At 40.5% G+C, this 57,671-nt stretch carries 50 protein-coding genes and 1 pseudogene (2 of these 51 running past the window's edge); 20 read left to right on the top strand and 31 right to left on the bottom strand.

Annotated elements, in window-relative coordinates; genetic code table 11:
* The 11 genes from deoC to RYX56_RS08680 form a co-directional block, all read right to left on the bottom strand.
* A protein-coding gene (gene deoC, locus RYX56_RS08630; protein WP_317121666.1) for a deoxyribose-phosphate aldolase crosses the window boundary here: on the bottom strand, positions 1-403 show its 5' portion. 263 nt of this gene lie to the left of the window's left edge; the window shows 403 of its 666 coding nt (coding positions 1-403); its start codon is at positions 401-403; its stop codon lies off the left edge, out of view.
* Positions 400-1,326 (bottom strand): ribokinase, encoded by a 927-nt coding sequence (rbsK, locus tag RYX56_RS08635; protein ID WP_317121936.1) that lies wholly within the window; start codon positions 1,324-1,326, stop codon positions 400-402. Before rbsK ends, deoC begins: the two co-directional genes overlap by 4 nt.
* Before the next feature lie 18 nt (positions 1,327-1,344).
* Entirely contained in the window at positions 1,345-2,301 is a 957-nt protein-coding gene (locus RYX56_RS08640) for a substrate-binding domain-containing protein (protein ID WP_317121667.1), read from the bottom strand.
* An 18-nt stretch (positions 2,302-2,319) separates the two neighbouring features.
* The gene (locus RYX56_RS08645) at positions 2,320-3,288 is read right to left on the bottom strand and encodes an ABC transporter permease subunit (protein ID WP_317121668.1); all 969 of its coding nucleotides are present in this window, start codon (positions 3,286-3,288) and stop codon (positions 2,320-2,322) included.
* Positions 3,272-4,774, bottom strand: a complete 1,503-nt coding sequence (locus tag RYX56_RS08650) for a sugar ABC transporter ATP-binding protein (RefSeq protein ID WP_317121669.1) — start codon at positions 4,772-4,774, stop codon at positions 3,272-3,274. Before RYX56_RS08650 ends, RYX56_RS08645 begins: the two co-directional genes overlap by 17 nt.
* 33 nt (positions 4,775-4,807) lie before the next feature.
* Positions 4,808-5,206, bottom strand: a complete 399-nt coding sequence (rbsD, locus tag RYX56_RS08655) for a D-ribose pyranase (protein ID WP_317121670.1) — start codon at positions 5,204-5,206, stop codon at positions 4,808-4,810.
* Positions 5,207-5,253: 47 nt separating this feature from the next.
* Positions 5,254-6,270 carry a LacI family DNA-binding transcriptional regulator gene (locus RYX56_RS08660; RefSeq protein ID WP_317121671.1) on the bottom strand — a complete coding sequence of 339 codons (1,017 nt, stop codon included), beginning with the start codon at positions 6,268-6,270 and terminating at the stop codon, positions 5,254-5,256.
* 169 nt (positions 6,271-6,439) lie between these two features.
* On the bottom strand, positions 6,440-6,637 hold the full coding sequence (locus RYX56_RS08665; protein ID WP_317121672.1) for a PLDc N-terminal domain-containing protein: 198 nt from the start codon (positions 6,635-6,637) through the stop codon (positions 6,440-6,442).
* Positions 6,638-6,754: 117 nt separating this feature from the next.
* Positions 6,755-8,140, bottom strand: coding sequence for a S8 family serine peptidase (locus RYX56_RS08670; RefSeq protein ID WP_317121673.1), 1,386 nt, complete (start codon positions 8,138-8,140; stop codon positions 6,755-6,757).
* A 571-nt stretch (positions 8,141-8,711) separates the two neighbouring features.
* Positions 8,712-11,783: an efflux RND transporter permease subunit gene (locus RYX56_RS08675; protein ID WP_317121674.1), complete on the bottom strand. Its 3,072-nt coding sequence runs from the start codon at positions 11,781-11,783 to the stop codon at positions 8,712-8,714.
* Positions 11,784-11,952: 169 nt separating this feature from the next.
* Positions 11,953-12,303 (bottom strand): hypothetical protein, encoded by a 351-nt coding sequence (locus RYX56_RS08680; RefSeq protein WP_317121675.1) that lies wholly within the window; start codon positions 12,301-12,303, stop codon positions 11,953-11,955.
* A 218-nt stretch (positions 12,304-12,521) separates the two neighbouring features.
* Between RYX56_RS08680 and RYX56_RS08685 the strand changes: the two genes are divergently transcribed.
* The gene (locus RYX56_RS08685; protein ID WP_317121676.1) at positions 12,522-14,573 is read left to right on the top strand and encodes an InlB B-repeat-containing protein; all 2,052 of its coding nucleotides are present in this window, start codon (positions 12,522-12,524) and stop codon (positions 14,571-14,573) included.
* Between the two features lie 128 nt (positions 14,574-14,701).
* Here the strand turns inward: RYX56_RS08685 and RYX56_RS08690 are convergent, their stop codons facing one another.
* The 4 genes from RYX56_RS08690 to RYX56_RS08705 form a co-directional block, all read right to left on the bottom strand.
* Positions 14,702-16,282 carry a glutathione ABC transporter substrate-binding protein gene (locus tag RYX56_RS08690; RefSeq protein ID WP_439108472.1) on the bottom strand — a complete coding sequence of 527 codons (1,581 nt, stop codon included), beginning with the start codon at positions 16,280-16,282 and terminating at the stop codon, positions 14,702-14,704.
* A gap of 5 nt (positions 16,283-16,287) precedes the next feature.
* Positions 16,288-17,340 (bottom strand): M24 family metallopeptidase, encoded by a 1,053-nt coding sequence (locus RYX56_RS08695; RefSeq protein WP_317121678.1) that lies wholly within the window; start codon positions 17,338-17,340, stop codon positions 16,288-16,290.
* A gap of 224 nt (positions 17,341-17,564) precedes the next feature.
* On the bottom strand, positions 17,565-18,095 hold the full coding sequence (locus tag RYX56_RS08700; RefSeq protein WP_317121679.1) for a chromate transporter: 531 nt from the start codon (positions 18,093-18,095) through the stop codon (positions 17,565-17,567).
* A gap of 11 nt (positions 18,096-18,106) precedes the next feature.
* Positions 18,107-18,694 (bottom strand): chromate transporter, encoded by a 588-nt coding sequence (locus RYX56_RS08705; protein ID WP_317121680.1) that lies wholly within the window; start codon positions 18,692-18,694, stop codon positions 18,107-18,109.
* A gap of 301 nt (positions 18,695-18,995) precedes the next feature.
* Between RYX56_RS08705 and RYX56_RS08710 the strand changes: the two genes are divergently transcribed.
* The 4 genes from RYX56_RS08710 to RYX56_RS08725 all read left to right on the top strand — a co-directional run bounded on the left by RYX56_RS08710 (position 18,996) and on the right by RYX56_RS08725 (position 22,595).
* Positions 18,996-20,024: a tripartite tricarboxylate transporter substrate binding protein gene (locus RYX56_RS08710; RefSeq protein ID WP_317121681.1), complete on the top strand. Its 1,029-nt coding sequence runs from the start codon at positions 18,996-18,998 to the stop codon at positions 20,022-20,024.
* Between the two features lie 32 nt (positions 20,025-20,056).
* Positions 20,057-20,536: a tripartite tricarboxylate transporter TctB family protein gene (locus tag RYX56_RS08715; RefSeq protein ID WP_317121682.1), complete on the top strand. Its 480-nt coding sequence runs from the start codon at positions 20,057-20,059 to the stop codon at positions 20,534-20,536.
* A gap of 15 nt (positions 20,537-20,551) precedes the next feature.
* Entirely contained in the window at positions 20,552-22,078 is a 1,527-nt protein-coding gene (locus RYX56_RS08720) for a tripartite tricarboxylate transporter permease (protein WP_317121683.1), read from the top strand.
* 67 nt (positions 22,079-22,145) lie between these two features.
* A complete protein-coding gene (locus tag RYX56_RS08725; RefSeq protein ID WP_317121684.1) occupies positions 22,146-22,595 on the top strand; it encodes an Lrp/AsnC family transcriptional regulator in 450 nt (149 codons plus the stop codon).
* A gap of 90 nt (positions 22,596-22,685) precedes the next feature.
* Here RYX56_RS08725 and RYX56_RS08730 read toward each other — a convergent pair whose 3' ends face one another.
* Entirely contained in the window at positions 22,686-24,251 is a 1,566-nt protein-coding gene (locus RYX56_RS08730; RefSeq protein ID WP_317121937.1) for a gamma-glutamyltransferase family protein, read from the bottom strand.
* A gap of 228 nt (positions 24,252-24,479) precedes the next feature.
* Here RYX56_RS08730 and RYX56_RS08735 point away from each other — a divergent pair, with 228 nt between their 5' ends.
* Together RYX56_RS08735 and RYX56_RS08740 are read left to right on the top strand one after the other, a co-directional pair.
* A complete protein-coding gene (locus tag RYX56_RS08735) occupies positions 24,480-25,724 on the top strand; it encodes a SulP family inorganic anion transporter (protein WP_317121685.1) in 1,245 nt (414 codons plus the stop codon).
* A gap of 93 nt (positions 25,725-25,817) precedes the next feature.
* Positions 25,818-26,303 carry an STAS domain-containing protein gene (locus RYX56_RS08740; RefSeq protein ID WP_317121686.1) on the top strand — a complete coding sequence of 162 codons (486 nt, stop codon included), beginning with the start codon at positions 25,818-25,820 and terminating at the stop codon, positions 26,301-26,303.
* Positions 26,304-27,113: 810 nt separating this feature from the next.
* Here the strand turns inward: RYX56_RS08740 and RYX56_RS08745 are convergent.
* Both RYX56_RS08745 and RYX56_RS08750 read right to left on the bottom strand, forming a co-directional pair.
* Complete coding sequence (locus RYX56_RS08745; protein WP_317121687.1) at positions 27,114-27,275, bottom strand: hypothetical protein; 162 nt, start codon at positions 27,273-27,275, stop codon at positions 27,114-27,116.
* Positions 27,276-27,384: 109 nt separating this feature from the next.
* Positions 27,385-27,798, bottom strand: coding sequence for a helix-turn-helix domain-containing protein (locus RYX56_RS08750; RefSeq protein WP_317121688.1), 414 nt, complete (start codon positions 27,796-27,798; stop codon positions 27,385-27,387).
* 105 nt (positions 27,799-27,903) lie between these two features.
* On the opposite strand from RYX56_RS08750, the gene RYX56_RS08755 reads away from it, so the two are divergent.
* Together RYX56_RS08755 and RYX56_RS08760 are read left to right on the top strand one after the other, a co-directional pair.
* Positions 27,904-28,218 (top strand): M23 family metallopeptidase, encoded by a 315-nt coding sequence (locus RYX56_RS08755; RefSeq protein ID WP_317121689.1) that lies wholly within the window; start codon positions 27,904-27,906, stop codon positions 28,216-28,218.
* 9 nt (positions 28,219-28,227) lie between these two features.
* Positions 28,228-28,791, top strand: a complete 564-nt coding sequence (locus RYX56_RS08760; protein WP_317121690.1) for a MerR type regulator — start codon at positions 28,228-28,230, stop codon at positions 28,789-28,791.
* A gap of 559 nt (positions 28,792-29,350) precedes the next feature.
* Here RYX56_RS08760 and RYX56_RS08770 read toward each other — a convergent pair.
* Complete coding sequence (locus tag RYX56_RS08770; protein WP_317121691.1) at positions 29,351-30,220, bottom strand: hypothetical protein; 870 nt, start codon at positions 30,218-30,220, stop codon at positions 29,351-29,353.
* Between the two features lie 402 nt (positions 30,221-30,622).
* Between RYX56_RS08770 and RYX56_RS08775 the strand changes: the two genes are divergently transcribed.
* From RYX56_RS08775 to RYX56_RS08790, 4 genes are all read left to right on the top strand, one after another.
* Positions 30,623-30,868: a hypothetical protein gene (locus RYX56_RS08775; protein WP_317121692.1), complete on the top strand. Its 246-nt coding sequence runs from the start codon at positions 30,623-30,625 to the stop codon at positions 30,866-30,868.
* 32 nt (positions 30,869-30,900) lie between these two features.
* Positions 30,901-31,410 (top strand): hypothetical protein, encoded by a 510-nt coding sequence (locus RYX56_RS08780; protein WP_317121693.1) that lies wholly within the window; start codon positions 30,901-30,903, stop codon positions 31,408-31,410.
* Between the two features lie 74 nt (positions 31,411-31,484).
* Positions 31,485-32,540, top strand: coding sequence for a hypothetical protein (locus tag RYX56_RS08785; RefSeq protein ID WP_317121694.1), 1,056 nt, complete (start codon positions 31,485-31,487; stop codon positions 32,538-32,540).
* A gap of 899 nt (positions 32,541-33,439) precedes the next feature.
* On the top strand, positions 33,440-33,811 hold the full coding sequence (locus RYX56_RS08790) for a hypothetical protein (RefSeq protein WP_317121695.1): 372 nt from the start codon (positions 33,440-33,442) through the stop codon (positions 33,809-33,811).
* A gap of 221 nt (positions 33,812-34,032) precedes the next feature.
* Here the strand turns inward: RYX56_RS08790 and xerS are convergent.
* Positions 34,033-34,887: pseudogene (gene xerS / locus RYX56_RS08795) on the bottom strand (tyrosine recombinase XerS); the annotation flags it as partial.
* A gap of 150 nt (positions 34,888-35,037) precedes the next feature.
* Between xerS and RYX56_RS08800 the strand changes: the two are divergent.
* On the top strand, positions 35,038-35,292 hold the full coding sequence (locus RYX56_RS08800; protein ID WP_317121696.1) for a hypothetical protein: 255 nt from the start codon (positions 35,038-35,040) through the stop codon (positions 35,290-35,292).
* Between the two features lie 446 nt (positions 35,293-35,738).
* On the opposite strand, the gene ggt (RYX56_RS08805) is transcribed toward RYX56_RS08800, so the two are convergent.
* The 9 genes from ggt (RYX56_RS08805) to RYX56_RS08845 form a co-directional block, all read right to left on the bottom strand.
* Entirely contained in the window at positions 35,739-37,502 is a 1,764-nt protein-coding gene (ggt, locus tag RYX56_RS08805; protein WP_317121938.1) for a gamma-glutamyltransferase, read from the bottom strand.
* 602 nt (positions 37,503-38,104) lie between these two features.
* Positions 38,105-39,532: an ATP-binding protein gene (locus RYX56_RS08810; protein ID WP_317121697.1), complete on the bottom strand. Its 1,428-nt coding sequence runs from the start codon at positions 39,530-39,532 to the stop codon at positions 38,105-38,107.
* Between the two features lie 442 nt (positions 39,533-39,974).
* A complete protein-coding gene (locus tag RYX56_RS08815) occupies positions 39,975-40,802 on the bottom strand; it encodes an SGNH/GDSL hydrolase family protein (protein WP_317121698.1) in 828 nt (275 codons plus the stop codon).
* A 23-nt stretch (positions 40,803-40,825) separates the two neighbouring features.
* A complete protein-coding gene (gene ggt / locus RYX56_RS08820; protein WP_317121699.1) occupies positions 40,826-42,460 on the bottom strand; it encodes a gamma-glutamyltransferase in 1,635 nt (544 codons plus the stop codon).
* A gap of 79 nt (positions 42,461-42,539) precedes the next feature.
* Positions 42,540-43,733, bottom strand: coding sequence for a CapA family protein (locus tag RYX56_RS08825; protein WP_317121700.1), 1,194 nt, complete (start codon positions 43,731-43,733; stop codon positions 42,540-42,542).
* Positions 43,734-43,748: 15 nt separating this feature from the next.
* Positions 43,749-44,198: a poly-gamma-glutamate biosynthesis protein PgsC gene (pgsC, locus tag RYX56_RS08830; protein WP_317121701.1), complete on the bottom strand. Its 450-nt coding sequence runs from the start codon at positions 44,196-44,198 to the stop codon at positions 43,749-43,751.
* A 17-nt stretch (positions 44,199-44,215) separates the two neighbouring features.
* Positions 44,216-45,406, bottom strand: a complete 1,191-nt coding sequence (pgsB, locus tag RYX56_RS08835) for a poly-gamma-glutamate synthase PgsB (protein WP_317121702.1) — start codon at positions 45,404-45,406, stop codon at positions 44,216-44,218.
* Positions 45,407-46,148: 742 nt separating this feature from the next.
* Complete coding sequence (locus tag RYX56_RS08840) at positions 46,149-48,818, bottom strand: alpha-amylase family glycosyl hydrolase (RefSeq protein WP_317121703.1); 2,670 nt, start codon at positions 48,816-48,818, stop codon at positions 46,149-46,151.
* A 213-nt stretch (positions 48,819-49,031) separates the two neighbouring features.
* Positions 49,032-49,730, bottom strand: coding sequence for a Crp/Fnr family transcriptional regulator (locus RYX56_RS08845; RefSeq protein ID WP_317121939.1), 699 nt, complete (start codon positions 49,728-49,730; stop codon positions 49,032-49,034).
* Positions 49,731-49,851: 121 nt separating this feature from the next.
* Here RYX56_RS08845 and hmpA point away from each other — a divergent pair, with 121 nt between their 5' ends.
* The gene (hmpA, locus tag RYX56_RS08850) at positions 49,852-51,096 is read left to right on the top strand and encodes an NO-inducible flavohemoprotein (RefSeq protein ID WP_317121704.1); all 1,245 of its coding nucleotides are present in this window, start codon (positions 49,852-49,854) and stop codon (positions 51,094-51,096) included.
* Between the two features lie 158 nt (positions 51,097-51,254).
* Here hmpA and RYX56_RS08855 read toward each other — a convergent pair whose 3' ends face one another.
* On the bottom strand, positions 51,255-52,253 hold the full coding sequence (locus tag RYX56_RS08855; RefSeq protein WP_317121705.1) for a nuclease-related domain-containing protein: 999 nt from the start codon (positions 52,251-52,253) through the stop codon (positions 51,255-51,257).
* A 290-nt stretch (positions 52,254-52,543) separates the two neighbouring features.
* A complete protein-coding gene (locus tag RYX56_RS08860; RefSeq protein WP_317121706.1) occupies positions 52,544-52,945 on the bottom strand; it encodes a hypothetical protein in 402 nt (133 codons plus the stop codon).
* A gap of 147 nt (positions 52,946-53,092) precedes the next feature.
* On the opposite strand from RYX56_RS08860, the gene RYX56_RS08865 reads away from it, so the two are divergent.
* From RYX56_RS08865 to RYX56_RS08880, 5 genes are all read left to right on the top strand, one after another.
* Positions 53,093-53,257, top strand: a complete 165-nt coding sequence (locus RYX56_RS08865) for a SunI/YnzG family protein (protein ID WP_317121707.1) — start codon at positions 53,093-53,095, stop codon at positions 53,255-53,257.
* 8 nt (positions 53,258-53,265) lie between these two features.
* Positions 53,266-53,358 carry a hypothetical protein gene (locus RYX56_RS26230; protein WP_439108473.1) on the top strand — a complete coding sequence of 31 codons (93 nt, stop codon included), beginning with the start codon at positions 53,266-53,268 and terminating at the stop codon, positions 53,356-53,358.
* 192 nt (positions 53,359-53,550) lie between these two features.
* A complete protein-coding gene (locus tag RYX56_RS08870; protein WP_317121708.1) occupies positions 53,551-55,332 on the top strand; it encodes a DUF6583 family protein in 1,782 nt (593 codons plus the stop codon).
* 9 nt (positions 55,333-55,341) lie between these two features.
* The gene (locus tag RYX56_RS08875) at positions 55,342-56,541 is read left to right on the top strand and encodes an ABC transporter permease (RefSeq protein ID WP_317121709.1); all 1,200 of its coding nucleotides are present in this window, start codon (positions 55,342-55,344) and stop codon (positions 56,539-56,541) included.
* Between the two features lie 4 nt (positions 56,542-56,545).
* Positions 56,546-57,671 carry the 5' portion of an ABC transporter permease gene (locus RYX56_RS08880; protein WP_317121710.1) on the top strand. It continues 29 nt past the right edge of the window, so the window shows 1,126 of its 1,155 coding nt (coding positions 1-1,126); it begins with the start codon at positions 56,546-56,548; its stop codon lies off the right edge, out of view.

The following is a 57,671-nucleotide window of genomic DNA, read 5'->3' on the forward strand; positions in this document are numbered from 1 at the left end:
CTTCATCTGTTAACATTCCTGTTTCAATAATGACTTTCACAGGGACTCCTTTAGCTGCTTCAACAACTTTTTCAATATCTCCCTTAACTAAAGAGTGGTTATTAGACTTAAGTTCGCCTATATTGATTACCATATCCACTTCAGTTGCGCCTAATTTTATTGAATCAATGGTTTCATTCACTTTAGTGCTTGTCGTCGTCATTCCAAGTGGGAATCCAATAACAGTTGTGATTCCGACCGACGATTCACCTAGACGTTTTTTTGCAATTGTAATCCATGATGGGTGGATACAGACCGTTGCAAACCTGTATTTTACCGCTTCATCACATAGAAGCTCGATATCTGATTGTGTAGCTTCTGGCTTTAATAACGTATGATCAATGTAAGATGCTAAATTTGTCAAGACTCCTTCACCTGTTCCCTTTCTAGAAAATGTTCTACTTCCTTTTGGGTAGGCATTGCTGGGGAAGTTCCTACTTTAGTCACAGATAAAGCAGCGACTGCATTTGCTCTTTTTGCTGCCTCATTAATAGATAATCCGCTTGCAATAAAGGTTGTGAAGCCACCGTTAAAGGCATCACCAGCACCTGTTGTGTCAACAGCATCTACTGTAAATCCTTCGATTAAACGGCCTTGATCACTTCCATCATAAATGTAGCATCCTTTTTTCCCAAGGGTAATAATAACGTTTGGAATACCTGCATTAAAAAGATTAATTGCAGCTTCTTTTGCAGTTTTTTCATCATGGACAGTAATACCTGTTAATAAACTTGCTTCTGTTTCATTTGGTGTAATATAGGTTACCTTTTTTAGTACCTCCGCTCTTACATCTTGAAAGGGAGCAGGATTCAATACAACCGGCTTTCCTAATTCATTTGCTAGGTTAATTGTTGCTTCAACTGCTTCAATAGAAGTTTCTAATTGTACTAGGATAATATCAGCATTTATGAAGGCTTCCCTTGCTTGTTGTACATCTTCACTCGTCAAATTCCCACATGCTCCTAGTGAAACAACAATCATATTTTCACTATGTTGATCGACTGCAATTAGCGCGGCACCAGTCGCTTCGTGCTCATCTTTTGTAATATAAGTTGTTTGTATTGATTCTTGTTCGAAATTTTTTATTGCTTCCTCACCAAATAAGTCTTGACCAACTTTTGTAATCATCGTGACGCTTGCCCCCTGGCGAGAGGCGGCAACCGCTTGGTTACCGCCCTTTCCACCAGGTCCCATTTGAAAAGGACCACCTAATACAGTCTCTCCAGGCTTTGGCATATGTGGCGTACGGCTCATCAAATCGACCACATAACTTCCTACTACAACCATCTTCACCACATTCAACACCTACTTTGATCTAGTCTCTATTTCATCTACATTTTCTTCCGTTACAAGTGTATTCTCCAATAAAATCAATTCTTCTACTGATTCATCTGCTAAAACTTGTAAGGCGGTGTGGATACTTTCTCGACCTAAGAAGTAAGGTGGCTCTGCTATAGTAGCACTTAAGCGCCCTTCTCTAATCGCATCTAGAGCTGGGTCAATCGCATCTGTACCAATGATTTTGATTTCATCCAAACGGCCGGCAGATTCAATTGCAGATAATGCTCCCATTACCATCTCATCATTTGCCGCATATACAGCATCAATTTCTTTATTGGCTTGAAGAATATCCTCCATGACACTTAATGCTTGCCCACGGTCAAAGTTAGCCGATTGCTTTGCAATAATATTGATTCCATCTACACCTTCTAAGTGGTCATTAAAGCCTTGACTACGGTCACGCCCAACATTTGTTCCAAGGATCCCTTGAATCTCAACTACATTTCCTGATCCACCTAATACTTCCTCTACATACGTAGCAGCGATTGTACCTGAGCGAAGAGCATCAAATCCGATATGGGATACAACATCTCCTCCACTAGCTTGACGATCTACTGTTATAACTGGAACGCCTCTTTCATTTGCTAATACAACCGCTTGTGCAGCTGCATCACTATCAACAGGATTTAAGATTAATAGATCTAAGTTTTGTTGTAGTAAGTTTTCTACATCTGACATCTGTTTACCTGGATCACCTTGAGAGTCTGTTACCACAAGATTAAGTCCTTCAGCTTCAGCAGTCTCTTCTGCCCCATCTTTTAGATCAACAAAGAAAGGGTTGTTTAAAGTATTCATCGCTAGACCAACCTTGTACGAATCTCCACTTTCTTCCCCTTCAGCATTTGAACTAGCTTCTTCCCCACAAGCTGCTAACATCATTACCAGAAAACCTACCATAAGTATCCCTAACCATTTTTTCATCTTCCATCCCCCATTACTTTATTTTTTTAATTTGGCTAATTTACTATCAACCAAAACGGCAACCAAAATCACAATCCCTTTAGCAATATCTTGATAGAAAGGAGACACATTCATCAAATTCAAAATGTTATCTAGAACCCCCATGATCAAAGCACCAATAATTGTGCCAGTAACTCCACCTTTTCCACCAGTAAGTCTGGTACCACCAATAATGACTGCAGCAATTGCATCAAGTTCAATCCCCATTCCAGCATTCGGCTGAGCTGACATTAATCTTGATGTATAAATTAGAGCAGAGATTGAAGCGAATAGCCCAGCTAATGCATAAACTGCCACTTTAACTTTGTTAACTGAGATTCCAGCTAATCGAGCCGCTTCCTCATTTCCACCAATTGCATAGATGTAACGACCAAATGTTGTATGTTTTAACACCCAATACATAATGATGAAAATCAACAGCATCAAAATGATCGGGAAAGGAATTCCAAATACAGAGCCTCCACCTATAAACCTAAACCCTGGATCACTTATTACGATAGGGTTCCCTTGTGTATAAACAAGAGTCATTCCTCTGGCTATAACCATAACTGCTAAAGTAGCAATGAAAGCCGGAACAGCCCCTTTAGCAACAATTAATCCATTCACAGCTCCCATCAGTACTCCAATTGCCATACAAATTAATATTGCAATTGGGAATGCTACACCTGCTGTGATAACACCTGCTGCCACAGCTCCTGTAAACGCCATGACGGAACCCACTGATAAATCTATACCTGCTGTCAAAATCACTAAAGTCATTCCAACTGAAACAATCGCGACGATTGATACCTGTCTGAATACATTTAATAAGTTACTCGCTGTAAAAAAAGCATCCGAAAGTAAACTAGCGACTAAAATAAGAGCCAAGAAGATGATTAGTACGCGGTATTTATCGAGTAACAATAACATATGAACCCACCGTTGTTTATCTTCAGCTTGTTTTTCCATGAGTATCACCCCCTGTTGCATAGTAGAAAATTTTCTCTTGTGTTGCTTCTTCAATAGGCAGCTCTCCACTAATTCTTCCTTCATGCATAACAGCAATTCGGTTAGCCATTCCTAGTAATTCTGGCATTTCAGAAGAAATGAGGATAATAGCAATTCCTTCATTCGTTAGGTCTTTCATTATTTTATAAATTTCCGTTTTAGCTCCAATATCGATTCCTCTTGTAGGTTCATTTAAAATAAGTAACTTAGGATTCATCTGTAGCCATTTCCCAAGGACAACTTTTTGTTGATTTCCACCACTGAGAGTTCGTACTTCAACGTGAGGTTCGTGTACTTTAATCTTCAAATCATTAATCCATTTATCAACAATTTGATCCATTTTTGTTTTGTTTAAGATACCTGTTTTAGAAATCCGTCTATAAAATGGCATCAATAAATTCTCATAGACTGAGAGATCTAAGATGACACCTTCACTCTTTCGATCATCTGTTACAAGAGCAATTCCCGCATCGATGGCTTCCTTAGGAGTTTCAACATCTTGACCTAGCATTGAAATGGAACCACTTTGTCTTTTATGTAAACCGAATAAAGCTTTGGACAAATCTGTTTTACCTGACCCAAGTAGCCCAGCTACACCAAGAATTTCACCCTTTTTCACCTTAAAAGAGACATCATAGAGACGATTCCGAACTGAGAGATCAGCCACCTCTAAAACAACCTCTTCTTGTGGTGTCGTTCGCTCTGGAAAGAGGTCAGTAATATCTCGTCCAACCATCATTGTTACCATGTCGTCTTTTGTTACATTTGCTACGAGCTCTGATCCAATGTACTCACCATCACGTAACACGACAATACGATCAGCTACTTTCACGACCTCTTCAAGTCGATGGGTAATGAAAATGATCCCTAGCCCCTCATCTGATAACGCTTTCATTAAATTGAGTAGTGTTTGAGTATCTTCATTGTTTAGTGTAGCCGTAGGCTCATCCATAATGAGTACATCTGATTCAAAAGATAGTGCTTTCGCAATTTCGATCAGTTGTCTTTGTGCAACAGAACAATCTGCAATTAATTGAGTAGGCGAGACATTTTTTAGCCCGACTTTTTTTAATAACTCATTTGTTTCGGTGTGCATTGCTTTCCAACTGATAATCCCCCGCACACCCTGTTGCTCTCGACCCAAAAAGATATTTTCCGCCACGGTAAGATCAGGTATAAGGTTGAATTCTTGATGGATGATACTTATTCCTAATTCTTGTGAATGCTTTGGTCCATCAATGGATACTTCTTTATCATTCAGAAAGATTTTCCCATCAGTTGGTTCATGAACGCCTGCTAATATTTTCATCAAAGTGGATTTTCCAGCACCATTCTCCCCTAGTAAAGCGACAATCTCTCCCGCTTTAACTGAAAAGTTGATTCCTTTTAGAACTTTAATACTCGAGAATGACTTTTTTATATCACGCATTTCAAGCAAATGTCCCATCGTATTTCCTCCCCTCTTTTAAGTCCTCTTAAGTTAGTACACAACCCCTCCAACTAGAATGACATTTGCATAAGACGTAAACTCTCCAGACCTAACCAGTCCTCTTGCTTGTTTCGTTCTCTCTTTGAATTCAATATGGGGAATATACTCGATTTCCGCATTAGAAAAACGATTAATGATTTCATCATGCATGTTCGGACTTGCTGTTTTTATTTCTTCTGCAATCATGATTTTCTCCACCGCAAGTTCATCTATTACCGTATCAAGCACTTCAAGAAACGGTAGGCTGCCTTCCTTTAGAGCTAAATCAATTCGCGTGTTTACTTCCTCAGGTAAAGGTAGCCCCGCATCTGTTACGACAACATAGTCCGTATGACCTGTTTCAGCTATTAATTTTGAGAGACCTGGATGTAGAATTCCTGACTTTTTCATATGCTCCTCCTAAAATGTAAACGTTTAGATTTTTGTTCAAAAAAAATTTATCCTCCTAATTTACAGGAACCTCTTACTACTAATTTTGGAGTTAAAATAAATTCTCTTTTCTTAAATGTTTGTTCTTTTTCATTTATACGATCTAATAGAAGTTGGAATGATAACTCTCCAAGATCTCTCATAGGACGCGAAACCATTGTTAATGGTGGGTTAGTGAATGTAGCGAGTTCAATGTCATCAAATCCTACAAACGATACCTCTTTACCTAATTTCCATTCTAATTGAGTCATAGATTTTATTGCTCCAATAGTCATTAGGTTATTACAAGAAAATATCGCTGTTGGTCGATCCTCTAAATGGTGAAATTGTTGTGTACAGTCAAAGCCGCTATTTTCCATGAAGTCTCCATACCCAATCCATTCTTCTTTAATGGGGAGTCCAAACTCTTCCATGGCTTGACGGTAGCCTTTATACCTTTCAAGACCGGGCGTTGTATCTTGAGGTCCACAAATTATGGCAATTTTCTCATGTCCTTGTTGAATTAAATGCCTAACTGCTTCATGAGCCCCTTCACGGTTTCCAATGAGAACGGTATCAACTTCATAATTTTTTATAGCACGGTCTACAGCAACCACTGGAATTCCAGCTTCAAGTAAGGATTTCAGCTGTTCTCCGCTTTCATCTGATGTGGTAATGATGACACCGTCCACACCTCGTTCTATAAAGTGCTCTGTGATTTTCTTTTCTATTTTCTTTGAACCACTTGAGCTACTTAGGGTTGTGAAATATCCCTTATCAATCGCTTTTCTCTCAATCCCAGCAATGACTTCCGGGAAGAAGGGGTTGCAAATATCGGGGATAATCACTCCAATGGTTTTTGTTTCTTTTCGCACCATACTTCTGGCCACTGCATTTCTAACATATTTCAAATCTTCAATTGCCTTTTGAATCCTTTCCTCTGTCGGCTTTCTGACCCCACCTTGGTGATTAATTACACGTGATACAGTAGCGACTGAAACCTGAGCTAGCTTCGCAACATCTTCAATTGTTGGTTTTCGTGTCATGATGCAACTCCTAAAATGTAAACGTTTAGATTTTTAAATTAAGTAAAATTTACCACAGCTATTTGGGAACTGCAAGATTTTTTTAAAGCGTTTACATGATTTTATTTAATATGTTCAAGAAGAGGAATCGTTCTTTAAAAAAAGAGTGTTGCATCCGCAACACTCTTCATTATTTCCGAATAAACAAATACACAATAAAGCCAATAACCGGGAAAAAGAGCGTTGCTACAAGGATAAGCAGACTGTATTCCTTACTATTTCCACTGCGTATCGAGTCACGATAACACCATATACTTGTTATGACATTTAGAATAAACCCACCAAAAATCAATAAAAAGAAAACGATAGGCCATATGAGTAGTTCCATCGATGATTCCTCCTCTTCTACAGTATTAGTTTACGTAAAAAAGGGAAAATCGTTTCATCTATTGAAAAATAAAAAAGCTGACCCCCATCATCACAGGGTCAGCAATTACGATTATTATTATTGATTGAAGGCTGCCTCCACCGCATCATAGGCATTGACATAACCTGCGCCAACTTCCCATGATTCATATCCAGGCATGTCTGTAGCTGTTTGCTCAAGTATGTCTTTTACTTCACTTGGTGTGAGTGCTGGATTGGCCTCAAGCAGTAACGCTACAATCCCAGCTACATGTGGTGTCGCCATCGACGTTCCGCTCATCGTGGTATAGAACGGAAGATACGTTGGTTCAATCAACTGAAGATCCTTTGGAGCTGAAATAACCGATAGTGGCGAGAGTACTCGTGTGGAGATGATATCGACACCCGGAGCAACGACGGTAGGCTCATCCTTCCATTCCCACTGTTCGCCGTCTATTTCAAATGTACCACCGACATCTTTCGTTCCTCTTGAAGAAAAGTTAGCCAAGCTACCGTCCTTCTCACCAGCTCCTACTGAAATGACCCACGGTGCTTTTGCATATGGATTATGCGTATCTTCAGACGGTCCTTCATTCCCTGCTGCAAATAAAACGGTTATGCCAGCATCGTACGCTTTTTTGCTTGCTACATTGATCGGATGATGCGGATCAAATTCACCCGATGAGCCCCAAGAGTTTGTGATCACTTGGATATTGTACTCGTCTTGATGTTCGATTGCATAATCAAAGCCACCAATTCCATCTAAAACGAGCAATGCAGCACCCGATCCATAGCCAATCAGATCCGCTTCAGGCGCCGCACCTGCATACTTCCCACCTGACATCGTACCCGTTCCGCCAACGGTTCCAGCTACGTGCGTTCCGTGACCTGAATTGGTGTCCGTGTTGATGACATTTTCAATGTAGGAGATTGGGATGATGCCCGTGCTTGATAAATAAGAGGTCCCTAGCACATTTTGAACGAGATTCTTTTTAAATGTATGATCCCCGTGCGTACCGTCTACTCCACTATCATTCACAACAACTCCTACCCCATTTCCTGTAACAGGTAGACCGCCATTTTGCGCAGTGAATTGTTCATCGGCACGAACTTGATTCACTCCTGTTATTTCATTGGCATCAGCATTAAAGTAAGTCAGTCTTTCGTTTAAATAAATCGACTTTACCTCTTCATCTTGCGCTAATTGTTCCACTTGCGCTTTCGTGGCGAGGGCACCGACGATCGGCAATTGATTGAGCGTAACCGCCGTCGTGATATTGAGGTTCTCTAACAGTGAGATGTTCTGCGTGGTGGGCTTGTCCTCCCCGTCAAACGTCACAATAATTTGTGCGGTCGATTTGCTTTCAAGAGCCGACCACACCTTTTCATCGACTACCGTAGACGTGGCCTCAGCTGAGGTGTGGTTGAATGCAAAAGCTTGGAGAATAAGAATAATCATCAGCATGAAAACAAGATATTTTTTCATTACGACACTCCTTCTTTTAATAGTTAGAATTGTCACACTATTATCTTGACACACGGAGAAAATTTCCACTATTCGACATTTGTACTATCTATTAGTAAATAACTATCAATTGCTCACACTAAAGTTACATGAAGAGGAGGCGGGGCGATTGGGACGTTTTTGTTTATGTGTAGGGCGGTTGGTGAAGGTCGGTGGGCTGATATGTGCGATTTGATCAGGTTTATGAGCGAGATGGTTGTGGTTATGAGCACTATTTACGGGATATGGGTGATGTCGAGCTGGTTATGTGCGGTATATGAGTTTTATGTGCGGGGCTCATGCTGATAGGCCATATATGAGCGAAACATTTACTCCTCTGCTCTCCGGCTGCCCGACGGCGTATGTGCGAAATTCTCGGGCGTATGTGCGAGCCGCTGCTAGATATGAGCGCTATTCAACAAATATGTGCGACCTCACGCTACTTATGTGCGCTATCCAGATTATATGAGCGAACCGCACACCAGCACCCCTTATATGTGCGAAACCCCAGCTCCCCACCACAAAAAACCGCGCCCAACAGGCGCGGTTTTCATTATGATGCTCGTCGTGCGCGGATGCGCTGTCTGACATTGGACTGCAACAGGTATAATGCAGGCACAATGAAGAGTGTCAGCAGCGTTGAGAAGATCAGTCCGGAGACGATCGCGATTCCTAGCGGCTTAAACAGTGTGCTGTTGCCGAGTGCAACAGGGAGTAAGCCGGCAATCGAGGTGAGCGAGGTCAGCACGATTGGGCGGAAGCGTTGCTCGGCTGCTAGCATAACAGCTTCGCGTGGGTCGACTCCTTCTTTTCTTCGTTGCTCAATAAATTCAATCAAGACAATTCCGTTTCGAACGACAATACCAGCCAAACTGACGGCCCCCATCATCGACATGAAGCCTAGTCCAGTCTGGGTGATAAATAGCCCAATTAGTGCACCGGCGATTGCAAGATAAACGGTGCTTAGGATTAGAATTGGTAGCGTCAGTGAGTAGAACTGGATTGCAATGACAATCAAAATTAAGAAGACAACAACGATAAAAATTTTCCCGATATCAATAAAGACATCGGTTCTAGCTGATGTTTCTCCGCCGATGGACAGGTTGTATGCAGCGTCGTTTGCAGTGACTGCATCGAGGTCTGCACGGGCATCTGCTAGGATTTCATCACTTGAGCGTTCGTTTGGATACGCGCGCACCGTGATCGTTGGGATCGTATTCGCATGTGGAATCCGTGGGTCAGATGTGACTTCTTCTGTTGTCACGACATCAGCAAGCGCAATACTCTCACCCGTCATGCCTTCCACTGTAATATCTTCTAATACGTCAACAGTTAACGAATCAATAGTACCAAATACCATACGCATATCAATTAATTCACCAGGCTGCTGCAGCTGGCCAAGTGGCAAGCCTTCGCCTACAAGGCGTAGTGCTGTAGCGATATCGTCACTTGATAGACCGTTCTCTTCAAGGGCGTCACGATCTGGTGTGACTTGAATCGTCTCGACATTTTCACCGACATCATCATCGACATTAGCAACGCCATCAGTTGCAGCGAGGATGTCTTTGACCTCAGCTGACATCTCGCGCAATGTTTCAAAGTCTTCGCCACTGATCTCAATCGCGATCGGGGCTCCTACTGGTGGACCTGATTCGATCATTGAGACGTTGATGTTTAAATCAGGGAATTGCTCTGGTAATGTTTTATTCCAATTGTTCATTGTTTCGCGTGTTGAGTATTGCTCGCGGTCAATGAAGACGAGGAAATTGGCGGCATTTTCACCTGAAGCTCCGCCTCCCCCTGCCCCAAATAGACGCGGAATATCGGTTCCAACGTAGGTGGAAACAGAGCGAACATGATCAACATCATAGAGCCATGCTTCTAATTCTTCTGCTTGTTCTTCTGTTGCACCGAGTGCGGTTCCTTCAGGGAGCGTCACCTCCACAAACACTTCTTCACGATCTGTGTCTGGGAAGAACTCCAATGGAATAAACGGAATCAGCGCATAGGCAGCTGTTCCAAGCAAGAAGCCTGTTACGACAACGAGGAGTGGGCGTTTTGTAACGCCTCTCATCATCCGCTTTCCATAGAAGCCTGCTGCCTTATCAAACGTTCCACCTAAAAATCCGGCTGGCTTTCTCTCGCTTCTTCTAGTAGGCGAAGCCGTTTTTTCCTTAATCGATCTGTAAATCGGAATTAGGAATAAGGCGACAAATGTTGATGCGATCATCGTTGCGATCAATACGGCTGGGAGTGGACGGATGAATCCTCCGGCTGCTCCTGGCAGCAGCATTAATGGTAGGAAGGTGAAGACGACTGTCAGTGTAGATGTTAAGACTGAGACAGCGACTTCCTTCGTTCCATTGATAGCAGCGTTGATCGGTGTTTCGCCCATTTGTAAGCGGCGTTCGATGTTTTCGTTAACTACGATGCCGTCATCGACCAATATTCCCAAGGCAATAATAAAGGCGATCAGGGAGATTTGGTTCAAGTCGACTCCGATAAATGGCAGCACGATCGCACCTAAGCTGAGTGATACTGGGATCGCTAGGGCGACACTGAGTGCAGTCGAGACATTTAGTCCAAGTGAGCAGACAATGAGAACGGACACAACAGCGATGGCAAAAGAAATCGCGAGGTCACGGAATAGCTCATTGACGAGGTCCGCTTGTGTGTAGAGCAGCGTCATTTCCACGCCCTCTGGCAACTCAGCTTCGATGCGGTCAACGAAGCCATTTAGTTCGTTTTGAGCGCTTGTGACACTGGCGCCTTGTTTGAGAGAGAACGTTAGTGAAATCGCTTCTTCTCCTTCAAATGCTACTTTCTCGGTCACTGGCTTGAATGTTTCATTAATTGAAGCAACGTCGCCAAATTGGATCATTTCACCTTCACCGTCAACACCTACTGGAAGGGTCTCAAGGTCAGATAGATTGGTGAATGTCTCGAGCTCGACGCGGTAATTGTAGGCATCGGTCTTCCACTCACCTGGTGGAACAGCGCTGATTTCTCCATTTAAGGCGCCGATTAGTTGGTCAGTGGAAATGCCAGCATCGGCTAATTCTTCTGGATCGACTTCAATGAGGATTTCTTTTTCAAGCGTTCCTTGCGTTTGCATCGAGACGATATCTGGAAGCTCATTTAAACGCGTGTTCCAGCGGTCAAGAAGGGCATCGACTTCAGGAACGAGGTCTGGGTTATCAAATGTGAGTTGATACGTTGCGAGACCTTGGGTGGAGAGCTCGTTATTGAAGATCGGAGCATTCGCATCATCTGGGAACTCGGCCTGGGCATCAGTCACGCGTTGGCGGACTTCATTCCAAATTTGATCAGTATCGAGGCCTTCTTCTAGTTCAACAGTTAAAAAGGATAAGCCTGGGCTTGAAACCGATGTGAGTGAGGCTATTTCTGGTATTTGCGAGAGGCTTTCTTCTAGTAAATCGGTGACATTTTGCTCGACTTGCTCACTGGATGCACCTGGGTACACCGTTGTTACCTGGGCAATCGGTGGATCAATTTCTGGGATTTCACGTTGCGGGAGTTGCAGGAAGCTCAGTACCCCAACGAGAGTGAACATAATAAAGAATAGAATAGTAATTTTGCGTTTGCGAATAAGCCAGGATATCATTGGCTGTTCCCCTCTCCGAACACGGTTAATTGATTCATCTTATTTTAGACATGTATTATACAACTATTATACAGCTGATTATATACGGTGGGATTTAAAAGTACAATTGAAAGCATTTGGGAATAGGAAAACCGCACCTGGTGTTGGCACGGTTTACTTTTTGAGGTGTCTACCACTCTCTCCATTCTTCTGTACAATCGCCATCCTCTTGGAGTCCTACCGTTCGTGCTGCGCCGTCAATAAATTCATAGAGCTCTTCTCGCTCTTCGGTTTCAATGAAATCATCGTATTCTTCATTGACCTCATTTAGCTTTAGGACGACTCGTTTCACACATTGGATAATTTCATCTTGTGTGGGATTGGGATTGAGCGTTTTTAAGTCATTGATATAGGAGTCCAGAGCTTGATTCGTAGCTGCAATACTTTCATGTGAGTAGAACTCTTCATAGTCTTCGTCTTCTTCAAGTCTTTGTTTCCATTCAAGTGTCGGGTTTTTTGTGATCCAGTCCTCTAGTGTCATAAGGTCCTCCAGTATGGTAGAAATGTAATAGATAGAAAGATTTCGGTATGCCCCTTCGTTAACCCTCTTTATTAGATTGCTTATTTTTCGAGTAAATCGGTATAGATCCGACATACTTCCTAAAAGATTTCCTTTTCCTTTCTATTATTCTTATTTATAATGGGAGTAACATACCATTACCATATTTCACCACAATTTATGACAAGAGAGGAACCTTTATGAAGAGGAAAAAACCTATATTAATTATTGGTAGTTTAATTGGTGTGCTAGTTTTAGCTGCCATTTTAGTGATGACGATTCTTCAAGATGATCCTGCCATGCTTACAATGGAGGATGCGAAGCAATCCTTTGAAGAGCGAGATTATGAATTATGTGCTGATATGTATCAGCAATTATTAGATACAGAACCTACTAATACTGAGGCACGTATTGGTTTGTCTAAATGTTTAGTTGGGTTAGGTCAAGTAGAGGAAGCAGAACAACTTCTATTAGAGGGGATGCAGCTTTCACCCACTGAGCCGACCCTCTATTTGCACACGTCTCAATTTTACTTGGGACAATCTGAGGTTGTTAGGGCCCTTTCTTTATTAAATGAGGGAATTGAACGAACGAATAGTGAAACCTTAACAGAAGCCGTTCAATCGATTGTTTCTAATATTAGTATTGAGAGTGAGCGATCCGTTGTTCAAGTTGGATTTGAGCGTCCTCTTCAGTTGATGTGGAAAGGCAACAGTGGGCAATCCTCCGTTATGGAAGCAGAATGGACGATAGCAGACGATTCAATTGGTGCTATTACTAGTGGTGAATCTGGTGAAGTAATGTTTGAAGCAAAAGAAATAGGTACAGCTACGGTGATCGCTGAAACAGAGTATTTCACAAAAGAGAAGGACATCATGGTTCAACAGCAAGTCGTGGAAGAGTTAACGTTTAACTATGACGAGCCGCAGACAATTGCAATTGATGAAGAGATTGAGCTCTCTGTTCGTGCAACCGATGCTAATGGTGAAGCGATGGCGATCTCCCCTGCTTGGATGCTAGAAAATAATTTTGGCACGCTAAGTTCTACTAACGGTTCGAATACGACATATACTGGACAAGAAGCAGGGATTGAAGCTGTGATTGTCTCGTATCATGATTTGAATTCGATTTTGGAAATACGAATTGATGGGGATCAAAAAACGATTCTCACTCAAACAGAAGGAAACGGATCGATCCTTCTGTCACCACAACAGGACTCCTATGAGGTTGGAACAGAAGTAACGGTAAGTGCTGTTCCACAACTTGGCTGGGAGTTTGTCGAATGGGAAGGCGATCTTTCAGGGTCTGAGATGAAGCAGACGATTACCATTGAAGATAGCTTAACGATTAAAGCGATCTTCAGTAATGGTGGTCATACTTTATCCGTTGAAAAAGATGGAGAAGGAACGATTTTAAGAAGCTCTCTTTCTTCCACCTTCGCACCAGATGAGTCGGTTACATTAACGGCGCGCGCGGACGAAGGATGGACATTCGATGGTTGGCGAGGTGATGTGACAAGCGCAAATGCCTCGATCACATTCCAGCTTGATAGTGATACAACCGTACGAGCTGTGTTTGTAAGAGATGGCCATGACTCTCCTGCAGATGAAACCGAGGGTACGGAAGCGGAGGATAGTGCGGCAACGGATGAAAATACGTACAGTCTAAGTCTGAATACGACTGGTCAAGGGAATGTCGTAACGAACAAGTCAGGCTCGACTTTCCAACCTGGAACTCAAGTCGCCATTTCCGCGGTACCAGCTAGTGGTTGGAGATTTGTACGCTGGGAAGGAAGCGCAAGTGGAAGCAGCGTGCACACTTCGGTCACGATGAACGGAAATCGAAGTGTGACGGCGGTATTTGCAAGAAACGAATCAAATTCAGGTGGTGGTAGCGGCGGAGGACAACAGCAACCAGCTCCTGAGCAACCGAAACCACAACCAGAGGCTCCTAAGCCTCAAGTATATTCATTAAGTACATCTGTTGTTGGTGGCGGGTCCATTTCGGGCGGAGGCGGCTCGTATAAGGCTGGAACGTCTGTCACACTGACGGCCACTCCGAATGATGGATGGAAATTTGTCGGTTGGGGTGGAGCGGCATCAGGTCAATCTGCAACGACAACGGTGACGATGAACCAGAACCGATCGGTGACAGCTAATTTTGAGCGAGTGACGCAACCAGAACCAAAGCCGGACCCTAAACCAGATCCAGTCGACCCACCAGATGATGAGGACGATGATGGTGAAGAGTAATAGGTAGTTACAGAAAAAAAGTATTGAGGGATGACCTCAATACTTTTTTTACTTTAATTTTCCCTAGCTAATTTGATCTTTTATAACTCAAAAAAACACTTGCTGTATGTAACAGCAAGCGCATCTTATTATTGTAACGTTACATCATCAAGCATCATAATACGAGATGGGTGTAACCAAAACCCTTCGACTCCATTTCCAATAGCAGCCACATATTCAGTATGTCTGATTAACACTAGTGGCGCTTCTTCCACTTCAATTTCTTGTGCTTCATGATAGAGAGCTAAACGCTTGTCTGGATCAGATTCTTGACGACCTTCATCAATTAAGCGATCAACTTCTTCATTATGGTAGTAAGATCGGTTTCCGGCATCACCATGAGTGTCTGAGTGAAATAAATAGTATTGATTATAGTCTGCATCCCCAGTCATATTTGACCAACCAAGGATAAACATATCATGCTCCCCTGATCCCGTTTTATCTAAGTAAGCACCCCATTCTAATACTTCAATTGACACATTTATTCCTACTTCTGCAAGTTGAGATTGAACAACCTCTGTAACATCCATCCGTTCTCTATTATCATTTGTCCAGATCGTCGTATCAAAACCATTTTCATAACCTGCTTCTGCAAGAAGTTTCTTCGCTTCTTCAATATTTTGATCGTATCCCTCTAGTTCAGGATGGTATCCCCATACAGCTGGTCCCATAGGTCCTTCCGCCTTAAGGCCCACTCCGTTATAAACATGGTCGACAATCGCCTCATTATCAATTGCTAGATTAATGGCTTGTCTTACCCGTACATCATCAAAAGGCTCTTTATTCATGTTAAACCCGATGTAATCAATCCCTAACCCATCACTGCGATAAAGGTTCATCGATGGGGATTCTTCAATTCTGTTAATATCACCCGTTCCAACCGGCTCTGCAATATGAGATTCACCCGTTTCAACTTCTGCTAGTCGTGTTAAATCTTCTGGAACGACTTTGAATACCACTTCATCAACTTTCATACCCCCGCCCCAATGGTCTTCGTTGTTTGAGAGGACAATTTGTTGGCCCGGTGTCCATGATTCAAATGTTAATGGCCCCGTACCAATTGGGTTATCTGTTAACGGTGTACCATTATAATCTGCTTCAATGGCTTCTGGACTAATGATTCCTCCAGAATAGTGGGCAAGATTCGATAATAAAGGGGAAAACGGATATTCTGTTACAATTTTCACTTCATAATCGCTTACAACCTCAATATCCGTGATCATTTCAAATAAGGAAGCACGTGTTGACCCTACTTCGGGATCAAGGACACGTTCAAGAGTAGACTTAACAGCATCAGCAGTAAACGGTGTCCCATCATGGAACGTTACATCTTCTCTTAAGGTAAATGTCCACGTTAAATCATCGACTCTTTCCCACTCTTGGGCTAGACCTGGTTGAATTTCCATGTCCTGATCTTGAGTAACGAGCGTTTCAAAGATTTTACCGTGGTAAACATTGGCTGAAGGAATGTCTGCTCCGTGATGCGGATCAAGGTGAGTCGCATCAGATAAAACGGCAATATTTAACGTGCCACCTGTTTGTCCTTCCCCATTCCCTTCGTCTCCTGCTTCTACTTCACTTGAATTAGGTTCACTTGCACAACCTGCAAGAACCAAGCTACTGATTAAAACGGCCGTTAACCAACTTTTCACTTTCTTCACTCTGCTCACTCCTTTTATTGTGGATCAATCACTTGTAGTTCTTTTGTTGATTTTGTAGCATTTTCATATCCGTCTTCTCGGATGATGATGAGGTCTTCGATTCGAACCCCACCCCATCCCGGAAGGTAAATACCAGGTTCAACAGTAATAACCATGCCAGGCTCTAACACTGATTTGTCAGTGGACCTCATAGCTGGTTTCTCGTGAATATGTAGGCCAAGTGCATGTCCTAGACTATGGCCAAAATTCTCACCATAGCCCGCTTCTCGAATGATGGAACGTGCCACTTCATCAACTTCACTACACACTTTTCCAGGTCCAATATAGTTGAGAGCTTCTTCTTGGGCCTTATGGACAATTTCATAAATCTCTAGCTGCTTATCATTTGGTTCACCAATCACAACTGTTCGGGTAAAGTCTGAGAAATACCCATCAACGACTGCACCAATGTCCATTTTGACAAACTCACCAGCGTTTACGATTCGATTCGTAGCGGCCCCATGTGGGAGAGCGGATCTTTCTCCTGAAGCGATTACATGGTTCGCCTTGATCCCTTCAGCCCCATTTTTCTTCATCACATATTCAAGCTCGAGACCTATTTCCTTTTCACTTAAGCCTGGCTTGATAAAGCTCAAGATGTGGTTAAAAGCAAGATCACATAACTCGACACCTTTTTTAATTTTCTGAATTTCGCCTTCATCTTTAATCTTGCGTATCTCGTTAACTTCAGACTCTATTGAATGAAACTCACAAGTCGTCGTTTCTTTTTTGACTCCCACTAGGAATCCAACCGTAAGTGAATCCTCGATTCCTACATGACGAACGTTCATTTCTTTTAATTGTTTTCCTAAAGCTTCCTGTAAAACGCCAGTATGCTGTTTGACTTCAAATAATGGCGCCTGATCTTTTGCTTGTTCCGCATACCTAAAATCCGTTAGTAAGAGTAAGTCACTATTTGTAATAAGTAGTGCACCACTCGTTCCAGTAAAATTAGAGAAGTAACGACGATTTTCTTTTGATAGGATGATTACGACGTCTAATTGCTCCTGACCCATAACATTACGCAACTTATTTATCCTGTTTTCAATAAACATAGACACCCCACTCTCAATAATATGAACACAATGTTTTTATAAATCTAATTTAACTTTCCTTTTGATTAGTTATTATACTTAGACACTTACGATTAGACAAGTAGTTTTCTGAAAAATAATTAAATTAAAACTAATTCCAGGGTTATCTACATATAAAAAAGCACTCTAGCTGCATAGCAAGAGTGCTTTTTTTTAATTCACCCTAAAAAGGCTGCCCCATAGAGAAGGGCTCCTATGATTACGAGAGCTGGATGTACTTTAAGCTTTTCTAAAAGAAGCAGGCTAACTAAAGCAATGATAATCGTTTGAACCATTCCAGCAGACACCCATGAAGTAGTAAAAAATTGAATCGCTAATACCCCTAAGAGGATAGCGATCGTCGGACGAATAAGACTAGTCATTTTCTTTACTCTTGGTGAATTTTTAAATTTATATAACAGTCCAACTAAGAACAGCATCGCAATTAAAGACGGGGCAACTGTAGCAAAAAGCGCCACAAACGAACCAAAGACACCTCCGACCTCATAACCAATATGTCCTGCCATTTTCGTAGCAATAGGGCCTGGCAGAGCATTAGCAATGGCAAGTAATTCTCCAAACTCACTTACCGTTAACCAGCCATACCGATCGACAACTTCAGTTTGTATAAGTGGAATAGAAGCAGGTCCCCCTCCATATCCAACGATTCCGGGAATAAAAAATGCAATAAAGATTTCAACATAGATCATTTCAATTCACCCTATCCAGAAACATTTCTTTTTTTCATTTCTTTTTGTTCTTCACGTCTCTTTCCACCCATTACTAATCCATAGATTAATAACACTCCAATCACTAAAGCAGGATGGATCCCTATTAATTCAAAAGCCACCGCACTAATAACAGCTAGTACAAGGGTCTGAGTTAACCCGATGCCTTTTTTTGATTGTTTTAGAAATTGGTACGTCATCACAATCATCATAATCCCAACAACCGGTGTAACCGCTTGGGTCATACCAGCTACAACACTTAAGTCACGATAATTAGATAAAACGCCAATCAAAGCAATCATCCCAACCACGGTTGGAAGTACTGTTGCCACAATTGCATTAAGCAAACCTACAATCCCACCAACTTGATAGCCAATGTGTCCAGCCATCTTTGTTGCGATCGGACCTGGCAGTGTATTACCTATTGCCAGAACATCGGCAAACTCCTCATCTGTCATCCACTTAAAATGCCCAACCACTTCTTTATGAACAAGCGGTATTGTGGACGGCCCACCTCCATATCCGAGAATCCCGGATCTAAAGAAAGCAATAAAGATATCTAGTTGAGTCTTCCAAAACATTACCTCACCTCCAAGTTCAAAATGTCTAATAATATTAAAAAATTAAACATGTCTGATTGTATATAATATCTATTTAATTTACAAATGTTTTTTTAAACTCCTTACACCTTTACTTATGGTAAATACATTAAATTTTATATTTTTTCAAAAAATTTAATAAATTTACTAGACATCGTAGAAATTGTAACCTATAATGCTCATTATACAAAACGGAATCAATTTGACATAAAACCTTACATCATGTCTAACCTATTGATTCAATTCAATCAAAATATTTTATTTTAAGAAGGGGAGATGACTAATGGTCAGAAAATCATTGTTTTTGTTTGGAATTCTTTTACTATCTTTACTCGTAGCTTGTGGCAGTAATGAGAGCTCAGGAGAGGTAGCTGATGAGGCAGCAGAAGGGCAAACCGATAATGACAGCTCAGAAACATCGATTGACTATCCTACCCAAACGATCAATATGATTGTTCCTTGGGGTGCAGGGGGAGACACAGATGTAATCAACCGTATTACGAACGAATATTTAAGCGAAGAATTGGATGGCGTTAATTTTGTTGTAACAAATATCGGTGGGGGCGGTGGAAGCATCGGGGCTCAGGAAGCATTGAATGAAGATCCTGATGGTTATACCCTTTTAGCTGGACATGATTCCATTGGCCTTTCTGAATTAATGGGTAATACGTCTTTCTCTTATTTTGACTTTGAGCCAGTCGCTTTATTAACAAGTGCCTCTCAAATTATTGCAACGAGTGTTCATAATGATTGGGATTCAATGGAAGATGTTGTCGAACAATTAAAAGATGACCCTGGTTCGATTAGCTTTGGGGCAGCATTTGGATCAACAAGTCATACTCTTCCTTTAGGTATTGAAGATGCAGCCGATGTAAAATTCAATATCGTGAACTATGAAGGAACATCTCAACGTACAACAGCGTTACTTGGAAATCACGTTCATCTTGGTGCAACAACAATCCCAGCAGCACAAGAATACATTAAAGCGGATCAATTAAAGCTTCTTGGTATCTCTTCACCAGAGAGAAACCCATCGCTACCGGATGTTCCCACTCTTATAGAACAAGGCATTGATGCTGTCAATGCGACAAATCGTGGATACTTCTTTCCAAAAGACACGCCACAAGAGATTGTCGAGATTATGAGTGATGCCATTGGTCGAGTAGCAGAAAACCCTGAATACATTGCACAAATGGAAGAGATGGGCGTTGAGGTCGTGTACAAGCCACATGATGAATATAGCGAGTATTTAGAAACGAGCAATGATTACCTTGCTGAAATGTTAGAGCGTCAAGGAATTGTAGACCAATAGGATTCGGATTAAGACGAGAGGTGTTCTTGCTTATGATAAAAAAAGATCGTTTAACCAGTATCGTACTCTTGCTAGTTTGTGCTTTCTTCTATTTTGAAAGCAACTCAATTCGGACATCAAATTTAAGCGCGGGGTTAGGAGCTACCTTCTTTCCCCGTTTCCTTTTAGGCTTTATTGCTATTCTTGCAGTGGTCATGTTTATTAATACATTTACGAGAGCCGCTAAAGCAAAAGATATGAAGGAAAATGAAAATAAACCTGATGAGAAAAGCCCTTTAATTGTTTGGGTGATATTTGGAATCTTTGGCGTTTATATTTTACTCATCAACTTTTTAGGGTTCATTTTAAGCTCTGCATTATTTATGTTTAGTATCTACCTTTTACTTACTTGGAAAAAGCGTACAACTAAGCAGCATGTCCTATCATTTGGCGGCATGTTTGTTACCGCTTTTGTTCTATTTTTTATTTTCGAAAAGCTACTCCAAGTGTATTTACCAAGAGGAATTTTTTAAATAAGGAGTAATGTCATGGAGAATCTACTGTTAAGTCTAGAAGCAATCTTACAATGGGATACATTACTCCTCATGTTTATTGGAGTATTAGCAGGGATTATCTTTGGCTCTATCCCTGGCTTTACCATAACGATGGCAGTTGCCCTGACACTCCCATTTAGTTTTGGGTTAGAACCTCTTCAAGGGATCGCCCTTATGATGGGGGTATGGATTGGCGGTGCCTCTGGTGGCCTCATTTCTGCTTGTCTACTAGGGATTCCGGGAACACCATCTGCTGTAGCTACCACGTTTGATGGTTATCCGATGACCAAATCTGGGCAACCAGGGCGAGCGTTAGCCATTGGATTATGGTCATCGTTTTTCGGAGCCATTATCGGTGGGATTATTCTCGTTCTTGCAGCTCCAATGCTTGCGGGCTGGGCGTTACGGTTTGGACCATGGGAGTTCTTTAGTTTAATGGTCTTTGGCTTAAGTGCGATTGCCAGTCTTGGACAAGGCAATCTATTAAAAGGGATAGCAGCAGGATTAATTGGAATGTTTGTCGGTACCATTGGTCTTGATCCTGTACTTGGAACAGAACGCTTTACATTTGGTACAGTCGAAATGCTTGGGGGTTTTGACTTCCTTCCTATTTTAATCGGTATTTTTGCTTTTTCTCAGTTGCTTTCAGAAGTTCAAAATAAGAATAGGCAAACCTTTGATTTCGATAAAAAAGTCAGTCTATCTTATCCCATTGGTAAAACAATTAAAGATATGTTTTCTTCCATTGTGAATGTCGTGCGTTCATCAATCATAGGAACGATCGTTGGGGCTTTGCCTGGTGCTGGATCATCTATTGCTAACCTATTAAGTTATGACATTGCAAAGAAAACATCTAAACACCCAGAAAAATTTGGAAAAGGAACAAAGGACGGAGTTATTGCAGCTGAGACGGCTAATAACTCCTCTGAGGGTGGAGCACTCATTCCAACTCTTGCTTTAGGGATTCCAGGAAGTGCTGTAACCGCTATGATGATGGGTGCTTTACTGATTCACGGTATTCAACCAGGACCTTTCTTTTTGACGACACAACCCGTTCTTGCAAATGGAATCTTTTTATCATTTTTTATCTCGGCATTTTTTATGCTAATCATTCAAACCTTTGGAATCCGTGCGTTTCTACGTATAAATGATGTCCCACTTCACTACCTGCTTCCAATCGTTATTACACTATGTGCCCTAGGAAGCTTTGCCATTAATAACCGAGTGTTTGATATGTGGGTTCTTCTTTTATTCGGGGTGATTGGTTACCTGTTAAAGAAAACCGACTTCTCACTCGCAGCATTTGTTCTTGGCGTTATTTTAGGACCTATGACTGAGGAAAACCTACGTCGTGCACTGGAAACAAATCCAGACCCAATGCTATTTATAAGCAGACCAATTTCAGGAACATTAATTTTCTTAACAGTAGCATCTATTGGCTATGCACTTTACACAAACTATCGTTACAACAAAAAAATTAAAGCAGAACAGCTACCTGAAGATCCTTCTCTAAAAGTTTAACATGACGTAATCTAGCATCTTCGTTATAATTAACTCATCATGACAAACTGAATAAGTGGTGAAAAAAATGAAAATTGACGCTACTGACAAGAAAATTCTTCAATTATTAGTCGAAAATGGTCGCATGTCTTATGTTGATATTGCAAAGGAACTTAACCTCTCAAGAGTAGCCATTCGAGAGAGAATCAATCAGTTGATGGAAGAAGAAGTGATTGAGAAGTTCAGTGTTATCATCAACTCCGATAAAGTAGGAAAGAAAGTATCAGCTTTCTTTGAAGTTGATTGCGAACCTACTCACCTTGTCGAGGTAGCTGAAGCACTTGCCGAGAACCCTACGGTAGCAAGCTGTTATCAAATGACCGGACCAAGCACCTTACATATGCATGTCCTTGTCGACGACTTTGAAGAGCTTGAACATTTTACGAATGAAGAACTATACGCTTTAAAAGGCATTACCCGAGTAGAAAGCCATATTCTCCTGCGGCGCTTTAAGAGTAGAAGTGGTCTTAAGCTTTAGAAGATCCTGCACATGCAGGATTTTTTTTTATGTTGGTTATCGGACAAAAAAAGGTGCACCATTCATATGAATGATACAACCCATTTTTTATTACCATGTTGCTACTTCGCCATCTGTGCGCGGCTCAGTTCCCCCGCATAGTACACCGGTATCATTATTTCTCCAAATGATTTGGCCGCGGCCAAATCCACCTTCATCTACACTACGTTTAATGTTATGCCCTTTACGTAGCAAGGCCTTGGCAATATGATCTGGGAAGTGCGGCTCGACTTCAACAGTCTTATCATTCGTCCATAGCCAGCGAGGTGCATCTAATGCGGCTTGTGGATTCAAATGGAAATCAACAGTGTTCATCACCACTTGAACATGTCCTTGCGGCTGCATAAATCCACCCATCACACCAAACGGCCCAACCGCTTCCCCGTCTTTTGTTAAGAAACCAGGAATAATGGTATGGTATGTTTTCTTTCCCGGCTCTAGGTAGTTATCGTGCTCCGGGTCTAGCGAGAAGTTATTGCCTCGGTTCTGAAGCGAGATGCCGGTTCCAGGAACAACTACACCTGAGCCAAAGCCCATATAGTTACTTTGAATAAATGAAATCATATTCCCTTCCCCATCCGCTGCAGCTAAGTAAACCGTACCACCTTTTTGAGGTTCTCCAGCCTCTGGAGTAAGAGCTTCCTCATCTATCAGTGCTCTTCTGCTCTCTGCATACTCTTCAGATAATATTTGCTCAACAGACACCGACATAGATTTAGGATCTGTGATGTATTTCAGTCCATCTGTGAATGCTAGTTTCATTGCTTCAATCTGCTTATGATACGTATCTACTTCATCTTTTCCTTTGAAGTCGTAACCTTTTAAGACGTTCAAAGCATGAAGAGCGATAAGCCCTTGGCCATTCGGTGGAATCTCCCATACATCATACCCGCGATAATTGACACTAATTGGATCAACCCATTCTGGTTGATAAGCTTCTAAGTCACTTTTACGCAGAAACCCACCATGCTCTTTAGAGAACGCATCGATTTTATCTGCTAGTTCTCCTTTATAAAATGCTTCTGCATTCGTTTCAGCAATCTTTCTTAATGTGTCAGCATGTCCTGGAGACTTCCAAATCTCCCCTGCTCTAGGAGGCGTCCCATCTGGTGCAAATGTGTTAAACCACCCAGTAAATTCTTCACCCTTTCCCACCTTAGAAAAAGTCTCAAATCCCTTTTTCCAATACTTCGCGAGTGTCGGGGAAAGCGGGAATCCATTTTCAGCATAATCAATGGCTGGTGCGAGCGTCTTGGATAAAGGTAGGTTTCCAAATCGCTTCGCAAGTTCAGCCCAAGCACCCGGTGTACCAGGTACAGTAACTGGGATTAAGCCATACTTAGGCAATTCCTTTTCGTGGCCGGCTCCTTTCACTGCATCCGCTGTTAATAATTCCGGAGCTTGTCCGCTCGCATTCAATCCATGTAGCTTATCTTTCACCCACACAAGAGCAAAGGCATCCGAACCAATTCCATTTGAAGTTGGTTCAACGACCGTTAAACAAGCAGCGGTTGCAATTGCTGCATCAATTGCATTGCCACCTTCTTTTAAAATTTGCAAACCTGCTTGTGCAGCTAATGGTTGAGAAGTAGCAACCATTCCTTTTTGACTGTACATCACATTACGTTGCGATGGATAAGGATAATTGAGTGAATCAGCTTCCAATAAATGATTCTTCTTTTGTGTATCGTAAGTAATAATAGCAAACACCTTCCCTTTAATTAATAAAATAAGAATATTTTTAAACATTTTGTATACTTTTTATTATAAATGATTAATTTTTGTTCGTCCATACTAGTTATCTATATTTTTAGAAAATTAAGATTTGAGGAAGGAAGGCGTTTAATGTTCAGAGAAATGATTCCGCTTGCTAATCAACTCTCAACCTATCAAAAAAATGACTTAATGAAAGATTTGTATGCCGCCATCATGGTTTCAAGTTTGTTGGTTCCGCAAAGTATGGCTTATGCAATTCTAGCCGGCTTACCTGCTGTATATGGATTTTATACTGCTATTTTCCCTCTTTTAATTTACGGGATATTCGGAGCATCTAGACAATTATCTGTGGGACCGGTGGCCGTCTTATCCATTATGGTCTTTTCTACGATTTCTGTGATTGCACCAATAGGGAGTCCACTCTACCTCCAACTTATCTTTATGACCACGTTACTAGTAGGGTTATTGCAAATGATTTTATCAGTATGTCGAGCAGGCTCACTTATAAGGTTTATTCCTCCACAAGTTATGAGTGGATTTACGATAGCATTAGCTTTAACGATTATCTTAAACCAACTGCAGTATATTGGTAATGTCCCTTTCAATAAAGAACTTCCCTTCTTACTTGCATCAATTGATTTAATACGCTCAATCAATTCAATAGACCTAGCTACAGTTCTATTTAGTTTTTTTCTATTTATTATTTATTTCATAACAAGGCATACAAACTCCAAACTACCAGCTACTATTTGGATTATTGTCATCGGTCTATTGGTTACGTATTTACTGAGCTTTGACACTAAGGGTTTAGTCGTAGTTGGTGACATTCCTAACACCTTACCGCCTTATACCTTGCCATCTGTTTTGGTTGAGTATTTGCCAATCATCCTACCTTTAGCGGGGATGCTTGCATTAATAGGTTATATGGAATCTGTTGCAATGATTAATCATTTAAATAGAAAGAAGCATGAAAAAATCAAACCAAACCAAGAGCTCTTCACACTGGGACTTGCTAATACCGTTGGAAGTTGTCTATGTTGCTTACCTGTCGCTGGTGCATTCTCACGATCAGCAGTAAATGCAGATGCAGGCGCAAAATCCGGACTTGCTTCTCTCTTCACAGCCGCTTTTCTTCTTATAATCTTGTTATTCTTCACAAAGGTATTTGCTTATTTACCGATGGCTGCACTAGCCATTATTATTATTGTTGCTGCTGTCAGATTAATTGATGTCAATATATTAAGAGGAAGAGGGATGAGTAGAGGCGGCTATAGACTGTTTGGGATAACCTTGATTAGCTGTGTGGCGTTTGGCTTGATTGAAGGATTTCTTACAGGAGTGATTTTGGCATGGGTTTTTAGGGAAGGTAAATAACCTTTTAGTAGAATTAGAATATGTAACTTCCGGACTTTTCATATATAATAGCTGTTAGATATTTATTAATATAAAAGGGGGTTAAGATTCATCATGAGTAATGAGGTCCAATTACGAGAAGAGATCGAGCAGTTGCGAGAGACGATTAGGAAGAATGAGATAGTAATAGCGGATTTATCAGCCCCTATTATTCCGTCGATCATCCCTAGTACGATACTCGTGCCTTTAACAGGAGCATTAACGAATGAGCGTTTTTCCTCAATTCAAACGAAAATTTTAACTCGCATTCAAACAGAGAAAGCAGATACTGTCATTATAGATTTTACAGCGATTACGTACCGAGAGATTGATCAACTTGGTATGGAGCATTTGGGTGACTGGATTACTCAACTGAGGGATTCTTTGAGGTTGATGGGTGTGGAGACGATTTTCACTGGATTTTCATCAGGCTTAGTGCAAGAGATGGTGAAGTCCAATATTGATACAAGTCAATTCGTTGTTCATTCTACATTCCGCACTGGTCTTCAGTATTTGATGAAGAAAAAAGGGTTAGAATTTGTTCAAGTCCAACCAAATTAACCGATGAACTAGTTCCGACTGTGGGGCTAGTTCTTTTTTAAATGGTTACTCTTCTTCTGGTGAAATCGTGTAACCTAGCTTTTCAAGCAGTGAGGCGACTGCCGCGTTAACGGAGATTACGCAAAAGCTGCACGCCTTGCCATTAATTCTGGTATTAAAGCAAATGTTGTCACTCTAGGAGGTACGTTACTTTACCTCACTGGTGTATGTGGTAATAGTCTACAAAAGAAGTTGGTTCTAGATGGGTGTAAAGAACAAAACACCTCTACATAGAAAGTTTCTATCTCGCTTTATTGTCATCCCTATCATCCTCTTAGCCTTCTCCACGATAGGTGCATTAATATTACAAAGAGACATGGCTTTTTCTTTAGAAGATATGGTTTGGATTGTTACCATTTACTATGTACTTTCTAGCCTCTTCTTTTGGTTTGATATTAAAAACTATGAACGCTAAATATTCAAAAGAGCTCTCTTTTTATATGAGGGCTCTTTTTACCTATAAGCAATACATGCGTTTTACAAAACCTCTTCTAAATCATTAACCTTTTCCGTTAAATCCGTAACTCTTAATTGGACGGCCGTTCAAGCAATTTGACAAATATAATGCCCTTCAACCGGATGTAATCTCATTTAATCAGTGGAGAAAGACGTTAGATGAAGTCATTGTACCTTTGGATAACGAGTTGAGATAAAAAACTTTTAAAGACACAGCTTTTTATAGTGAGCAATGAACCTATATATTCAATAGAGGAATACATCTTAAAGCTAAGGAGACTATAGACGCTCCTTAGCTTTTTCAAGTTGGCAATACTACTGTTCTTTCGTTTTATTTTTTACGATGTGACTTAGCTTTTGTTCAATACGTTTTAATTGTTTACTCTTCCTTATGGATGTACTTATAATCCAGACCACTAAAAAAATAATAGAAATAGGAAATAGTATAGCTAAGAATTGATAAATAAACGCATCCATGTAAGTACCTCCTTCTTTATAATGATAAAATCACAACCCTCGTTTGTAAATTTTACCATTTAAGAGAATTGATTTCCATACTAACTGGACATTTATATTATATTTGTACTTAGCCCTTCTCTAAAGTCCTTTTAATCTTATAAATCGTATTGCGAGAAACCTCTGTTTTCCTATGTACCTCCATAACAGAATGACCGACTGATAACATCTTAACAATCTGATCATAAACCAATTTATCTGCCCCTTTCGCCCCTTCATGGTAACGAACTTTACGACCTGTATATTTCCCTTGTTCTTTTGCTATCTCAATACCTTCACGCTGAGCTGTTCGAATACGGTTTCGTTCTTCTTCAACCAGCCAACTTAGCAGCGTTAAGACTAAATTAGAAATTAACTCACCGACCCCTGGTACTTGTCCTTCATTTCTTGTATCAAGAATCGGCATATTACGAACTACAATGTCCGCTCCTTCTTCTCGAATCTCTTCCCATTTTTTCTTTATTTCTTTTGCATTACGTCCCAAGGAACGATTGTGGCAGGTGGAGGTTCTTTTGTTACACCAGTAAATGGTATGCGTATGACTTCCGATTTTGGAATGAGAACCCATCCAATCACAGGAGAACAGCGAATGCACAATGGCATTGACTTTGGCTGCATTAACTATGTTACTCCTATTAATGCTGTAACAGACGGACATGTGGTCTTTTCGGGATCGCAAGGCGGCTATGGGAATATTGTCATCTTAAAACATGCTCCTGATCTATATACCGCTTATGCACATAATAGCTCAAATTCAGTAAGAACAGGTGACCAAGTGAGGGCAGGTCAACAAATTGGTGTTTGTGGCTCCACTGGTGCGAGTACAGGACCCCATTTGCATTTAGAATTTCGAAGTACACAAAACGGAGGACACCAAGACCCTAAACCATTCTTAGGACTGTAGGAGGTAATTATGAAGCAAGACTTTATCTTAAAGACGATCATCCTCTTTGTCGGCCTTGTTATTGTGATTGGTGTTTTTGTTGGATTTCGTGTGTATGATCAGCAGTTAGCCGAAATTGAACAGTTGCAGGAGGAAGTCCAACAACAAACCAACCAAATCGAGTTACTTGAAAGCTCCAATCAGGAACTAGATGTAGAAGTACAAGAAGATCAATCGACTCAAATGCAGTCTGCTGTACAGTCCTTTGTTCGTGCTTTATATGACGTTCGGGCTGATAATGAAGATATGAGACGCAGTGAAGCGGAGTTAGTCATGTCTCAAGACATGTTGGAACAACACTTCCCCGAAAGGGAAGGACAAATTCAATATTCAATGGAATATCGAATAAACGACATGACGGTTTATCCTTCTGTTCAACAAGAAAGTGCCTTTGTTGTTATGACTGGTTCCACAGTCAATCTCAACAACAATCAGAGAGAAGATAACCGGATTACATTAGAAGTGTTCTTGCAGCAAGAAGGGGATCGATGGATTGTCACAAACTTCGATCAGTTACACGCAGAAAATTTATAGTGCGAAGTAAATAATTGAGGAGAGAAACTTCGCTATGAATCAACCAAGAGGGAAAGATCATCGCTAAACAACAAGAAGGGTTTCGTGAAGGGAAATCTGGAAAATATAACAAAAAGAAAATAGAGCATGCAATGACTCTTTAGAAAAATACTCTTATAATTAATTAGGGTTGTAGCAATATCTGGCATAAGTAAAAGAGTAGTTTAATACGAATTAAAAGAAATTCAAGTCTAAAAAGAAAGTACAATAGTAGAGTATATTTAATGAACATTATTTGTTAATGTAGAGATATTGATATATAGCGGAGGTAATAAATGATTTATGTTTTTGCTTATTTCACCCCTTTAATTTCTATATTACTGTTTTTGAATGTATTCTCAATTGTAGAGCGTATTAAAACAGGAGAGAAATTTAGTATACAATTATTAATGGGATCAGTAATGTTTGGATTCATCATTTTTTCTATTATTTGGACCATCCTATTAGTAAATTCGTAAAGTGTATTGCTCTTAATCTAATAAAAGCAGCCACCTATATTTTATGGTGGCTGCTTTTGTGTTTACCTATGAATGTCATACAATACCCAGTCAATATCAGTAGACCATGTTGAATTAACACTAAAAGATCCACCGCCCCCACCGTAACTTATACTAGGGTTAATTTGGGCTGTGGCATGTCCGTACTCTAACTTCATTTGTATAGTACTACTAGTAACAGGGTCTTGGACAACCGGAAAGCTCATTGAACCCATGAATCTGCAATTATTCCCTGGGAATCCTAAGACACCTGGTAAATCAATGCGGTGAGCTATTCCACTTCCAGGTTCAACGTCAAATGGTCGAAACGTTTCATTATAAAGTTCATAACCTGTATTGGTACATGATCCTGTACTACTAGTTCCTGACCAAGAGAAATCATGTGCAGTAAAGTCGCGAACTCCCCCATTCCCATCCTCTGGTGTTCTTAAATAAGAAGTACTTGGCCAATTTACTACTAAAAGGTCTCTATGCTGAAAAAATGGCGCTGGATCCCATTCGTAATTTGCAAATACTATAAACTCTGAATTTGATAGTTGAAGAGCTGATAAAGTTAAATCTAAGTTTTCTATATTTCCGTTAGATCGAGCAGAAAAAACATCATTTTGCATTAACTCATATGTATTAGCGTCATATTCTTCCTCAATAATTTCTCCATCTTCAGTAACCCTTGTTTTTCCAGCTTTCTTCAATTCGACATCTGCAACTCTTAACTCATCTAAGTTAGCCTGCTCTATTTGTATAATTTGTTCCTCACTCAAATTTTGAATTAGGTGATCTTCCAAACCTATTTCTTCTAACTTTTCCTTTAGGTCCCCTGGAACATCAGAAGCAGAAACTGAGTTAAAAAATAAAATAGAAAAAATAAATGTTAAAAAAAGTGTTTTTCTCATAATAAACCTCCTATTTAAAATCAGAACTAATAGTAACATAAAAATTATATTTTATGGTATTTAATAGCTTTAATGTTACTATAGTCCTTTTTAAGGGAGGATGTTATATTTATGTATGAAACTATGCGGATAACTATTTCTATATTCACCCTGTTATTTAAGGTGATTTTTGCGCATAATTTTTAAGCGATACATTGCATAACAAGCCGATAAATAAAATGTGATCTCTCTTTTAATAAAAAGATCACATTTTTCTGATTGTTCAATACAGTACTTAAAACTATGTAATTTTATATTTTAAGTAACAGCCTTGTTGTTGTGATTGGTGTTTTTGTTGGATTTCGTGTGTATGATCAGTAGTTAGCTGAAATTGAACAGTTGCAAGAGGAAGTTCAACAACAAATGAACCAAATTGGGCTACTTGAAAGCTCTAATCAAGCACTAGATGTAGAAGCACAAGAAGATCAATCCACTCAAATGCAGTCTGCTGTACAGTCCATGGATGAAAAACATTCGTTTTTCTTTGATAGAAACAGGCATCGAGCCTGTTTTTTTCGGTTGCTGAAGCAACCGCTTAAAGTCAAAAATAAGCATAATAAAATATATTGGAATATTTATATTGTAAATATTTCTAAAAATAGTATATAATTACATAGATTTATAAATTAGGAGGTTTTATCGTGAAAAAATTATCAAGAACGCTTGTTTCTTCTGTTCTGTTCTTTTCGATCTTAGCTACTGGTACAAGTGCTATGGCTTCTGATGCTAAAGAGTTAACAGAGAACTATGAGATTGATTGGAGTAAGGCTTGGGATGAGGTTGGAAGTTTAAGTGATAAGGAAGAGTTTGGATCGTTAAATGACCCCAATTCGTTTGGTACTTATTCTTATGGAAATCTAGCTACTGGAAGTACAGCCCTAGGGGTAAGCTCTAAGGGAGTTACAAGCACAGGAAAAACTAAAGGGAAAGTAATCTCTACGGTAACTTCAGCTACAACAAGTCTTCGTAATGTTTCAAGGGGAATCACTGGGACTGGACCTAAAAAGACGGCTATTGGTAAATATACTGCTACTTCTGAATATACCATGGGTTTAACTAGAGGAAATGTATATACAGGAGTAACTGTACATACGGCTACACATACAGGTATCCTTTACGATCAAAAAACTTCCGCTTCAAATGCATATTAAATATAATTTTTAATAGTAAAATAGAGTAGTAAGACGAAATCGTCTTATTACTCTATTTTTTAGGAGTGTATCTTATGAACCTTTATGATTTACTTAAGTTACTAATTTTTGTCTTTATACTATCAGCTTGTTCTCAACAAGATGTAGAAGAAAAAGGTATTAGTGAGGTTTTAATGGTGGATTCTCATAGGGAGGAGGTAACAATTTCTAAAGATCAATATGATTATTTAAGTAAATCTGATGAGGTTGTAGAATCTAGCTCTCCTTTCACACAAATAAAAGCTTTCATCGCCAATGATGAATTTATTAGAGAGGAATCGGTACAAGATGAACCTTTTATTTATTTAGAATTGCCTAAACGAACAGAGTATATATCAGGAAAAATTGTGTACGAGAATTCTACTAATGAGACAATGAAAGTACGCTCACTTTTCTTACAAGGAGATAGTAATGCTGAGGTAAAGTTAATTAATACATCGGAGTGGAGTTCGTCAATAGAATATGAGGTCCCTTCTTTTACTTCCATAAGTTTAGATATTGAGATAAAATGGGACAGACAAGGTATGCAAGAACTTACTTTTTTTCCAATTGATTACTCGAGTTATCCTAATCGATATGATGGAGGAAATTTGGCGACATATCGTTTCTTTGTACATAGTAAGGATCTTTCGATTAGTGATGCCATGTTAGAAGGTCAATCTTTTGATATTGATATGCAGCGTTTTGATGAAGACGATATGAATTTCTTTCCTATTCCTACATGGCTTGACAAGAATGAACAAGAGCTTACCTACCATATAGAGGATGAGAAGGTATTTGTAGAAGAAGAAATGAAATTTGTAAAACTAGCTGCTATTCCATATAATACAGTGGTGGATTTATTGTTAGTAGATGAATATGGGAATATAAGTAATATCAAAGATGACATAAATATCAAACGGAATGAGGAAACAACGATTCCTGTAGAAGAGTTGCAAGATCTTAATAAAGAAGATAAGAAGTATTTTTTAATTATAGTTAACAATAGAGGTGAAGAAATATTGGCGGATCTACGTGCGCTTAACCTCTATAAAAAACCATTTTTTACTACTTATCAAGGTGTAATAGAGGTATACCCTCTGAAAGAATAATGAGATAACGGGGTTGAATAGATGTGAATTTTCGTTGGACAGGGTTTCAAATTCTTATAATCTTTGGGGTAACCGTATGTTTTTATTTAGTCGAACTAACAGACCTAAACTCTAAAATTGCTATTATATCAAATGACAGTTCTATGATATTCTCCACCATTGTTCCCATCGCTTTTTTAATAATAGTGAATGGAAGCATCTCTTTGTTGCTGCTAATGCAAGAAAAGAAGAGAAATAGTCTGCTGAATCACAAAATATGGGATAAGATGTATATCGTGATGTTAGTAGTTTTCTTTATTTCCTCGTTTTTGTTTATGGGTCTTTTTGTATTCACTCCTTTAGTCGAGTGGGTTCACTCTATTCGTTTACTCTTTTATATACAAATTCTATACTTTTTAACTCTTTTTTATTTTATAACCCTCTCTTTGGTTTATAAATTCATGGAACAAAAGGGTAACAATGAGCAAATGATCTATTTTACCTTCTTATGGAGCATGATCTTAAGTGTGCTTATTGTCTTCGTGATTCCTGGTATATAAAATGAAGTGGCCAGTGTTCAACTAGAAAGAAGTTTAGAGTTTCAAATATTGGATTCAGTAGGAGTAACTGATCAAGAAATTACTTCTTTTGAAGAGGAACAGCTTTAATATAATAGGAATTACTTTAAGTAGGTATCTAAATAGATACCTACTTTTGTTTTGTAAATTTATTTGAATAAAGTGATTATTATACTGATTATAAGCTCATTTATATTGGTGTGGATGAAACGGCCTGTCAATAAGGTAATGAGAGTTCAGTAGATTATAACCATCATTTAGTACAATTACATAAAAAAATAAAAAATGTTATATTTTGTAATGGTTTTTATTTGGTATTCTCATATACAGGAGGTGGAAATTATGGAAGTGGAATTGAATAAAAGTAAGAAAGTGAATGTTTCTGAAGAGCCTAGATTTGTAGTGGGTATGGTTATTTTTCTTCTTGTATCAACTTTATTTTTTGGAGGCGTAATTACCTTTGCAAGTGCTCAACAAGAGAGAAGTTTAGAGTATCAAATAATGGATACAATTGGAGCAGGTGATCAAGAAATAGAGGTTGAGTATCTGGGAACTGAAGCTGGACCGCAGTTACGAAAGTTTTACCTAGCTAATCATAATGGTTCATCTTATATTGTAAGGGTGTATCAGAACAACAGAACAGTTTTGGATGCATTTAATTTACAAGAACATCCACAATTAATGGAGCAATTTCAACAAAATTATAATTTCTAGGGTCAAGGGGATTTTTTTGCCCTTTTTCAATGCTATACTTATATTAACTAATGTATTTAGGTGGTAACACTACAGACTGATCCAAAAGTACTTTTGGTCATTCTGGTATGTGTCGCTTCCATATTAAACAGAACAGGAACCAACAGACTGTAAGAATCATGCTTCGCCAACAATCGGTGGTTCCTGTTCTGTTTGCGGCAATTACAGGATCAGAACACGTTTTATTCACGCTTTCTCCGTTTCCCCAATTCTTCAGCAGCTTTCTTCGCTTTCTCTAAACTCGTATTGATATAGAGAAGAGACGTTTCTGGAGATGAATGTCCGAGCTGGGTCATAACCAACGGTATATCTCTCGTTTGTTCTGCAAGGTTAGTAGCATACGTGTGTCTTAGTTTATGGGGGGACATACGCTTATCATAGGATTCAGTATACTTAGCAACTATTTTTTGAATAGCTCGATTAGAGAGAGGGGAATAGCCATTTTTTCCTTTAGTAATAAATACATAAGCATTTGGATCACCATCCGTCTTATACCGTTCATTTCGGATCTCTAAGTAAGCTTCTAAATCTTCTAAGGCTTCTGGTATTACCGTAACCGAGTCTTTCTTATTTCCCTTACGTATGACTCTTATGAGCCTTTGAGTAAAGTCTACATCCCCCAGTTTAAGATTAGATAGCTCATTTAAGCGAATTCCTGACCCTAAGAATAAAGAGAGGATAGCAAAATCACGCTCTTTATCTCGTTTGAAATAACGCATTTGTCCCTTCGTAAGCGTCTGCTCATATTCCTTCTGAACATAATGTAAGAAGTCAGCATCCGAATTATCGATAAATATTTTGTTTGTCATATTAGCAGCGCGTTCACTACGAGACTCTACTACTTTATGAACAGGAATCTTTTGCATGACATTCCGATGAAAGTAGGGTTCATGATTTTCAGCTTCAGCTTCTACCGTTAAATACTTAAATAGACTTCTAAGAGCCGATTTCATACGATTAACCGTCTTTTCCTGTACTTGTTTATATTCCTCAGACTTTTTAGAAACTAAATATTTTCTTCGAAGCATGGTCTTGAAGAAGGCTTGAGCTTCCTACAAGGAGAGGTTTGCCAGTGTATTAACTGACACGTCTTTTATGTCCCTTGCATCTGATATACCCTCGCTAATTAACCAATTCAAAAACTCTTGATAATCACGGGCATAGTTGAAAAGAGTGAGAGACATTACATGAGGTACGATGGTCAAAAGCATACACTTGACTTCATATTTTATGTGATGTCTGAATCTGAGGTTGATACACATGTTACATCGAATGATAAAATGTATAAGTTAAGTAATGGGTCTGAAGCATACTATAGGGAAAATCCAAATGATGTTCTAACATTAACTCTTAAAAAAGACGAAATTGGCTATTCTCTTGGAGGCAGTAAAGCGGATAATTTTAACTTAGAAGTGTTATTAGATATAGCGGAGTCAATTTAATTTGTTATTAAACAAACGGGTGCGTATCTTCAATAAGCAGATACGCTTTTTCACTATCGGAGTTTAGCGTAAAAAAGAAATCACCATATTTTACGGACATGCCACAGCCCAAATTAACCCTAGTATAAGCTACGGTGGGGGCGGTGGATCTTTTAGTGTTAATTCAGCATGGTCTACTGATATTGACTGGGTATTGTATGACATTCATAGGTAAACACACAAAAGCAGCCACCATAAAATATAGGTGGCTGCTTTTATTAGATTAAGAGCAATACAATTTACGAATTTACAAATAGGATGGTCCAAATAATAGAAAAATGATGAATCCAAACATTACTGATTCCATTAATAATTGTATACTAAATTTCTCTCCTGTTTTAATACGCTCTACCATTGAGAATACATTTTTTAGGTATCGCACGTCATAATACAGATCGTCTTATTGATTAATGCCCCCTTCCTTTTCCCTTATGGGTAAACCCGATCGAGGCTCCGTCTCGACGTGCATCTGCCACTCCATGAAACTCATCATTGTCATAGTCAAAGTAAATACTTTGGACATTACCAATTAATTCAGCGTTACTTCCAAATTTATGGCCCATCGTTTTTAACGAATCAAGAACCTCAATAGGAATGCCTTCTTCAAAGCGATAACTAGTGAGATTATTTGTATAAATTCGTGGCTCTTTAATTGCTTCTTCAAGCCCCATTTCATAATTAATCACATTTAAAATGACCTGCAACACAGATGTGATTATCGTAGGCCCACCAGGCGATCCAACACTCATTAACGGCTTTCCGTTTTCAAACACAATTGTTGGTGTCATGCTACTTAATGGACGTTTATTTGGTTGAACCTCATTCGCTCCACCTGGTCGTGCATCAAAGTCAGTTAACTCATTGTTTAACATTAATCCATAGCCAGGAACCATAATCCCTGAGCCAAATACTTGTTCAATTGTAGTTGTATAAGACACAAGATTGCCCCAACGATCTGCAACTGTAAAATGTGTCGTCTCGCCAATATCTTTTTCATCTAGTTGCTCTATCACTTCATAGTTAGCAGAACCTGATTCATATTTCCAAGGATCACCAGGTTGTGGATCCTCATTTACCTTATTGATATCTATTAAACTACTTCGTTCTGCAATATAATCAGAATGCAACAAACCTACCATTGGTACTTCAACAAATTCTGGATCTCCAGCATAAGCACCCCGATCTGCATAAGCAAGGTGCATTGCTTCGGCTAATAAATGATAGACTTCTGTTGTACGGCGCTCATACTGCTCAAGTTCAAACGTATCTAGCATCTTAAGCATTTGTAACAAGAATACCCCTCCTGAACTAGGCGGCGGCATACTGGCAACCGTATAACCCTTATACTCACCCCAGACGGGTTCATCAATCGTTACATTATAGTCCCTTAAATCATCAATCGTCATACTCCCGCCAAACTCTTGAACTGTTTCTGCTAAAGCTTCTCCTATTTCACCATTGTAAAAAACCTTACTTCCGTGTGAGCGGATTAATCGGAGAGTCTTTGCTAGATCACGCTGTATGAGCCAATCTCCTTCTACTAACGGTTCTCCTTTTGGAAGATATACATCACTAGCAGCCGTTAAGGCTAACTTTTCTTTATTATTTTCTATTTGTAATGCTAATTGTCTATCCACGCTAAACCCATTTTGAGCTAATTGAAAAGCTGGGGTGACCAATTGTTTAAATGGTACTGTTCCCCACAATTCATGAGCTTTTTCCAACCCTTTTAATGTTCCTGGAACACCAACCGAGTTACCATGCCTTACCCTTTCCTGAAAAGGAATAATTGAACCCCTGTCAGTTAAGAACATTTCAGGATCGACACCAGCTGGAGCACGCTCACGGCTATTCACGATTGTGGTTTCACCAGTTTCCGCTTCATACACCATCATAAAACCACCGCCGCCTATTCCAGACATCATTGGTTCTACAACGTTTAAAGCAAATTGGACTGCAATAGCAGCATCCATTGCATTTCCACCTTTTTTAAGAACATCTACACCTATTTGTGATGCTAGCGGATGAGAGGTCGAAACCATACCGTCCTTATCCACGGCCACTAAATCTGATGCCTTTGTTGGTTTTTTTGCTTGTCCAAATGCTGGATTAAGAGTTACTAGTAAAACTAGGACCATAAACATTGATAAAAGAGAACGACTTTTTTTCATGTTCATTGCTCACCTCTTTTTTTTTTAGCATTCGCCAAGGTAAAACTACGCCAATATCTATTTAAAGCGTAAAGGGTTTGCCACTAAACGGTCAATACAAATGTAATATTTTTCTTTAAATTGGTATTTTTATACTATTATATAGTTAGAACCTACCGCTCTTTTGAACCACTGTTTTCAAGTCCAACAAAAAGAGCCATAGAAAGGAACTAGAAACGACACGAAAAATCGACGTTGATTGGAAATCGTGTAACCTATTTTTTCAAGGAGGGCTACTTCCGACCACCGTAGTCAAACTCGATGGATGATCAAGCAACTTCTAAATCGAAAAATTTCTTTTTCCAAGCCCCTAGGCGATTTTCTAGGAGGTACGGAGTGGATTTCTAGTATTTTGCTGCGTTTGCTAGAATAAATCGGAATTTCGCTTTGCTCAAATCATGAGCAGTTGCTTGAATAGACGTTGATTTCGTTGAATGAGTAGGATGCAGGCTGGGCAGAGTAGCTTTTTTCCATAATTTCACTGCGGCGAATTATAGCGAGCACAGCTGCGTGAAGTCGCAAAAAATGCCACTACTTTCTAAAAAGTAGTGGCCCTTCCTCTCTTAAATCACGCTATATTGATAATGTGGGAGCTCTACTCGGAAGGTGGTGCCTTCGTTGCTGCTCTTTAGCACTTTGAGTTCGCCGCGGTGCTCGAAGATGAGCTTTCTTGAGAATGGAAGTCCAACGCCCATTCCATCGCCTTTTGAGGTCATAAACGGGTCGAATATCTCTTCCCATTTTTCAGGTGGGATTCCTTCGCCTGTGTCGGTGAAATCGATGATGATGCGGTCGTCCTCAATAATAGTTTCAATCGTAATTTGTTTAATGAGACGATTAGTTTGAATCGATTCAGCACTATTTTTGATTAAGTTAATAAAGACTTGTTTTAGATACGTGCCGCTGACATAGGCTTTAAGCGGTGTGAATGGCAGGTCGGCACTCACTTCTATCTTTTTACTATCAGTGATATCTGAAGTGATGTCGATGGCCTCTCTCAACAGCTCATTTAAGTCATAATAGGCAAAGTTGATCGCTTTCTTTTGCAGGTACTCATGATAGCTATGCGTGAGGTCCTCCAATTGGTTGCTGGCCATTTGGATTTTCCGGATCATGTCTTGACCTACTTCTGATAAATCATCATTTCGTGGTAGTAAGGTTGAATAGGCTTTGATGATTTGTAGGTTGTTTTTGACTTCATGGATCAGGCTGGTTGCCACATTTCCTGAGTAATCGAGCTTTTTCTGGCGTTCGATTAGTTGATGGTACTTAATTGTAGTTAAGTTATTGAGCTTCACAAAGGAAAAGATAATCGTCGATGTGAAAATGATCACACCTACGCTTCCGATGATTGACCCGGTCGTTGGATTGAAATTGACCATGGCGGTGAGAAAGAGAAACAACGCACATAGGGCGAACGTACTTAAAAATGATTTTAAATGGACGTTATGTATGCCTTTTGAGACAAAGAAAATGACAATTAACAGGACAACTGCCAAAAGGGCATGGATTAGGAAAAGAATATGTAGCGGACCGTATTCCGGGAAATAGAATGTGTTGGGCGTCATGTGAATGCCTTGTTCGACTAATCCCGTGATACCTAGTTGGGTCCAGTTGACCACGTAGACGAAAACACTCCAAATGATGAGAATGACAAAAACTGTTCGATTAAAAATCACTCGCATAACACGGTATTGTACGGTATTTTCAATGCTTGGTATATGCTTTTTCACAATTAAATAGGCAATATAATAGAGGAACGGCACTGCAAAGGTCGGGCCGGCTCGGAATAGTTTAAAGAGCATGAGAATCATTTCTTCTGATAATACTCCTGCCATGTAAAGGACCGCAATATTCACTTGCCACAGACTGACTGAGAGCATGAATAATAATAAACCGATTCCGAGTTCAGATCGGTAAATACGTAATACATTTAAGGCGAGCACCGTCGGAAGTGCACCTATGGCAATAATAAATAAGGAGATCAACATTTTTCTTCATTCCCTTGCTCATTCATGATGTCGATTCTAGTTCTTGATTCATGCGTCTATCTTATCACGATTGATTAGCAAATAGATGGATTTTCGACATTTTTCTGGGGTAAGGATGGCGGTGCTAAGTGTAGCTATAGAGAGGCGTTTCCATTATTTTGCTGGATTTGTGCAATAAATTAGGTGCTTCGTTTATAAATCAGCTGGTTCGTGTATATATGCGGGAATTCCTGTATATAAAAGCTCATTCGTGTAAATGCGGAGGGGTTCATTTAATTAGTTTGTTGGGGAAAAGCAAATGCACCTCACTTTCTAATTTATTGCTGCATTTGCCGGAATCCAGTGCTTTCCGTCGAAATAACTGATCTTTTCGGCGAATTATAAGGGCACTCTCACCACCAAACCTCAAAAAACCAGCACATCATCATGTGCTGGTTTCCTCTTAATTATTTCCCGCAAAATAATCGACAATATATTCGCTCCAGACTGTGTGTCCTTTTTTATTTGGACGATACTGTCCGTCTGGTAATTCGAGTAAGTATTGCTTGAGCTGCTCATCCTCTGGATCTGGCCATGTGCTCCAATGATCGAGGTACGGTTGGTCCTCCTCTGCCATAAATGCCGCTAGCCCCTCTACTTGTTCTTGGTAGAAGTTCGGTTGATAGAGCGGATGCGGTGGTTGCACAATGACATAGGCACCAATTTGTTGGTCCATCGTGCGGATGATCGATGATAGATTTAATAGTGTTTGATCAAGTGTTAGGTTTGAATGATCATTTAGTAGAAATGGTTCAAACAAAATGATGTCTGGTTTCATTGTTTCGACCTCTTGTAGGGCCTCGCTTGCATAGAACTCACTTGTTGTTAGGTCTTTGTATCCTGAGAGATAGTTTACATCAAATGTGTCTTCACCGTAAATATCATTTAATCCCTCTTCTGCAAGTTCTGTCCACGATGGAATTTCAACGGTCTCACCATTCTCAAAAACCTCTCCCTTACTATGAGCATCAGAACCAATTACGGCAACACTGATCGTCTGGTTGTTTTTAAATTTTGAGACGATTTGATTTTTCTTTTCTTCATATTTTGGATGATCAAGAGCTTCCGCTAATGTTTCACCCAGTTGTTCTTCTTGCTCAAGTTCAGAATAGAAATAATCGATTGCACCTGCTTCTACTTCTGTAAGAAAATCATCATGTTTGAACATATATAGTGCGATTAGCAACACACCTAATGCTGCTATTGGGACAATTGATTTTAATAGATTCATAAACATGTTCTCCACCTCTTTCGTTACTCGCTGCCTCTTGCTTTCCATACTCCAGAGCGTCTTTTGTCTGCTGCACCTGCTACTTCTAGGTCGTCTCCAAATTTCGATAACATTTGGACACCACCATAGAACATATCGGAGTTATGAATTTTAACTAGGTAGCCTTTATTTCTTAAATCACTTACAAGAGCATCAGGAACATTTTCTTCGATATAAATTTCATCATCCTCTACGATAAAGCGTGGATGATCGAGTGCTTCTTGGAGCGAGATGTCATCAAACATCGCGCGAACCATCACTTGGGTCAGCACTTGCGGAATCCGTCTTCCCCCAGGTGTACCGATACCGATCACTTCATTCTCGTCCTCATTTCGAATAATGGTTGGCGTGATGAAGCTTCTCGGACTTTTATTCGGCTCATAGGAGTTCGGTGATTTTTCATTTGAACTGAAATTGGCTAGTTGATTGTTTAAAAAGAAGCCCTCAATCATATTTCCTGAACCAAAGAAATTGCTTAATGTATTTGTAGCCGAGACGACCATGCCGTCTTTATCCATGATGACAAAATGTGTTGTATTGTTATGGTTGTTTTCATCAGCTGGTGTGTCATTGATATCAAATGACGCTGATAGCTCGTTGGTTGAGATCTTTTGGGCGAGCTTTTTTGAGTAGTCTTTACTTGTTAATTTCTCTGTAGCTACTTCATTAAAAGCCGGATCACTGATGTTCGATAAGCGGTCATTATAAGCTTGTTTCGCCATTTCACCTAATAAATGAATATAGTCGGCAGAGTCCTTATCAACTTGATCGATTTTGTATTGTTCTGCCATTTGCAGCATTTGAATGAGTGTCACGCCTGCTGTTGGCGGGCCTGCTGAATAAACTTCATACCCGTAAAAGCTTCCTTTTGCAGGCGCTGATTTGACAACTTCGTATTCTTTGAGATCTTTCTTTGTTACATCCGAGTAGTTGTCTGCCACTTTCTCAGCCAACTCCCCCTCATAAAAATCATTTAATCCGTATTCCTGAAGATGTTTTAAGGTTTCGGCGAGTTCTTCTTGCTGCAAGGTTTCGCCGCCTTTAATCGCTTCTCCACCTGGGAAGAAGTGACTCGCTTTATCTTCATCAATACGATGTCTCGCTCCGTGGATCCGTTCGCTTAAATACGTATCAACAACAAAGCCATCTTCTGCAATTTCGATAGACGGTTCGAGTAAATCATACAAGCTTTTTAAGCCGTAATCATGATGAACATCGCGCATCCCTTTGACAAGTCCGGGAACTCCTGTGCTATTTTTCTTCCCATCTGCCGGGGCCGTTTCGCGGTAATCATAGACGACCGGCTCCTCCCCGCTCTCCGGTAAGACCAGCATCGTCCCCCCGCCGCCAATACCAGAACCATAAGGCTCGACAACTCCGAGAGCAAAGGAAACGGCAACAGCAGCATCAACAGCGTTTCCGCCCTGTTCGAGCACCCGCATTCCGACTTCAACTGCGACTGGATTCGAGGAACTGACACCATATCCTTCTTTATGCGTTTCTTCGTTCATGCTCATATCTACCTTCTCCGATTCTTCCAAATCTGACTTACTCCCAAAAAACATAAAGCCTACGCTTACTAGTAGGACGATCAGTAATAGAGTGGTCATTTTTTTCATAAAAATCTACCTTTCTCTAAGCAAACAGCCCAAACAAAAGAGATGGTCTCCTTTTATTTGGGCCAGGGAACCAACGATTTTATTCATTCACTGTGGTTGCCACTTGATTCGGTTCTTCTTTTGTTGCCATTCGGTCCAAGACATGACTGTGATCCACTTCAAAGATTAAGCGATCATCTTGTTGTATAATGCTCTCTTTGTTTTCAGTATCCTTTGTCAACTGTCTAAAAATTTTGCTACGGTGATAAAAGCTAAATGCACCGTCTACTGGAACCGGCTGTGCTTCATAGATACGAAACGGAACAAGCTCGACTTGGGCTTTACCATCTGGCTTCAGGTCATATTGGGCAATCGCTGTATCGCGCGTTCTTGTCCAACCTTGGTCAAAAATGAAATTCCCGATCGAATAAAGAATTAATGTGTCATTGTAGACATCTACTGATTGGAGGACATGTGGATAATGCCCTATCACGATATCTGCTCCCGCATCAGCGAAAGCTTTCATCAACATTTCCTGACGTGTTGTTGGCGAGCTATCGTACTCTTGCCCGGCATGAACATGGACGACAACGAGATCAGCTTGACTACGTGCCTCGCGAATCAATGGTAAGGCTTCATTTGGATCCGTTGTTAGCACGTTTGATGCCATGGACGGCTGAATCACATCCGTGACGCCCACTGTCGCCACGTCTAAACCGTTATGCTCGGTGTAAGAAATACTTTCGGCTGCGTCATAATCCCCAGCAACCCCAACGGCCTCAACCTCAGATTGTTCTAACGTTTCCAATGTTTCCTGTGCTTCTGGCGTGGCTTCTTCAAATGAGTGATTATTAGCTAGGTTTACGACTGAGAAATGTGCGGCTTCAAGTGTTGAGATGGCTTCTTTGTCAGCCACAAGACTCGAGAGCTCTTTTTGATCTAGCGGTTTTGTGCTTTCTTCATCTAGAACAGGACTTGTTAAATTCCCTGTGACATAATCAGCGGCTTCAAAATACGGCTTTGTGTAAGCAAACATATGATCATAACCATGACGGTCCGCTACTTTTTCCACATGACGGCCAAACATCATATCGCCAACAAGCGAAGCAGTAAAGACTGAATCGTCTTCTTTTGCCACAGTTGGTATATCTGCTTGGCGAATCAGGCTTGTACTAGCCAAAATGATAAAACATATAATAAAGGCAATAATCGAATGTTTTTTCGCATGCACTTTATGCTTTTTTGTGCTCATTAACACTTTTTCTGGGAAGGTAAATTTTCGTTTTTGACTCATATTAGCCCGCCTCCCCTACAATAAGTAAAACAGCGAAATAATCGCAAATGTGATCCCGCTAAGTGCGAGTGTACTTAAAACTGTTGGCGCCACACCTTGTTTTTGAATGGTGTTTGCAATTAATCCGGGCACGATGACGCCAAGTCCCCTAAACTCATGGATCTCAAAGGGCATGACCGGATAAAAGAAGTCGAAGACGAGTTTTAAGACAATCCCCGTCGTTAACATCGCAGCAAATTTTCTGCGACCATACAAAATCGTTATTTTAGAAATACCGTATACGACAATTAAATAAGTTAGAAAACTAATCGAAAAGATAAGTAGTAAAAACACAGGTTGGTCAAAGACTAGCGCTAAATATCCCGGCACAATTAGCCCTGCAGGCATAATCCCCGTTTTTTCAGCATAGACCAAGCTGAGTACGACACCAATTACGAGTGCCACATATAAATCTGTACCAAACACCTAAAGCTCCCCCTCGTCTAGCTTGCTATTCTCTTCACTTTGAATTGTTGTAATCTTTCAATTAATGGTTCTGCTGCACCGTGGATGTTTCCGACACCGTATATTGTCGTTGATGCCATTACATCTTGTAAGTAGTCGGCAATTTCATCCGTTGATGCTCCTTCAAAATTGACTAACTCCTTGGCCGGGATGATGCCTTCTTCATAGGCATCGATAATCGGCGAAACACTCTCCCCAATGACGACAAGCTTGTCCGTTTCGATATAAGGAAGGACATCTCTTGCAAACTGCTCAGTTCGTTCGACACGGTCCTCACGGCAATTCATAATAATAATGGGCTGTTTTGTCGGATATCCTAACATCTCAACTCGCTTCCAAATGTTCAATGTCGATGCCGCATCATTTGCTGCGAATCCATTGACAAAGAAGGATGTCTGATTCGAGTGATCATCCATGGGAATGATCCGCATCGCACCAGGGTCGGGCTGAGCATTTAACATGCCACGAAAGGCTGTTTCTTCATCAATCCCAAGCGCTTCAGCAACAGCTAGGGCCAGTGACGCATTTTCAGGGAAGACCATGTATTCAAACTGCTTCAGAAAGCTCTCTGAAATTCTCGAGTTATCTGCTACGATAACTTTCGTATTCCGTTTTGCTGCAATCTCCTTGTAGTACTCTGTGTAAGGACTCTCTGTAATAATGAGGTGCCCGTTATATGGAATCGTCGCAACAAAAGCCTGTGCAACCTCATCAAGCGTTGGTCCCATTACATCCATATGATCCTCAAGTACATTTACGATCACGCCAATGTTGGCTTGTACCATTTCCTCTTGGAAGGTGATCTGATAATCGGGATTCACAGCCATGCACTCACTGACAAGCACCTCGGCCTCCATATCTGCCGCTTCTTTCACTACAATACGTTGTTCGCGGATATTAGGACCTTCAAGACGTCGCTTGATCGGCTTTTCTTCAGGTGTATTCCAGTAAATCATGCGTGCCGATGTACCTGTTGTTTTTCCTATTGTTCTCTTGCCCGTCTCCGTAATCACCCCTGTAACAAGGCGCGTGACGGTCGACTTTCCTCTAATCCCATTAATATTGACGCGAATCGGAATCGAGTTGATGTTGCGTTTGTGGATAATTTTCTCTCTGATTCCCAGCGCTAAAATCACCAATATGAATAAGGATATCGGTATAAAAGCCATTTCATATACCTCTTTTCTGTTGTTATTTACCATCGCGAGACCCGTTTATAGCATCTGTATCGCCTCAGGTCTCCGATCGCTCACAAATTTGAAATATTCATGAACAATGGCTTGCCATAGCACATTATAATCAATAGGTGGTAGCTTTGGCTCTCCTTCAATCGAGCTGAATAAAAGTAGAACATCAGTCATAAGATTTCGGCTAACGCTTTAACGCGATAAAGGATTTAATATGAGGATGGTTGTGGTTTTCGGAGCGAATCCATAGGTCATAGCTAACCTTTCCATATTAAAGGCTTTAATGATAAGGATTCTAACGGTCACAGCAAGATTGATTCACACTTTTCCACAATTACATACTAAGAGACCAAAGCATGACATGGATTTCTCAAAATTAGCATTTTGTTACATATTGAGACGATAAGAATAAAGAATGAGTGGTTCATTACCATATTTTAACTATATTATGTGTTTTTTGCAGGATTTAAGTCGTAATAATTATGATTTGTGTCCGTGGGTATTAGGATGATTAGGTAAAGGAGAATTGTTTTAGAGGATTAATTTCCAATATTTTTCTGTATTTAACCGAATATTGTTGGATTTCGCTGAATTATGATCTAGTTTCGCTGAATTCCCTCTAGTTTGCTTGAAATAGAGATTAATTCGTCGGAATAAATAACTCAAGCGTAAACTACACCAAAAAAATCAAAAAAGAAGTGCGCATCAGCGCACTTCTCTCTACTTACTTCCCTTTTTTATCACACGGATGCAGGACAGTTACTTGTTCTGGTTGCTCTGGATCAAAGACGAATTCGAATTTCCCGCCTCGATCCGGGGTAAAGGTTAATTCATCGATTGAATGTGCACCGTTGATCACGTAGTTGAACGCAACGGATTGTTTATTCTTTAGATGAATGCCTTCTGAGCGCCACACCCCTGCTGCCTCGTCATAGGTTAACTCAATATCTTGAGCTCCAATGCCTTGCAACGTAACATGCTCCACATTTACATCATCCACTACAACATATGCTGCGAATGAATTCCCTTCAATAATGAGCTCATTTGCAGTGATCGTCTCGCCGGTGATCAAATGTTGAAGAGTGAGCTCTTCGTTTAATGGAACTGTTGCTTCTGCTCCTTTATTTACTGCAACGATCACACGCTCCTCATCATTACTGCGTTCAAACACAAGAGCATCTCTCGTTGTAGAATGAGCCTCGAAATCGCCTGTTCTTAAAGCTGAGTGGTTAGCGCGTAATTCAATAATTTTTTGATAATGCGTCAGTAAATCTTGATCTTGCTCCTCCTCATCCCAAATCATCCACTCACGATACCAACGATCTTTCCACTCTGTGTAGTCGTTATGGTTGGTACTTTGCGAAAGACCAACCTCCGTCCCGTAGTAGATAACCGGGGAGCCTGGAAGCATAAATTGCGTAAAGGATGCTAGTTTCAGCTTGTCGGTGTCATTGCCTGCTTCATATAAAAAGCGTGGCAAATCATGATTATCTAGGAAAGTTGTCATAATGTATTCTGGGTGATACGCTGCCTCGTTGTCCTTCACATATTGCACAATGGATTGCATTGAGCCATCAAAGGCAAAAGTTCCTTTAAACGTATCATGAAAGCCAAAGTCTAGGGACCCATCCAGTTTTCCAGCATAGGTTGAGATCTTCTCGCGAGAATCCCACACCTCACCAAAGACATACATATCCGGATCAATCGACTTTACTTTGTCACGGAAATCAACCCAGAAGCTGTAGCTTGGCCCTTTCGCATAATCAAGTCGTAAGCCATCAAAGTCTAATTCCTCTAACCAAAATGGAACCACTTCATTGAGCATGTAATCACGGGCTTCTTGGCTGTCATTATTAAATTGTGGTAATTCCTCAATGCCATAGAACGTTTCATATGTGCCATCTTCATAAAATGTATACCAGTCGTAATAAGGGCTATCTTCCCCATTTTCGAGCGCATCTTGGAAAAATGGGTGCTGACTCGATGTGTGGTTTGGTACAAAATCATAAATGACTTTCATATCACGATCATGAGCTTCATCAATTAATTCTTTTAAAGCTTTTACTGTCCCAAAATTTTCGTCCACCCCTGTAAAGTCCGTTGGGTGATAGCCGTGAGAATAAGGTCCTTCAAAAACGGGCGATAACCAAAGCGTATCTACACCTAGGTCTTCCATGTAATCAAGCTTTTCAAGAACGCCCTCAATGTCGCCACCCATCCAGTCTTTTAACGCCTCTTCTATCGGCAAACTAGGGTCAACGTCGAAGTTATTGTCGGGATTTCCATCAAAGAAACGATCGACAAAGATATGATAAATGACAGCATCCTTTGCCCATTCTGGTGAAGTGTAGTTTTCGACATAGTAAGCAAATTCCGTTGCTTCTTCTGCTTGCAAGCTATTAGTATCAGCAAATTGCGAGCCTTCTCCATCCGTTGCCCAGACATCAACCAGGTATTTAACAGGCGTTCCGTCGGCTTGCTGTGGAATGACACCTTGTAACGTCGTGCGATTTAAGTTGTCTTCTTTCGTTGTTTCAACAATCGATAAAGGAGCAAACTCTCCAACTTCAGTTTCTCCTCGCCCACCAATTGGCGAGGCTCCGTCTGTTGTAAAGTAGATGCCACCTTCACCAATCGGTCCATAATGCTCCACCTCAACGGTAATCGTCACCTCATCATTTGGAGAAGGGATAAATGGTTCATGCTGAAATTGATGGGAGACATTTTTGGCAACAGGTAGGCCTGTCCACTCTGCAACAGTATCCTCTCTTACCGTTCCTTCTTCTGTAAAGGTAGCGACTCGATTTGCCTCTCTCACTTCACGATACTTCTTATCACCTAAACCATAGCGGTACTCGAGCTCTTCTCCAGCGTTCCCTTGTAAAGTAACCGAATAGGTCTCACCATCTTGCTCTAGTGGCGTCACACTATAATTGAAACTATTATTACTCGTTGCAACGGTTGGTACGACCCAGTCAGGTGTATCTTCCGGAACTGTTAATTGTAGAGTAATAGACCCATCATATTCAGTCGCTGGTCTAACATCTACTTTTCTCTCATTTCGTGGATCAAAATAAAATTGATACTCCCCATTTTGCGGGACTTGGAATTGTAGGTTTTCACCCGGTAACCAGTTATTATCCATCACAAATTTATATTCAAACTGATTGCCACCTGCTAGTGACACAGGCTCACTTTTCCATAATTCTTCTGTCTCATCAAATGTAAGTGGATGATTGTCCCCATCCCACCTCAATGGTGCTTCACCGCGCAGTACGACTTTTTCGTACACTTTGTCGCCAGCAGCTTGTACCTCATTCGTTTGTGCAAACGGTTGCACAAAAAGCGATAATAAAAGGCTTAACATTACCATCCAGACTAAGCTCTTTTTCATGTTATTCTCCTCTCATTCTTTTATTTACAGCATTTTGAAAACGCTTACTAAACTCATTGTATGATGGGTGCAATTGTCAATGCAACAATTTTCTGAAAAATAGGCAATCGGTTGCACTACCGACGAGAGTAGGCCTTTATAGTGTAAGTGATTAGACTAAATCACTGGTCTTTATACATAGTTCTTTGAAACTATTAGGGAGGAGGAGTGCGTTCACTCCCCGTCTAACTTTCCTTCCATCTCTTCATATACAAAGCAAAACCTCGCCTCGCTATGATTGAGTAGTAGTCCTTCTTTTTTCAGTTTGGTTAACGTTCGGTTGACGGTTTCCCGTGTTGTGCCGATCATATTGGCTAGTTGCTGGTTTGTGTAGTCGGACTTAATCACCGTTGTACCATCATCTTGCTTACATCCATTCGTTTCGCCTAGACGAATTAAGAGTTTGATCACTTGTTCATATGTATTGTTCAAAATTTGAGCCTGGAGGCGGTCTTGTAAGTCGACGATTTTTTCCCCTAAGACGTTGAATACTTGAATGCACAGTTCTGGATTGCTTCTTAAAATGTTTTCAAAGTCACGAATCGGAATGACGACAAGCTCGGCTTGCTCAAGCACTTGCGAGAAAGCCGGGTAGCCTCCTTTACGGAAGAAACCGACATGTGGGAACATCTCCCCTTCTTTTAAGATCGCGACAATTTGTTCGCGTCCTCGACTATCGGCTTTATAAATTTTAATACGGCCGCTGTAGATAAAATAAACATTTTCGATCGGCTCGCCTTGCATAAACAGATGGCTGCCTTTTCCCCACTCACGATGGATTGAAATATCAACAATTTGATTAAGCGCTTCGTCATCAAGCCGCTTAAACAATGGAAAACGTATTAACAATTCTTTAATCGTATCAGTGTTCAACACACAGATCCTCTCCTTCACCAATTAGACACAACATATGTGATTTAAATCACACCTTAAGATGTCGCTCCCCACTATACTCATAAGTGTAAAGATCAGAAACGAAAAGGGGCGAGTGAAGATGTTATCTAAAGAAACTATCTCTATTATAAAGTCTACGGTTCCGGTATTGGAAGTCCATGGCACAAAGATTACAACTCGTTTTTATCAATTGTTATTTGAACGTCATCCTGAACTATTAAATATATTCAATCATGCCAATCAAAAACAAGGGCGTCAGCAAACGGCTCTAGCTAACTCTGTGTATGCAGCTGCTGTTCATATCGATCAACTAGAAGCGATCTTACCTGTTGTTAAGCAAATCGGGCACAAGCATAGAAGTTTAGGCGTAAAGGCTGAGCATTATCCGATTGTTGGGGAGACTCTACTGGAAGCAATGAAGGAAGTACTTGAAGATGCCGCAACCGATGAAATTCTTAACGCGTGGGGCGAAGCATATGGTGTCATAGCTGATGCCTTTATCGGGGTTGAGAAGGAAATGTATGAGGAAGCTGAATCTCAAGTGGGCGGCTGGGCTGACTTTAGAGAATTTGTGATCGCGAAAAAAGTAGTGGAAAGCGATGTGATTACATCCTTCTATTTACAACCTTTTGATGGCGGAGAGATTGCGACTTACGAAGCAGGGCAATACGTAACGGTAAGAGTGCAGCCAGAAGGCCTCGAGCATACTCACTTACGTCAATACAGTCTATCTGACGCATCAGGAAATGACTATTACCGCATTAGCGTCAAGCATGAGAATGACGGGGTTGTCTCCACGTATTTACATGAAAAAATGGAAGAAGGCGACAAGCTTGAGTTAAGTGCGCCAGCTGGAGATTTCGTATTAGATACAAGCAGCGAAAAGCCAGTGGTGCTCCTTAGTGGCGGCGTTGGCGTAACACCAATGATGAGCATGTTAAATACAATTGTATATGAGCAACCAGCCCGTAAAGTCACCTTTATCCATGCAGCGCAAAACGGTTCGGTGCAAGCATTTGGCGAACATGTCGCAGAAGTGGCTGCAACTCATAAAAATGTGAACAGTTATGTTTGTTTGGCTGAACCTACTGAGGACGATATTGCGCGTAGCAAGTATGACCTTCAAGGATTGATTGAGCTTGGCTGGCTGCGTGGTGCTTTGGCTGAAGCCGGGGACGATGCGGATTACTACTTCTGCGGACCAGTGCCGTTTATGAAAGCGATCAAACAGCATTTAGCGGAGCTTGGTGTTAGTGATGAGCGTGTCCATTATGAGTTTTTTGGACCGGCGGCGAGTTTGGAAGTAGAGAAGGAGAAGGAGAAGGAGGAGCCCATTTCCAGATAAATGGAGGCACTTGCCTGATTATGAGGTCGTTTCGTCGAATTATTAGTTGACTTCGTCGGAATTTCTAATTTTGGATGCGAATTTCGACATAATTTCGTCGAATTACTCCTCTTCCTAACTCATTTCCAATTACTAATGATAAAAAGAAGACTCCCATCTCAGTCGGAGTCTTCTTTTTGGGCTGCTTCATATAATTGATCTATGTTTATTAGATAAACTCGTGATTTGGTAGCTCCTATTTGAGGAAAATGTAATGAAGTAAGCAACCTTTTTGCAAGTGGTGGATGAACCCTTAGAAATTTGCATGCCTGTTTGTTCGTAATTGAGTTTTTAATTAAAACTTCATAGTCGATTAAGCTATGAATATGTGCCATTCCTGATTGGTGGTAGCAAAAAGTGCATAGCCACTTACCATGAAGCCTCCGCATAGGTATAGCAAAACACTTTGGACAATGAACTCCTTTTACTAAATCTTCTTCTTGAAGGTTGTAGGAAATGAGTGGATCAAATGTAGTCGGGGAATGGGATTTGTTCAGAATTCTGATGGCTTTTTTAATCAATTTTGGAGGGTAGATTAGTGTGTGATGTTGAGTGGTTAGCTTTAAGATGCGACTTACGAGTACGGTATCTCGGATGATGTATCTTCTTAGGTAGTCAGTTGTTTGTGAGGTTGTAATCCGGCTAAGCGAATTTGTGATAACAACGATGGTTTCGATTGGGATATCTGGAAACTTATGATCTTTGAGCAACTCTTTTAGTTGCGATGCTTGTCTTTTCACCTGAATGATTGGGTCAGGAAAGACGTCTTCAGCATCAGCGGTTGAACGAACTAACTGCTGAAATTCCGGCTCAAATGTTAACGTACCGAAAAGATGTTTGACCTCAATAAGGAGAATATAGTTTGGAGTGAGGATAAGGGTGTCGATTTGGAAGTAGTAATCACCACTTTGTAGTCTTAGATCGTGGAAAATGACGTATTCTTTGTGCGGTAGGAAGCTGAGGTGATAATCTAGAGCGCTCTCCCCTTTATAACCAGCTCTCCTTTTCGCTAAGTCGGCTTCGATTTGAGGTCGTTTCGGGTGGTGGGAAGGCATTCTGCGGAGAAGTGCTTCTAATTTGGCGATGTGAACAGGGATTTTGCGAGGTTTTGCGATCATTTGAGGCTCCTTTTCTTTTTAAAGTAGTATGAACTTCGACAAAATAAGCATTTTTCCTTTATTTGAAACTAAATTTAATAGTTGATGATCTTATTCCGACGAAATGATGTCGTTTTCCGACGGAATGGCTTCTGATTCCGTCAAATTAGAGCTTTATTCCGACGAAACCACATCATATTCCGACAAACGCAGCAAAAATATGGACATTCCAAACTCGCTCCTATTCCTCTCCGCAAATTCCTCTCTCACCAAAAATGCGATCAGTCTTCATGACTAATCGCATCTCTCTACTATTCAATCGTAATATCTGCTACGAGTTCACTGTTTTGTACAACTTGAACATTTGCTGCTTTATCTTCATGTGCCTCTTTAATTTCTTCGGCAAACATTTCTGCCAGCTGCTCGACTCGTTCTTCTTCCACGTTATCATCTAACATTAGAGAGCCAACTGCTGTGTCACCATCAACAAAGACTTGTGCACCAAGCACCCCTTCTTCTTGTTCGATGTTAGCTGTGAGTGGTGCACCACCTTCGACATACTCTGTGCTATCAACCGGCTCGCCTACTTCAGCTTCTGTTTCAGCCTCTTCTATGTCTTGTTCTTCGTTTACAACCTCTGTTTGTTCTTCATTATCAGAGCAAGCAACGAGTAAAAATGCTCCTACACATGTAGCAATTAAAAATTTCTTCATCTTATGTGTACCCCCTATGACAAGCTCTTTCTATTTTACTATAGAATGATGCTTTTACGTAAGAAGCCAATAGGAAGAATATGAAACCAATCTTCTTTCATCGTAACTAAGTAAACTCACAAATTGGTGAAAGTTGGTGTTTTTACGATGTTTGGAATTTCTGTAAAGAAAGTTAATGAGTCTATCGTGATCAAATGGCAGTTTACTCAAGTAGAGATTCCCGTTTCCGATATTCTAGATGTTTCGCTCGATGAGACGTATGGTGGAGTAGATGCCTCGGCGATTCGTATTGTGACTGCAAGTGGGCTCTAGATCGAATTGTGATAAAAACGAAGAAGCATAATTATATCCTCTTTCCGTCGAACGTCGAGAAGATAAGACGGAAACTTGATCAAGCCTTAAAAGATAGATAACCCGACATATATAGACAAGTCTTTAGACCTATTTCGTTGGGATATTTGTCTTTTATTGTCGAATTAATGGAATTGGAAGTAATTTCGGCTTATGATTAAGTGTGTTTGTTACCAGTTTCATGGAAAAGTAGATATTTTTGTTGAGGCTAGGTTTTCATTCTATTCATTCTATCGTTAAAGGAGAGATTGCCAGTGGTATGTAAAAATTGTGGAGCAGCCCTGAAGCAAGGTACGTCGGTATGTCCATCATGCGGTACCGAGGTCGATGAGACTGCAGCAGCTGTAGCATTAGAATATGAGGAGCCGGAACACCGCACGCCCAGTGAAACAGAGCCACCTAAGAAGTCAAAAAAGAAAATGATCATCATTGCTTCTTCTGTTGCCGTGCTATTAATTGGCTTTGTAGCGCTTGCGTTTGGAATGGGAATATTTATGAGTGATAAGCAACGTTTCTTGTATGCAGAATACAAAACGTTCGAACAGCTTTCTGATGAATTTCAAGATAAGTATGGTGAGGATTTAGCATTTAATGAGTTAACACTATCCAATCCTTCACGTTCTGAAGTAACACTTAGCGGAATGTTGAATATGGAAGCAGCTACATACGACCCCGAACTTGATATGATCCAATCAATTCTAAATTCTTCATCCATCACGATGACACAAGAGATGGACCCTACTGTAAACCAAGCTTTTTATGAACTTGGTCTAAACATTCAACAAGCAGATGCTCTTACAATGGAAATGGCCCAATCAAACGAACAAATTGGACTGAAAATTCCATTCCTTTATGATGAGTACTTCTATATTAATCTTGATCAATATGGCGAATTCATGCGAATGTTTGACCCATTTTATGATGGTCCAGAAAGCTTAGAAGCTGTGCAATACAGCTGGGAAGATCTTAAACTCTCAGAAGCAGAACAAGAGGATCTTCAATCAAGGTACTCAACCTTCTTCATGGATTCATTGAAAGATGAGTACTTTGTAGATAACGGAAAAGTTGATTATGAGTACAGCGGCACAAACTTAAGCTTACGTGAGTTGGTGTTGGAGCTCTCACCTGAAGAAGCTTCCGCGTTTACAAATGAGTTTTTCGGATTCGTAGCAGCTGATGATGAACTTCACCAATTAGTCGCAGAACGAGCTGTAATGGTTGCCGATGCACAAACACTTGAACTGGCCCTAGATGGAGAAGAATTTAATGTTCAAACCTTTCAAGCAGATATAAAAGAAGCACTTGAAGAACTGCAAGCAGAGGCAGAAAACCTTCAATACCCTAATGGATTTACATCGACGATCCTTGTCGATAACAGCAACATTATTATTAGCCGTCAAATAAATACAGCGATTTCGATGGAAAACACAAATGAAGCTGGCAACCTTTTTGTCGAAACGAGAAATGTAAAGCTTGATAACAATGAAGTCGACCGTGCAACCGTCGTTACGTTAGCACCTGAAGGTCAGCAAGATTCTGAACTGAACGTGGCTTATACGAACATAATTGGTGCAGGCGATGGTTCGAGAACAGAAGATATGAGCCTAAATGTTTCTTTAAGTGAATACGGTACAACATCAGAACCTTTCAGTCTGTCGATGCAATCTGAATTTTTCGGATTAGGTACAGGTGATCAGCAAGTTGAGCGTTCATTTGCGGTTATGTCAAACGATATCTCAAGCATGGAACCACTTTTAACAGGGACTTTGAATCAAGAAAAGGATATCAATCTAAAGGATGAAGCAGCATCTTATAAATATGATTTCACGATTGATCTAAATGAGCAATTTGAAAATGGCTCGCTTTCCTTTGTACTTGAGTCGGATTCTACGATCATTGAAAGTGTCTCGCTCCCAACACTAGATGGAGACGCAGGCATCAATGTGGTGGAATTAACTGAATTTGATATGATGCAAATTGCCGAAGATATGGAAATGCGCCTTGGTCAACTGATGTTTGAGCTTGGTTTATTCTAGGAGAGTCGGATGAAGCACATTCTCGCTTTACTCACTATTCAATTTAATATGTGGATTAAGCAGTGGAAGTTAGGAGTAACAGTTATTGTTGCTCCTCTTCTTCTATTTTCAGCGATTGGCCTTGTTGTTTCTCACCAGCTCACACCAAGTGAGGTGGTAGAGAAAATGGCTGTCGGTGTTGTTGATTTGGATCAGACATTTGAAACGAAACAGGCAATTGGTCAGATATTTGATAACGAAGAAGTAGAACAGGTGATTGAGGCAATTGAAACGACTGAAGAACAAGGTCAAGATATGCTTTCTGGAGGGACGCTTGATGCATTGGTGATTATTCCTGAGGGCTTTAGCGAGGATCTTCGCCAAGGGGTAAACTCCCCCATCACAGTCATCGGGCAAAGCAGCCAGCCTCTGCAATCCGCGCTGATCCGTCAACTTCTCACTGCTGCTACTCATTATGTCTCTGCCGCGCAAAGCGGTGTGAACGCTGTGCACTACTTTTTGGTGGAGCAAGATGTCGCAGTTGACGTACGACAGGGTGAGCTGCAACGAAATATCGTGACCTTTTCGCTCGATGCGCTGGGGAGACTTGATGTATTTGATGAGGTTCAAGTCAGCGGGTTATTTCAAGAAAACATTATGATGTATTATGTCGGGTCCTTTCTTGTTTTGGCGATGATGACGTGGAGCTTTTTTATCGTTCTTTTATTGCGCCAAGCATTTGATACGACAACCTTTGATCGTTTACGTACGCGCGGAATGGACGATTGGCATTTTGCAGGCTCAACCTTAATTGGTGCTTCGTTGATCGTTGCTGGAGTGGGCCTTGCCGTTGGCTTGCCAGCTATATTTCTAGCTGATGGTCATGCCTCTTTGTTCTTATTGGCGGGTGGGATTGTTCTTCTCGCTCTTTTATTTAGCAGCTTCTTTTACGGAATTTCTTTGTGGATTCGATCAGAGCAAGGTGCGCAGATCATTAGTTGGTTGTTCATTTTGATTGGAGCGATACTAGGTGGACATTTTGTTCCTACCCTTTATTTCCCTGATTGGTTACGAAGCTTAAGTGAATGGACAATTAACCTTTGGGCACTTGGAGCAACCATTGATCTTCTTCAAGGGGCTACAAATGGTTTATCGACATTAGGTATCTTCGTTATGGCATCCTTGATTTTTGTTGCATTCTGTATTTTGGTTCAAAAAGGAGCGAGATAGTCTGATGAAGCTTTTACATATGGTTCTGTATAAACTTTTTTTCAAGCCGACTACCTTGCTATTACTCTTTTTAGTACCTATTTGCGGGGTGTTATTATTTGGGACATTAGTTGAAAAAGGCCAACAAGAGATCGCGATTCCGATTGCTGTAGTAGATGAAGACGACCAAGTATTTTCACGGGCTGTTGTCGATCATATTTCTAATCAAGAGCGGATCTCTGCTGTCACGACCAATCGCGATGAAGCTCGGGATATGCTTTTGCGACATGAAGTCGATACTGTTTATGTGATTAAGAAGGACTTTGAAGCGGCGTTAAAACGTGAGGACCGGCGAGAGACGATTGAGGTGTGGACCTCCCCTCACTCTTTGACGACTGGGATAGTCAATGAGGTCATCGCCAGCATGGTAGTGCGATTGACTAGTAGCGTGAATGCTGCTGATCGCGTCCTTGTTTTATCGAGTTTATTAGAGCTGCCTTTGGAAGCCGGAGAAGATGTTGTTTGGCAGGAAATCTTTGATTTCAGTGAAAGCCAGTGGGAACCTGAACCGTTGCTTACCATTAATTATAGAGACGGTTCAAGTGATGGAGCGACGAGTAATACGACGGGACAATGGTTGAACCCGTATCTAGGGATGTGGACCTTTTTTACACTATTAATCAGTATACTCGTGACAGATTGGGTGATCCGTGAAAAAGGGTTGATCCTCCCTCGCGTTCGGTCAACTTTTGCAGGAATTAGAAAATATTTAGTTGTACATCTCATGGTGTATGTTAGCTTTTTTATGTTGCAGACTTTGGCTACTTATTTTATTTTACTCTACTTAAATAAAGTCGAGCCTAGTGTGAGTTTATTCGTTAGTATGATCCTATTTGGATGCGTGAGTATGACGATCTCCTTTTTGCTCGCTGCTTGGAGTAGTAACCTTGTTCGTTATTATATTATCGGCATGATGATGGTCGTTGGCCTAAGCCTTTTAGGAGGAAGTTTCATACCCGTTCATGAACTAGCTGAAGGTTTACGCATAACTTCAACATTTCTTCCTCATCACGTGGTGATTTATTATGATTCAGCTTCACTCTTTAACCTTCTTGTGACTGGAGTTGTCGCTTGCGGAATGCTTATTTTAG

The organism is Alkalihalophilus lindianensis (assembly GCF_032843265.1).
Lineage (GTDB): Bacteria > Bacillota > Bacilli > Bacillales > Bacillaceae_D > Alkalihalophilus > Alkalihalophilus lindianensis.

Excerpts from the sequence above, each read along its gene's own strand:
- rbsK (WP_317121936.1), bottom strand. The coding sequence starts at position 1,326 with ATGGTTGTAGTAGGAAGTTATGTGGTCGATTTGATGAGCCGTACGCCA.
- RYX56_RS08640 (WP_317121667.1), bottom strand. The coding sequence starts at position 2,301 with ATGAAAAAATGGTTAGGGATACTTATGGTAGGTTTTCTGGTAATGATG.
- RYX56_RS08645 (WP_317121668.1), bottom strand. The coding sequence starts at position 3,288 with ATGGAAAAACAAGCTGAAGATAAACAACGGTGGGTTCATATGTTATTG.
- RYX56_RS08650 (WP_317121669.1), bottom strand. The coding sequence starts at position 4,774 with ATGGGACATTTGCTTGAAATGCGTGATATAAAAAAGTCATTCTCGAGT.
- rbsD (WP_317121670.1), bottom strand. The coding sequence starts at position 5,206 with ATGAAAAAGTCAGGAATTCTACATCCAGGTCTCTCAAAATTAATAGCT.
- RYX56_RS08660 (WP_317121671.1), bottom strand. The coding sequence starts at position 6,270 with ATGACACGAAAACCAACAATTGAAGATGTTGCGAAGCTAGCTCAGGTT.
- RYX56_RS08665 (WP_317121672.1), bottom strand. The coding sequence starts at position 6,637 with ATGGAACTACTCATATGGCCTATCGTTTTCTTTTTATTGATTTTTGGT.
- RYX56_RS08670 (WP_317121673.1), bottom strand. The coding sequence starts at position 8,140 with ATGAAAAAATATCTTGTTTTCATGCTGATGATTATTCTTATTCTCCAA.
- RYX56_RS08675 (WP_317121674.1), bottom strand. The coding sequence starts at position 11,783 with ATGATATCCTGGCTTATTCGCAAACGCAAAATTACTATTCTATTCTTT.
- RYX56_RS08680 (WP_317121675.1), bottom strand. The coding sequence starts at position 12,303 with ATGACACTAGAGGACTGGATCACAAAAAACCCGACACTTGAATGGAAA.
- RYX56_RS08685 (WP_317121676.1), top strand. The coding sequence starts at position 12,522 with ATGAAGAGGAAAAAACCTATATTAATTATTGGTAGTTTAATTGGTGTG.
- RYX56_RS08700 (WP_317121679.1), bottom strand. The coding sequence starts at position 18,095 with ATGATCTATGTTGAAATCTTTATTGCATTTTTTATTCCCGGAATCGTT.
- RYX56_RS08705 (WP_317121680.1), bottom strand. The coding sequence starts at position 18,694 with ATGTTTTGGAAGACTCAACTAGATATCTTTATTGCTTTCTTTAGATCC.
- RYX56_RS08710 (WP_317121681.1), top strand. The coding sequence starts at position 18,996 with ATGGTCAGAAAATCATTGTTTTTGTTTGGAATTCTTTTACTATCTTTA.
- RYX56_RS08715 (WP_317121682.1), top strand. The coding sequence starts at position 20,057 with ATGATAAAAAAAGATCGTTTAACCAGTATCGTACTCTTGCTAGTTTGT.
- RYX56_RS08720 (WP_317121683.1), top strand. The coding sequence starts at position 20,552 with ATGGAGAATCTACTGTTAAGTCTAGAAGCAATCTTACAATGGGATACA.
- RYX56_RS08725 (WP_317121684.1), top strand. The coding sequence starts at position 22,146 with ATGAAAATTGACGCTACTGACAAGAAAATTCTTCAATTATTAGTCGAA.
- RYX56_RS08730 (WP_317121937.1), bottom strand. The coding sequence starts at position 24,251 with ATGTACAGTCAAAAAGGAATGGTTGCTACTTCTCAACCATTAGCTGCA.
- RYX56_RS08735 (WP_317121685.1), top strand. The coding sequence starts at position 24,480 with ATGTTCAGAGAAATGATTCCGCTTGCTAATCAACTCTCAACCTATCAA.
- RYX56_RS08740 (WP_317121686.1), top strand. The coding sequence starts at position 25,818 with ATGAGTAATGAGGTCCAATTACGAGAAGAGATCGAGCAGTTGCGAGAG.
- RYX56_RS08745 (WP_317121687.1), bottom strand. The coding sequence starts at position 27,275 with ATGGATGCGTTTATTTATCAATTCTTAGCTATACTATTTCCTATTTCT.
- RYX56_RS08755 (WP_317121689.1), top strand. The coding sequence starts at position 27,904 with ATGCACAATGGCATTGACTTTGGCTGCATTAACTATGTTACTCCTATT.
- RYX56_RS08760 (WP_317121690.1), top strand. The coding sequence starts at position 28,228 with ATGAAGCAAGACTTTATCTTAAAGACGATCATCCTCTTTGTCGGCCTT.
- RYX56_RS08770 (WP_317121691.1), bottom strand. The coding sequence starts at position 30,220 with ATGAGAAAAACACTTTTTTTAACATTTATTTTTTCTATTTTATTTTTT.
- RYX56_RS08775 (WP_317121692.1), top strand. The coding sequence starts at position 30,623 with ATGAACCAAATTGGGCTACTTGAAAGCTCTAATCAAGCACTAGATGTA.
- RYX56_RS08785 (WP_317121694.1), top strand. The coding sequence starts at position 31,485 with ATGAACCTTTATGATTTACTTAAGTTACTAATTTTTGTCTTTATACTA.
- RYX56_RS08790 (WP_317121695.1), top strand. The coding sequence starts at position 33,440 with ATGGAAGTGGAATTGAATAAAAGTAAGAAAGTGAATGTTTCTGAAGAG.
- RYX56_RS08800 (WP_317121696.1), top strand. The coding sequence starts at position 35,038 with ATGAGGTACGATGGTCAAAAGCATACACTTGACTTCATATTTTATGTG.
- ggt (WP_317121938.1), bottom strand. The coding sequence starts at position 37,502 with ATGAAAAAAAGTCGTTCTCTTTTATCAATGTTTATGGTCCTAGTTTTA.
- RYX56_RS08810 (WP_317121697.1), bottom strand. The coding sequence starts at position 39,532 with ATGTTGATCTCCTTATTTATTATTGCCATAGGTGCACTTCCGACGGTG.
- RYX56_RS08815 (WP_317121698.1), bottom strand. The coding sequence starts at position 40,802 with ATGAATCTATTAAAATCAATTGTCCCAATAGCAGCATTAGGTGTGTTG.
- ggt (WP_317121699.1), bottom strand. The coding sequence starts at position 42,460 with ATGAAAAAAATGACCACTCTATTACTGATCGTCCTACTAGTAAGCGTA.
- RYX56_RS08825 (WP_317121700.1), bottom strand. The coding sequence starts at position 43,733 with ATGAGTCAAAAACGAAAATTTACCTTCCCAGAAAAAGTGTTAATGAGC.
- pgsB (WP_317121702.1), bottom strand. The coding sequence starts at position 45,406 with ATGGCTTTTATACCGATATCCTTATTCATATTGGTGATTTTAGCGCTG.
- RYX56_RS08840 (WP_317121703.1), bottom strand. The coding sequence starts at position 48,818 with ATGAAAAAGAGCTTAGTCTGGATGGTAATGTTAAGCCTTTTATTATCG.
- hmpA (WP_317121704.1), top strand. The coding sequence starts at position 49,852 with ATGTTATCTAAAGAAACTATCTCTATTATAAAGTCTACGGTTCCGGTA.
- RYX56_RS08855 (WP_317121705.1), bottom strand. The coding sequence starts at position 52,253 with ATGATCGCAAAACCTCGCAAAATCCCTGTTCACATCGCCAAATTAGAA.
- RYX56_RS08860 (WP_317121706.1), bottom strand. The coding sequence starts at position 52,945 with ATGAAGAAATTTTTAATTGCTACATGTGTAGGAGCATTTTTACTCGTT.
- RYX56_RS08865 (WP_317121707.1), top strand. The coding sequence starts at position 53,093 with ATGTTTGGAATTTCTGTAAAGAAAGTTAATGAGTCTATCGTGATCAAA.
- RYX56_RS08875 (WP_317121709.1), top strand. The coding sequence starts at position 55,342 with ATGAAGCACATTCTCGCTTTACTCACTATTCAATTTAATATGTGGATT.